Genomic DNA, 57,671 nt, shown 5'->3' with positions numbered 1-57,671 from the left:
ATATATTGAGAACGGACCTTGGTTTTAAAATTAATAAAAACTATTCGTTGCAAACATTTAAAATTGACTATGCTTATGTGTTGACTAAATATAATAATGCCAAATTCCTTGATTTCAATGCAAGTAATTATAAAGCTGCTTGGCTATGGTCAGTCACGCCAAGTTTAAAAGGTAATTTATCGGCAGACAGAAAAGTAGAGATTATCAATTACCAAGACTACAGGACTACCGATTCGAAAAATATAAGAACCACTCAAGCGAAGGGATTCGATTTTGATTGGTCGCCACATAACAACTGGCACTTACTTGGTGGATATACGATGATGGATTCTATAAATAGTCAGACTTTTTTACCGGAAACAAGTTTCAAGCTAAATATGATCGATAGCGGCATTATGTATTCTTTTTCATCTGCCAGCTATGTGGCATTAAAGTTACGGCATAGTAACGCAGAAAATCAAACTGTTAACTTTGCAAGTTTTATTGGAAAAGGGTATATTGAAAATGAAGGAGTGCTTAACGCCTTTTGGGCGCTGACTGGAAAATCGAGAGTATCATCATTTTTTGGATATGATATACATACCGATAAAACTTTCTCCCTAAGAGATTATTCCGGGTACATCGGCGACATAAATTATGCTTGGGATATGTCGTCAAAAACAAACTTAACGATAGACTTGTCAAGGAAACTATCCTCATTTCAAACTGACTATAGCAGTTATTCAGTTCTTGATACTTTATCAATCAAGCCTACTTGGTCAGTAACATCTAAAATAATTGTAGGACTTAATGGGCAAATCAGCAAACGAGATTATCTAGGTAACGGGCCTATTACTTCTTTAAAAAGAGTGGATAACTCCTTGTCTTATGGTATGACTATTGATTGGGCGCCGCGGAATGCCATGATGTTGGGTATTAATGCCCAATATACCGATAGGGGTTCTAATGCTGTTGATGCCACCTATTCTGATTTTATGGCAGGTATTAATGGGAAACTTATTTTCTAATTAATAAATGTACAGCAGAAAATGGACATGTTTTGTCGTAATGGTAGTGGTGTAAAGTAGTAGGTATTAATTTATTGCTATGCACTTAGATGCCAGGCTGGTGGGTTATACATAAAGAGATGATCCAAGGCCGTTAACTAAGCCGACTCAGTAGAAATGACAAACAAACAGAAAACAAGGCAGTTAAAATTTAACTATTTAAATCAGGAGAGGCCGGTTTTAAATGGTTGCCTATTTAATTGCATAATTATTTTTTTAAAGGAAATATTGTGAAGCAGAATTTTTTTAAATTTCCTGTATTGATAAGCACAGTTATATTTTTAATTTTATCTTCTCTTGTGGCGAGTGCCGACGATAACGTTGATTATTTGCTGGGAACAGGCGATTCAATACGTATAAATGTTTTTCAGAATCCCGAGCTCTCGACTGAAACCCGAGTTTCTGAGAGTGGCGCTATAACTTTTCCATTAATAGGTGAAGTCAATGTGGGTGGCAAAACAATCCAAGATGCAGAGCAGAAAATTGCTCAGGCATTAGGTAGTGGCGGCTTTGTACAGCAACCGCAGGTCAATATTGTTTTACAACAGGTACGCGGTAATCAAGTGGCGGTATTGGGTATGGTCAATAAGCCAGGACGTTACCCGCTTGAAACATTTAAGATGCATCTAGTGGATGCTTTGGCAATCGCGGGTGGTGCTTTGCCCAATGGTTCGGATGTGGTTGTAGTCACTGGTGTTCGAAATGGCAAGGCATTCAAAAAGGAAGTCAATATTGCCGAGTCCTTTCTGTTGAAAGACGGGGAAGAAGAAACATTTGTGATGGCCGGAGATCAAATATACGTTCATCGTGCGCCGGTTTTTTATATTTATGGCGAAGTGCAACATCCGGACAGTTACCGAGTTGAAAGAAATATGACAGTCGTTCAGGCGCTAGCGAAAGGTGGCGGACCTACTGTGCGAGGTACGCAAAGAAATATGAAGCTGTATCGTAAAGATGAGAGCGGTGTAATAGATAAAACATCACCGGAACTTGGGGATTTAATACAAGCAGACGATGTGCTTTATGTGGAAGAAAGCCTTTTTTAGGGATACTTATGAATTTATTGCAGTTTTTATTAATATTAAAAGCACGATATAAAATTATATTGGTAACTTGTTTTATAACAGTTTTTACTGCGACAGTTATTACTATATTTTTGCCTAAAAGTTATAGCGCAACCACCTCATTATTGTTGAACTATAAAGGCATGGACCCGGTAACAGGTATGGTATTTCCAGCACAGTTAATGCCTGGGTATATGGCAACTCAAATCGAAATCATAAAAAGCAGAAATATTGCTCTTAAAGTTGTTAACCAACTGGGACTTACAAGACCCGAGGAGGCGAAAGAGCATTTTCATATTTCGAATAATGGTAAAAAAGATATAAATAATCTACTGGCTAATTTATTGCTGAGTAAATTGACTATTAAACCATCAAAAGAAAGTAGTGTAATAGAAATTACGTTCAGTAATCCAGATCCGGATTTTGCAGCTATAATCGCGAATTCATTCGCAGATAACTACCAACAAGCAAGTATTGAGTTGAAAATAGAACCCGCGCAAAAAGCTGCCGGTTATTTTAGTAAACAAATAATAATTCTAAAAGATAATCTAGAGCAAGCTCAAGCAAGATTGACCAAGTACCAGCAAGAAAAAGGTATTACCAATCCAGAGCAAAATTCAGATGTTGAGATTATGCGCTTGAATGAATTATCTTCGCAATTAAGCGAAATTCAGGTAGCTGCTATTGATGCTCAATCCAGACAGAGTGCGGCCAGAAATCACGCGTCAGAATCGCCGGATGTCGCCATCAATCCAATAGTACAGAAACTCCGTTTGGATGCTGCGAGCGCTGAATCAAAGCTGGCAGAAATATCGCTACAGTTAGGCGAGAATCATCCGCAATACCAATCAGCTAAGGCCCAGGTCAATAAAATAAAAAGCCAACTTCAAGTTGAAATATCACGCGTTGCCAACAGTATAAGTAGAAGTTCAAATATTACCGAGCAACGTGAAGCAGAATTGCGTGTACAAGTTGAACTTCAGAAACAAAAGGTTTTAGAACTTAATCGAACCAGGGATGAGTCGACTTTGTTGAAGAAGGATGTTGAAATTGCGCAGCGTGCAATGGACACAGTTACTCAACGATTTGGCCAGACAAGAATAGAGGGAGAATCAAATCAAAGTGATATTGCAATTTTAAATCCTGCAATTCCACAAGAAACACCTAGCAGTCCTAAAGTTTTTCTAAATATAGTATTAGCATTCGTTATGGGTGGAATACTTGGAATTGGTTTTGGATTTTTAGCAGAGCTGTTTGATAGACGTATCCGTTGTCGAGAAGATATTGTTAATACTCTGGATATGCCAGTATTAGCAATCATAGTATCCAAATCAAAAAACAAGGATATTAATCTACTGACAAACCAAACATACCAGTGATTATCTTCAGGGTAGGAAAAAATGGACATCGTTAATATAAAGAAAAAGTCACTTTCTATACATAATACTGATAGGCGTGATTCAAATATAGGTAAGTTACTCCTAGACCTAGGCAAAATAAAACCTGAAGATGCTGAGCGCGTACTTCGTCTGCAAAAAGAAGAAGGTATACGTTTCGGCGATGCGGCACAGAGGCTTGGATTAATCTCCGATGCAGACATCATGCAAGTGTTGTCTTTGCAGTTTGATTATCCTTATCTGCAACTAGATCAATGTGCTTTCAGTAAAGATCTTATTGCAGCCTATCAGCCTTTTTCGTCGCAGGTAGAAGCGTTAAGGGCGCTGCGTAGTCAATTGATACTGCGCTGGTTTAATGAAAAAAATAAGGCTTTAGCGGTTATCTCGGTGACCCCGGGGGATGGTGGCAGTCATCTGGCTGCCAATCTGGCTGTCGTATTTTCTCAGTTGGGTGAGAAAACCTTATTAATAGATGCAAATCTTAGAGAGCCCGTTCAACACAAAATATTCAATTTGACTGAATCGCGTGGGCTGTCGGATATTTTAGCCGGACGTTCAGCACCGGATATCGCCACTAAAATAGAGTCTTTTGTGGATTTGACGGTTTTAGGTGCAGGGACAACGCCTCCTAATCCTCAAGAGCTATTAAACCGCTCAAATTTTACCGACTTTATGCGTCAAGCCGTCGCCGGTTATGACGCGGTTATTGTGGATACGGCGCCTGCGGCAGAGACCTCTGATGCATTAGCGGTGGCAAGTCGTTGTGGTGGCGCAATATTGGTAGCAAGACTTAATCAAACCCGTCTGGCAAAGTTAAAGAATATTCAGGATCAATTAACTATTTCCGGTGTTCAAATAGTAGGAGCAGTCGTTAACGACTTTTAACGCTTAGATATAAGGTGTTTACCCAGTAATAACTAGGTATATACATCCCGCATCTAATTAATGCTGAGAAATTAAACCAGCAATTCTTTTTAACTAAACTAAGTGAAAAACCAAGTGAATTTATATTTTTATAGAGGCAAAAAACTTAATTTTGGGGATGAGCTAAACACTTGGATGTGGCCAAAATTAATCGATGGAGTCTGGGATCAGGGTAATGATTCAATCTTTTTAGGGATTGGTTCTATTATTTTCGATTTTTTCCCTTCAGAGAAAAGAAAAGTTGTGTTTGGAGCCGGATATGGCGGGTATACCCAACTCCCGGTGATTGACAAAAACTGGAAGTTTTATTTTGTTCGTGGAAAGTTAACAGCCAAAGCATTAGGGATTGATGAAAAACTCGGTATAGGCGATGCCGCAATATTGTTGAGGTCCTGTGTTAAACATAAGGTAGAGAAAAAGTACAAAGTTTCTTTTATGCCTCACTGGGGCAGTACATCTGAGGGTAACTGGGAATTAGCATGTCAGTATGGATCAATAAATTATATCGATCCATGCGCTCCGGTTGAAGTGGTTCTGGAACAAATTCTAGCGTCTGAGCTTGTTATCACTGAAGCAATGCACGGGGCAATAGTATCTGATGCACTGAGGGTTCCTTGGATACCAATACAGCCTCTTAGCAGCATCCATTCAATGAAGTGGTTTGACTGGGCCTCTGCACTTGATATTGATCTGAAGCCAAGCCAGATTAACAGTTCTTCATTGCTTGAGGCAGTGGTCCTGTTTTTTCATGAGCGCAATCCAAAAATCGCGGATAAATTTCGGCGCCGTGGCCGTTTTCTATTAAATGTAGCGCCAGATGCTTTGGCGCAACGCGCTACCGAAAGGCTTCTTGCGATAAGCAAAAATGATCCGCCGTGCCTTAGCTCCGATACATCAATTGAAAGGTCGCACGATCAGATGTTATCCAAACTTGACGAACTAATTCAGGATATGGGAAGGGGAAGCCTCAACTATTAAAATTAATTTAAGACCAATAATAGGTTGAGGAGAAAATGAGTGCTGCCAAAAAACTACGCCAGTTATAAGCATTCAACATGATGAACAAAAAACAGCAAAAACATAAAAAGCAGTACCGTCCCAAGGCTTTAGGATCAGAAACGATTAAAGGTGGGAGCTCAGTCGACGCGGCGGAAGGTGACTCAAAATACGCACATATAAAGACGAAGCGCTCATCAGCCGCTTTACGCGGCGTAATCTGGTCCGCTATCAATTCTATAGTGCCTACGCTGCTTAACAGTCTGGTATTTATTGTAAGCTCACGGTACCTGATGCCGCATGATTTCGGTATTTTAGCGCTTGCTGTAAGTGTAATATCTCTGGCTAGTGCATTTGCTCCGGCAGCCTTGGGCGACGCGCTGATCCAGCAGTTGCACATCCGCAAAAGCCATCTCGACACAGTATTCTGGATCTGTGTCGGCTCCTCGTTGCTTATTTATGGTGTTTTGATTGTTTTTTCCCCAGTAATCGCTGTAACCGTTGGTCAGTTGGCCGTATCGGATTTTTTGCCGGTGCTGGGATTAAAGGTGCTCTTTGACATTTCTGCCGCAGTTCCTAATGCGTTGATTGCACGTTCAATGTCATTTCACTTGATTGCGGTTAGAACCATCGTCGCCACACTAATTTCCAGTGTAATTTGCATTGGTCTGCTGGTGTCCGGTTATGGTATCTGGGCTTTGGTGATATCGCTGTTGGCTGGCTCAATGACCAGCTGCGTGGCGGCCTTTATTGGTGCTAAGTGGCTTCCGGGTTTTGATGTCGGTATTAAAGACTTGCGCGATCTTTCCCGGTACGGCCTGTTTGCTTCCGCCAATCGGTTTTTGCAGCTCATGAATCTCGATCAGCTTGTTATAGGATCCTTCATCGGGCCAGCTCCACTGGGTATATTTAATTTCTCGCGGCGTCTGTTTCAGATGTTAAATGATGTTATTGCCGGCGCCCTTACTTCGGTATCCCATACCCTGTTGTCTTCTCTGCAAAGTGAAAAGGAGAAAGTGCGTGAAGCCTTCCTGTTGGCTACCTATGGCTCCTCTATTGTTTCATTTCCAGCCTTTGTAGGTTTGGCATCTGTGGTTGGTGATGCCATTCCTTTGGTTTTTGGCGCCCAGTGGAGCGAGGCAATATGGCCGACACGATGGTTTTGCATCATTGGCCTGATGAGCTGTATTGGCGTGATTCAGTCATCGTTGATCAATAGCCAAGGCAAGAGTGACTGGTGGTTTTATTATCAGTTTTTTCGGCAGATATTAACGATAGCGACAATTGTCGTCCTGCATGATAAAGGCATAAGTTACATAGTGATGGCCATTGCTTTACAAACACTTTTATTATGGCCTGTCACTCTTGTAATGGTAGCGAAAATCATAAATCTTAAAATTACTTCTTATTTTCGCCAGTTTTTGGAACCGCTATTTGCAAGTGCAATCATGTTAGCAACGGTTTTATTGATGGGTTATTACTTTCAGGGCGTTTCTCCAATCATTCGTCTAGCCATAGAGATTGGCTGCGGTGCGATTGTTTATGCATTATCAATATTTGTTCTGTCCAGGGAAAAAATACTAATAATTGTAAAAAGCTTTCGAAGCAGGAATGAATAATGTTTTCGTTGAAATCTGCTGAAGATTCATTTTTACATGAACTTTGCATTTCCAGAGGGAATTCGGGGTATGGACGCAATATTTGTATTTACACAATTAACGATGACGTAGCCATCATAAATGGTTCACAAACTGCACCAACTAAAACTCAAAAAGGATAAAAATGAATAAATCGCATCGTTTCGTTCTCCTTGATGGCTTGCGCGGTATTGCTGCTCTGGCAGTCGTTATTATGCACTTTACGCAACATGGCAATCGTACAGCGCTTTTCGCATCTTCCGGTCTTGCTGTAGATCTGTTTTTTTGTTTGAGCGGTTTTGTTATTGCCTGGTCTTATTACCAGAAACTTGTCGACGGCATGAGCTTCTCAAGTTATCTCAAAAAACGGCTTGTACGGCTTTACCCTATGTTTATTATCGGTATTTTGCTTGGTGTATTATCTTTTATGATTAAACTTCATTATGGAACTAATAGTTACACCCTCTCCGATTTCACTAAAGCGACCCTAATAAACGCCATTTATTTGCCTTATTTTGTTACGAGCACACCTGAAAGAATTGACGGTATATTTTTAGTCAATCCACCCTCATGGTCACTTTTCTTTGAGTTATTAGCTAATTTTGCTTTTATTTTTACAATCAGGTTTTCAAAAAACCTGTTGATTGCCCTAACTGCCTTAATTGGAATATGGCTCATTTATGCAGGAATTACCTTTGATACCTCGCCTGGCTGGTCCACAACAAACTGGACGGGCGGATTTCCAAGGGTTGGCTTTTCCTTTATGGTGGGCATTCTAATATTCAAGTTTTTTGATGCCTCAAAGGGAGCTATCAAAGTAAATCCACTCGTGATCATAGCGGTGTTGATGTCTCTACTACTGGTGCCACTTTCTGAATGGGTCTATTACTGGATCTTGGGTGCTCTATTTTTAATGCCGCTAATAGTTTGGTTGGGTTCTAGGGTTGAAGTAAAACAACCGTTATTTAGCAAGGCGTTGATCTATTTGGGCTGGATTTCATATCCGATTTATTGTCTCCATCACCCCATGATTAGTATCTGGGATTCCATCAGCCCCAATCCAACGCATTTTTACAGAGAGTTACTCATATTATTTCCATTGACTTTAGTAATCACTCATATCCTAGCCAAATATATCGATGATCCTGTTAGGGCTTGGTTAAGCCGGCCTAAGTTTCAGATTCTCGAAGCCACTGACTGATTTTAAAAATTTAACTTATTGATATTTTAGGATATATGAAAACTTTCGTCACATTTATCATACCTGTTCGGCATCAGGACAATTCAAAAAATTGGGGACTACTTAAAGCAAACCTGACTCAGACCATTGCCTCTATTGCCGCGCAAACCAACAAAAACTGGCGAGCTGTAATTGTTGCTAACGAGGGTGCCGATCTACCGGATGTGCCGGACGGTTTTGAGATTGTCCGTGTCAATTTTCCACCTAACACCATGCATGAGCAGCAGGGAAACGACAAAGAAGCATATTACGATGCCTTTCGAATAGACAAGGGACGTCGAGTCCTTAAAGGTATGCTGCATGCGCGTGAGACAGCCTTCTATATGATTGTCGATGACGATGATTTTGTAAGCAATGGACTGGTAGAGTTTGTTTCACAAAACATAACTGCCAACGGCTGGAAGATTAATGAGGGCTATATCTGGGGCGATGGCGGAAACCTGCTGTTTATTCATCATGATTTCGCGAATTTTTGCGGCACATCGCTGATTATCCGCTCTGATCTTTATCACTTGCCGGATAGTTTTGAGTCTGCAACGGACGAATATATAAAGACTATGCTGGGTAGTCACGTGCGGATAGGACAAATCTTAGCTGAAAAAGGAAGCCCTTTGGCGAGTTTGCCCTTTCGCGGGGCGGTTTACCGTATCGGACATGCAGGCGCGCACAGCAAGTCGCCTAAGTTCATCAATTTGTATTTCCTTAATAAATACTTGATTCTTAGGCCGCATAAATTGCTACGCAATCTGTTTAATCTGCGGTTTGTTGATGGGGCTTTTAAAAAGAAATATTTCGGTGCAATTTGAATCTGATTCATTTAAGTGTACGGACAAGTTCATGATATTTATGCAACTTGCATGGTGTTTTAATGAAAATTGAAAGTTAATAAGGCGGCTCATTGAACTTTACTGATGAATATGATGAACAATAATATTTCTGTTGTTATACCTGTTTACAACGGTGAAGCGTTTATTTCAGAAGCGATACAAAGCGTCTTAAATCAGACTGTTAGGCCGTATGAAGTGATTGTGGTTAATGACGGGTCAGTTGATGGTACGGCGGAAAAGCTGGCCCTATTCGGGACCGGTATTACCGTCATCAGCATCCCTAATGGGGGCGTTTCAAATGCCAGGAATGTCGGCATTCAGGCGAGTTCGGGTGAACTGATCGTATTTCTTGATGCTGATGACGTCTGGTACGAAGATAAGCTGAAGCGCCAGCTTGAGGTGTTTGAGCGTTACCCGGATTTAGGCTTTTGTTGCTGTGACTACGTGTTTTTAATTAAGCACTCTGATTTGAAGATAAATCATTTTGCTCGGTTTAGAAATGATGACGACATTATTTTTGACGCTCCTTTACCTTTACCCTTTGAGGCTTTGGTAAAAAGGAATTTTGTCGGGACTTGTTCTAATGTAATGATCAGGAAAGAAGTGTTGAATAGGGTAGGGTTGTTCGATGTGAATTATAGGCAAGCTGAGGATTATGATTTATGGCTAAGATGTTCGCTCGTTACAAAATTTATCCTGATATCGCCAGCGTTGCTTGAGAAGAAAAGTCACGATGATAATTTAACTAATGATTTTCTTGAGACATTGCTCTTTCATGAAAAGGTATTGGTCAATCTACAGTCAAATGCCCTGGCCAAAGAGAAAATCGCACAAATTAAACATACCTATCTCAGTGCTTTAGCATTGGTGCGTTATGAAATTGGTAATTTGTTTTATGAGGCTAATGACCGTATTAAGGCCTTTAAGTATTTTTTTATTGGGTTGAAGACAGACTTAACACCCAATAACCTGAAGTTGTTCAGTATTTTTTTGAGTAGAAAGTTACTTAGAACAATGAGCTTCGGGCTGATAAAAAGAAAACAAGCATAGCCACTTTACTATTTTTTGATTTGATTAATAAATGACAAAACTATCAATAATTATTCCTGTTTATGGTGTGGAAAAATACATCGAGCGTTGCTGCGTGTCTGTTTTTGAGCAAACATACAAGAATTTTGAATTGATATTTGTTAATGATTGCTCGAAAGATAAGAGTGAGGAAATTGTTCTCAAAGTAATTAAATTATATGAAGCTCTTGGCATTAGTACAAAAATCATCAAGCATGAAGTAAATAAGGGAATATCTGCCGCACGCGAGACAGGGCTAAATGCTGCTACAGGTGAATATATCCTTTATGTTGATTCTGATGATTACATTGCACCCGATATGCTGGAACTGTTGATTAGCAGGGCGAATGAAACAGAAGCAGATATTGTTTATTGCGACTTCTATGAAGTTAAAAATGGGCGCCAATTATATATTGACCAGTCTTTAAAAGTTACTGATCCTGCATTAATTACTGCGGCGATGTTGCGACAGGAAATAGTATGGGCTCCATGGAACAAGATTTTTAGAAGATCCATTGCTGTAGAGCATAATATTCATTGGCCAATAGGTATCAATATTGGCGAGGATCTTGTGGTTATTTCTCAGTTATGTTGTTACGCAAAAAGAATAGAACATGTTGGCAATGCGCTGTATTTTTACAATCGTGACAATGTAAATTCTTATTTAAATATATGGAATTCATCTACTTGCTATCAAAATACGCGAGCTGTTGCGGCGGTTAATGATTTTCTAATTCACCAGTCTTTTAATCCGATACTTTTCGATGCTCTAATCCAAACTAAATTAATGGCACGTTACCAAATGCTATATGCATTTGATAACGAATTGTTGAATCTGGTGAGTGATACATTCCCAGATACAAACGATAAAATATTTAGCTATAGAAACACCTCTTTCTACTGGAAGATTGCACTATTTTTTGTTGTAAAAAAGAAAGTCTTACTTTCCCGGTTAGCACTAAAAACAATAGGGTGGATCAGAAAATTTCGATCCTATACCAAGTCTTGATTTTTATGTCGGCTATTTTGCTAAGGATTAGAAATAAAATGCATGAATACATGACAATGAAAAATATTTTTCAGCCATCCATAGCAGTCGTTTTTGCAGCCATTCTTGCCGCGTTGTTCTTTGGGGTTTTTTCAGTTGTTTTTGTGGAAATGTTTGGCGAAAAGCTTTCCCTATTAATGGCTTTGCCAGTAGTCATGATTATCGGACTACTATTTGTTTTTAATCGTTACCTCCTTTTTACGTTGATATTGCTGCTTCGCCCGGCGCTGGACCCCATTTTGGAGAAAACAAAAATCGGCGGTTTGGGTGTGGGTGGGGTATTGAATGCACTGGTCATTATCATTGCGCTGCTTGCAATTATTCAAAAAGACTTTCAGTTGCGCTCGATCCTGATCAGGACTTGGGTACCGTTCCTGCTTGTTCTGCTAATTGCAGTTGGTTTTGCGCCTGATTTTACACACGCCGTTAAATCATACTTATCGTTGATTTCTAATGCCGCCATGTTTGCTCTGGCGTTAACTTTGGTGAAGACACAGACGGATTATGGTCGCTGGATGCGCATCGTGCTACTTTCATCGCTTATCCCCGTGTTTTATGGTTTTGTTGATTATGCTACTGGCGGCGTAGTCTATGCTGATGCAGGAAAACGAGTTGCCAGTACTTTTAGCCACCCTAATATTTTGGCGTTTTATTTAGTATTGATTATTACACTTAGTTTTTATTTTATTAAATCCAAGGTTACCTATATCCCGCCATCGGTAAAAAGACTGTTGCCGTTATATATTATTATGATGATTGCGCTTTTACTCTTTACCAAAACACGCAGTGCATGGGTAGTATGTTTTGTATTTTTTACCTTATATGGGTTGCTGTACGAGCGGAAGTATCTCCTATTCGTGATTGTTTCTCCCTTGGTTGCATTGCTCATTCCGGAAATGCAAGACCGCATAATCGATTTGACGCAAGGTAATGAAGTAGTGACTTACGGCACTTTGAATTCTTACGCATGGCGTAAGTATATATGGGAGTCATCTTTAAGCTGGATGCAACCGAGCCATTATTTTTTGGGCTATGGTCTGGAATCTTTCATGCATTATTCAATAGATTTTTTTCCTCTTGCCGGAAATATGGAAACGGGCGCTCATAATGTTTATGTGCAGCTAATTTTTGACACCGGGGTGGTCGGGTTGCTTAGTTTTGTCTGGTTGTATGGCAGTGTTGCATTTTATCTTGCTCAATTTTACAAGGCTAATAAGCTGATGATATTTTTGGCAATTATGCTGTTATGCCAGTACGGGTTACTTGCATACTCGGACAATATGTTGAGTTATTTGGCTTTTAACTGGTATTTCTGGTTTGTTTTAGGCGCTACCTATTCGATTGCATACCATGATAAAAAGCGTCTTCAAAATGAAGTTTCCAGCGCTTAATCCGGTAGCTATATTAGTTAACAATAAGTATTTATAAAGCTTTGTATATGAAAAATATCAAGGTATGAGAGTTGTTTCGATTGTTCGTAATAAAGTAATAAGAACCACTCCCTATATTAGGCTAATGCAATTTAGGAAAGATGAATGAGTAAAGATATTTTTTGGGAGGAAGATTTAGTCAGATACCCCACAAAAAGGCCGTTCTTTAAAGAACAGTCAATATGGGCTGTCTGGGTTTATAGGTTCGGCCGTCGGGTTGATGCAAAACAGCCCGGAATAAGACGACGTTTGTACACAATACTCTATTGGTTTTTATTCAGATTTGTAGAAACACTCACGGGCATTAGTTTGCCGAAGTCTTCGAATATTGGCCCAGGACTGCGCATATGGCATTTCGGCGGTATTTTTATTCACCCTGATGTTGAAATAGGCAAAAACTGCACATTGCGGCAAGGGGTTACCATCGGAAATCGCGTTGAAAATGGGCCGGTGCCCGTAGTTGGAACAGATGTAGACTTCGGTGCTTATGCGCAGGCGTTAGGCGGAATACGTATTGGCAATGGTTGTAAAATCGGTGCAATGTCGCTGGTTTTGTGTGATGTTCCAGACGGTGCAACGGCGGTTGGTGTGCCGGCCCGTATAATTCTACCAACACTCCCAATTAAGCAATAAGCTGGACTACTTAGTAGCATCCAAATTGAAAAATGTTTTGAAAGGCTAATGCAGTGAATCAGAATCAAATCGCGTATTTTATAAATCAATACCCCAAAGTAAGTCACAGCTTTATCCGTAGAGAGATTCTCGCTTTGGAAAGGCAGGGTTTCGATATTTTTCGAATCGCATTGCGCGGGTGGGATGCTGAGGTGGTTGATGCTGAAGATAAGCTTGAGCGCGAGCGCACCCAATATGTTTTGCAATCCGGAGTTTTAGGTTTAATAGCTCCGGTAATTCAAACCCTGATCCGGACTCCTGTTAAATTTTTATCTTCTTTAAAACTCGCCATCAGAATGGGCATCCGCGCGGATAGGGCCTGGCCATATCATCTGGTTTATTTAGCGGAAGCTTGCCGCATGCTGTCCTGGGTCCAGGCTAAAGATATAAAACATATTCATGCACATTTTGGTACCAACTCTGCGGAAGTAGTGATGCTGCTTAAACTTTTAGGTGGCCCAGGTTATAGCTTTACTGTTCATGGCCCCGAGGAGTTTGATAAGCCTGAATTTATCAAGCTTCGCGAGAAGGTCAGTCATGCTGCCTTCGTGGTCGCGATCAGTTCTTTTGGTAGAAGTCAGTTATTTCGTTGGATTAACTATCAGGACTGGAACAAGGTTCAAGTAGTGCATTGTGGACTTGAACCTTCTTTTCATGAGGACGCCGTACAACCTGTTACTTCGGCGCCCAGATTAGTATGCGTGGGACGCTTATCCGAGCAAAAAGGTCAGCTGCTGCTGGTGGATGCAGTCAGCAAACTTTTAGCAAAGGGGATTGATATTGAATTAGTGCTGGCCGGTGATGGTGAGATGCGGCCAGAGATTGAAGCTCTGATCAGACAGCATTCACTAGAGTCGAAAGTAATAATCACTGGCTGGATTAGCAGCAAACAAGTCCGTGAGGAAATTCTGGCTAGCCGCGCTATGGTGCAGCCTAGTTTTGCTGAGGGCTTGCCTGTCGTTATTATGGAGGCAATGGCCCTGCGTAGACCCGTACTCACTACTTATGTTGCAGGCATCCCGGAATTGGTTCGTCCCGGAGAGAATGGCTGGCTTTTTCCGGCAGGCGATGTGGATGAGTTGGTCAAAGTGCTTGAAGACTTTTTACGTACGCCCACTGAGATACTTGAAAAAATGGGGCAAGCTGCTCACCAACGAGTGCTTGAACGCCATTCGATAGATGTGGAAGCTGCAAAACTCGCCAGATTGTTTGCCCAAGCAATTTCGCTTAACTAACACTGGCAATGTCATCATGATCATTTTTGAGTCTTTATTTTTGGCGTTAGCAATACTGCTGGCTTTGCCTGTCGTAATCCTTGTCTTGCAAATATTAGCGTCACTACTTCCTTACAAAACCAGGAAAAACGTTATTACTAAACGTCCATCCATTGTGGTACTGATCCCGGCGCATAATGAGTCGACGGGGCTTGTGCCAACGCTATTATCCGTAAAATCGCAACTAGTGGATGGGGACAGCATTGTGGTAATTGCGGACAATTGCTCGGATGATACGGCCAATATTGCCAAAGCCTTAAATGTTGTTGTTCTTGAACGGTTTGATGAGGTAAGGCGAGGTAAAGGGTATGCCCTGGATTTTGGGGTTCGATATATTGAAAAGCAATCATCTCAGCCAGATGTGCTTATTATTGTGGATGCAGATTGCCTGCTGGAAGATAACGCACTTGGCAGGCTGGCTTACGAGTCAGTTGAACAGGGGCGACCTATACAAGCGCTATACCTTATGAATTCCCCTCATGGTGCAGGCCTTAAAACCAAAATTGCTGAGTTTGCCTGGGTAGTGAAAAACTGGGCACGGCCTCTGGGCTTTTTGCGTTTAGGCTTACCTTGCCAGTTAATGGGAAGCGGGATGGCTTTTCCATGGCAGCTGATTCAGCAGGCTGACTTAGCTAGCGGGCATATTGTAGAAGATCTTAAGCTCGGATTAGATTTTGCTGATAAAAAACTGGCCCCTCAATTCTGTCCTGAAGCAAGAGTGACGAGTGTATTCCCAATAAACAATGATGGCGTAAAAGCTCAGCGCACCCGTTGGGAGCATGGTCATTTAGGGATGATAGTAAAAGATGGCCCCAGGCTTATTTGGCAGGGTGTTAAGTCCATGAACCTGGGAATGCTATCGCTCGCGCTGGATATGTGCATACCACCGTTGGCGCTGTTGATGCTTTTAGTATTAGCGTTATCAACTATGGCTGTAGTGGGGATGGTTTTTACGCTGGAGTTGATGCCTTGGATGAGTGCGCTACTGATATTAGCTATTTTGGGTATTTCTATATTGCTGGCATGGGGGCGATTCGGCCGCCAAATTTTGTCGTTTTCCAGTTTGGCGTATGCGCCAATATATGCCGTTATTAAAATTCCTGTGTACTTGAAATTCATAGTGAAGCGTCAGGTGGAGTGGGTTCGCTCTCGTAGAGATTGATAAATGTCACTACTTAATGTGATGTGCATGGCATTTTAGTCTTGATAATTCCTTATAATTTTTTTCCCAAACACAAGGTTAATGAATGTCGAATAACACAACCGAAGCACTGCGGTCTAATGCCAGATTTAATGTTTTAGATGGCTGGCGGGCTATGAGTATCCTATTGGTGCTTGCATGCCATCTCTTGCCGATTGGTCCAAAATTCTTGCAACTAAACTACGCTATAGGCGTACTCGGTATGTCGTTATTTTTTACATTGTCAGGTTTTTTAGTCACCCACATCCTGATTAGCCGTCCGCAGGTGTTTGATTTCCTGGTACGTCGGTTCCTCAGAATTTTGCCGTTAGCTTGGTTGTATATTTTGATAGCGCTGTCGACACATCCTGTCAGTAGAGAGGCATGGTTTGCCCATGTATTTTTTTACGCTAATTATCCACCGAAGCCATTGATACATGTGACCGACCATCTCTGGAGCTTGTGTGTGGAAATGCATTTTTATATAGGCTTAGCTTTGCTCGTTTCCATGCTAAAAAAAAGGGGGCTATTGCTAATCCCTTTGATATGTATAGCGATCACAGCGATTAGGATTTTTAACTTAGAGCATGTTTCAGTAATCACCCACTTTAGGGTTGATGAAATTTTAGCGGGCAGCATACTTGCTTTGATTTACAACCGCCAATTGAGCATTACGCTCTTTAATATGATGAGTAAAATTAACTATGCTTATTTATGGGTGCTTCTCTTGATTTCATGCCATCCGGATGCAGGTTTTATGAATTACTTTCGACCCTATTTTGCCGCTACATTGGTTGGTGTAACCCTGCTTAATCAAAATACGCAATTCGCAAGGCTTCTAGAAAGCAGGTGGCTTTTTTATATAGCGTCAATCTCATTCGCCCTTTACGTCATTCATCCACTATTGGAATCAACATGGTTGGGTAGTGGAGATATCATCGAAAAATATAGTAAAAGGCCTCTGTTATTTCTTGTTTTATTTTTATGCGCGCATATTTCAACCTTTTACTATGAGCAAAAAGTAATGGCATGGGGCAAAAACATTTCGCGGAAATTTAAGTCGGTCAGGAGTAATGAATGTTAAAGCACAACAGTTTGAAAATTAGAGAATTGCTATGTATTTATGTAATGCCACACCAAAATGTACCTATGAAGATTAGAAAAAACCTACTGCACGTTGTTGGGTTCTTGTTGATGTTGGGTGTTGTTAGTCAGGCATATGCAGAGACCGGGCTGCCTAGTGTACAAGTCTTTTCTCCTGATAGTTTTTGGTATAAAACTATCCCCACGAATGTTCAGTTGCATGAGAACTCAGCGGCATTTGTCACTGAGTTTCAGAGGCAAAAATCCGCTTATTACGGTACTGTGAATATTAATACATGGTCTTATGCCAGTCCTGTTTATTACGTTGGTTCAGATGCGCCGACAACACCAGTAGAAGAATGGGATTGCCAGAAAAAACACTTTAAAGATAAAAGCTTAGCTGATCGGTGGTCAGCTGTTCCTGTACCGGCTTATGCCCTACCTGCAAAAGGAACAGACGCTGAGATGTCTATATATCAACCGTCAACAGATACTTTATGGGAATTTTGGCAGATGCGAAAAGAAAATGGCCGCTGGCAAGCCTGCTGGGGTGGCCGGATATCCAATGCATCAAAGAATGCAGGGGTTTTTGAGGGGCATTATGGAACAACCGCGACCGGCTTGCCTTTTATGGGCGGCCAAATTACTGCCGAGGAATTAAAACAAGGTGAAATCAGACATGTGATTGGCATCAGTTTGGTCGATATAGAAAACTGGAAAGTATTTTCCTGGCCTGCACATCGCTCGGATGGTTACAACCCGAATAATTCGCCTAATCGTATTCCTGAGGGATTGCGATTCAGGCTTGACCCCAATGTGAATGTAGATGCACTTAAAATGCATCCGGTGGGGAAAATTATTGCTAAAGCGGCGCAGAAATATGGCTTTATTATCTGGGATAAAGCAGGGTCTATTTCAGTACGTGTTCAAAATCCATATTCCTATACGGCTGTGGGTCAAGCCAATCCATATGCTACTTTGTTTTCTGGCACGGAATCTTACGCGATTTTAAACGGCTTCCCTTGGGAGCGCCTTCAATTCTTACCGATGAATTATGGTAAGCCTGATTAATGAATAATTAGCGGGTGTTCGGCGGACAATTACCCTGTCCGATCGGCGACAACTATTCTAACTCCTGGGGTAATGCAACAAACTACAGCATTACCCTATTATTGTTCAAATCCCCAAAGAACGCTCAAACTCCTCCTGCGGCATGGTCTTGCCGATCAGGTTACCCTGGTAAATGTGGCAGCCGTGCAGCTCCAGAAATGCGAGCTGCTCTTCCGTTTCCACGCCCTCGGCAATAATATCCATTCCCAGATTGGTTGCCATGCCGATGATGGTCTGCACGATCACCGTATCGGTAGACTTGACGCCAATGTTGCGCACGAAAGACTGGTCGATTTTCAGTTGATCGAACGGCAGTTGCGTCAGGTAAGTCAGCGATGAATAGCCGGTGCCGAAATCATCGATAGAGAAGCTCACACCGATTTTCTTGAGTACCTGCATTTTGGCAATGGTGTCGTCGATGTCGTCGAATACCAGGCTCTCGGTGAATTCGAGCTTGAGTCGATGCGCTTTGATGGCGGTTTTGTTCAGTATGGCGAACACGTGTTCGGTGAAGTCGGGTTGGTGGAATTGATGCGCGCTGACGTTGACGGCAAGTTGCAAATTACAGGTTTGTGGATGGCTTTCCCATCGTTTAAGTTGGGCGCAGGCGGTTTCCAGCACCCATTGTCCAATGGGTATGATTAAGCCGATTTCTTCAGCCAGTGGAATGAATTCAAGCGGCGAGACAAAGCCGCGTTTAGGGTGTTTCCAGCGCAACAACGCTTCGGCGCCGATAGTTTGTCCGTCGTGGCGCGCCTGCCGCTGGAAATAGAGCCTGAACTGGTTTTTGGTCAGCGCAAAGCGTAAGTCCGCTTCCAGGGCGGCACGCGCGGTAACCGCCTCTTGCATATTTTGGTCGAAAAAACGCAAGGTGTTGCGGCCTGCGGCCTTGGCTCCATACATGGCGATATCCGCCCGTTTCAGGAGCATGTTTATTTCATGCTGATGATTGATGAATAGCGTGATGCCGATGCTCGGGGTGTTTCGATACTCATGGCTGGTGAGTTGGTAGGCCTGGTTGAGTGAAGTAATAATTTTTTCGCCAATGGTTTTAGCCTTGGCAGCGGCTTCTTCAGTACTACCGCTCAGATCTTCCAGCATGACTATAAACTCATCACCGCCCTGGCGGGATACGGTGTCGCCCTCTCGCACACAGTCAATAAGGCGCTGGGCGACCTGCTGCAATAATACGTCTCCCATATCGTGTCCCAGATGGTCATTAAGGGACTTGAAATTATCCAGGTCAATGAACAGCAACGCGCCGTACTTTTTACTGCGCGCACTGGCGGCCAGTGCTTGTTGCAGCCGGTCCATCAGCAGTCTCCGGTTCGGCAATGCGGTCAATGGATCGTAGTAGGCCAGTTGTTTGATTACCTCCTCCGAGGCCTTGCGTGTCGATATATCGGTATGCAAGCCGACATAGTGGGTGACGGTTCCATCGCTGTCCTTCACTGCGGTGATGGTTACCCATTTGGGATAGATGTCGCCGCTTTTGCGTCGATCCCAAATTTCACCCTGCCAGGATCCGGTGCGATTAATGCATTCCCACATTTCAGCGTAAAAGGTCTCGCTGTGGCGTCCCGATTTGAACATGTGGGGCATTTGGCCGACGAGCTCTTCGGCGCTGTAGCCGGTAATGTCAGTAAAGGCCCGGTTGACCCGCAACATCACCTTATCGGCATTGGTGATCATGATGCCTTCCTGGGCCTCAAAGGCGACGGCGGCGATGCGTAATTCTTCCTCGGCACGCTTGCTTTCGCTGATGTCGGTGAGCGTGATGCGCAGCACGGGAGTTTGATCGTCAGTTATTACCGGCAGGCAGTCCAGCCGGGCATGGATGTAGCTATCGTCGCGTTTTAGCATCAGCTCGAAGTTTTTTTGCTCTCCTTCGTGCTCCAGTATGTTTTTGAGTAGACGATGCCAGCGGTCGCTGTCTTTGGGGACGACCAAGCCGGCGAAATGGCGGTTTACCAAGTTGTTGCGCTCCACTCCGAGCAGCGCGGCGGCGGTAAGGTTGATTTCGATAATCTTGCCTTCGGGCGTGAGGGTAAGGTAGCCGACGGGAGCGAATTCATAAAGATTGAGGTAACGGTTATGCGAGGCCTCCAACGATACGCGGGCGTGCTGTAGTTCCTCGTTTTGCATCTCCAGTTCGATCTGGTGTACCCGTAGTTCGTGGAGTAGTTTTTCCACGGAATGAGGCGATGGTTCCGTCGGGGTGCGGGTGCGTCGGTCCATGACCCCGCTACGCGGTTTGAGTTGTCGATCCAGTTTGGTTGGTTTGCTGTTCATGTAAACTCCATACTGTTATTTAAGGTGGTTTTGGCATCGCTACTGTCATTAAGTTTACATTGAACATTCAACCATAACTATTTTTGGCTTAACTTAATGGCAGGCCTTGCGTACCTTTTTTTGCTATGCCCTGTCGGTGACATTATCCATCGCCAGCAGGATCAATTGCGGTTCGCCGGTCTGGCCGATGATGCTGCGGGCGTTGAGCAGCATGATACGGTGACCGATGGTGGGAAAATCATGCTCCACCCTATAGCCTTCAAAAGTCTGGTTATGCGGAAGGATCGTCTCCAGCAGGTTACGTAAAGCGGGGATGTTCCATTGACCGCCCCCCAGTTCGTAAATCGTGCGACCCACCGTCTCTTCCGGAGTCACTTGAAAGCTTTGATAAAACGAACGGCTGGCGGTGACGACCTTCAACGTGTTACTGAGTACAATCAGCGGTTCGCGCACCGTATTGACGATGCTTTCGGCCAATAGTCTCGCTTCCTGCATCGCTATGGCTCGGGTGCGTTCGGTAATGTTGGTGAAAGTCAGCACCACGCCGTCTATCATGTTTTCCAGTGTCCGGTAGGGTTGGACGCGGGCCAGATACCAGTTGCCGTTCAAGGTTTTTACTTCGCGTTCGATGGGCACCAGGTTATCGAGAACGGCATGGGCGGCGTCCAGCAGGTCGTCTTCGCCTTCCAGTTCAGGTTTGATGTCGCTCAGTGCGCAGCCCACATCCGAGGCAACCAGTCGATAAATTTGTGCAGCATCGCGCGTAAAACGACGGATGATCAGGCTTTGATCGAGGAATATGGTGCCGATATGGATGTTGTCGAGCAGATTCTTCATGTCGTTTTGCATGTCGGCCAGTTGGATAATTTTGGCCTGTAGTTCGGAGTTTAGGGTGACCAACTCTTCATTGATGGATTGTAATTCCTCTTTGGAGGTTTCCAGCTCTTCGTTGGTGGATTGCAGTTCTTCATTGGTGGATTGCATCTCTTCGTTGGTGCATTTAAGCTCCTCGTTGGATGCAAATTGTTCCTCAATAGTGGCCAGGAGGTTTTCTTTGGTGTAGGCCAGCTCGCGTTCCAGTTCCTCAATATGGTGCAGTTCATTCGGCTTGGAGGTGCCCTTGGTGCGCGCCGGTTTGTCCGGTGTCGGCGGGGCTATATCTTGAAAACTGACCAGCAGCAGGTTTTGCCGGTCATTCGGATTCGACAAGGGACGTACGCAAAGATGCACCGGGTGAACGTCGCCGTTGGTCTTGACCGGCAGTTCCCTGTCCAGAGTCGGTGTGCCTTGGTTTGCGGCCGAAATGGCTGAACGTAGTTCCAGTTGCAAGCCTTCCCGAGCCATATCGATCATGTTGAGAGTGGCATGGCCGGGCGCAGGGCGCAGGTATTTGCCGGTCTCGCCGTAGACGTAGAGGATATTGCCTTTGAGATCCGTCATCACCGAGGTGGGGGCGTAGAATTGAAGCAGCATACGCCGTGTCAGTTCGGCCAGGTTATTCTCCCTGGCGGATTTCATGATGTCCTCCGGCGTTTTGTGAACCGGTTCTGTGGTCCAGTTCAAGTTGCTGGTCAAAATGGCGCGGGTTGAGGCGGCGGAGGGAGTGGCGCGGTAGAACTTCCATTTACGATTGAGTGGCGTAAACAGCTCGGTATGGTTGCCGATACCTTCCGACGGCGACAGAAACAGCACTCCGCCCGGCTTGAGTGCGTAGTGAAAGGCGGGGATGAGGCGGTTTTGCAGTTCCGGTTCCAGATAAATCATCAGATTGCGGCAACTGAGCAGATCGAGTTTGGTAAAAGGCGGATCTTTGACGACGTTCTGAACGGCGAATACCACCATCTCACGAATTTCTTTTTTCACCCGATAGCCGTCGTCTTCCTTGATGAAGAACCGGCGTAATCGCTCAGGCGTGACATCCAGAGCGATGTTGGGGGGGTAAAGACCAGCACGGGCGATGGTAATGGTGTCGTCGGCAAGGTCGGTGCTGTAAATTTGCGATTTAAACTCATACTGGTTTTTATCCATGAGTTCACGTAACACGATGGCAATGGAATAGGCCTCCTCTCCTGTGGCGCAACCTGCCACCCAGACGCGGAAAACGTAGTCTTCCGGTTTGTCCGCCAGCACTGCGGGCAGGATATCCTGCTTTAGCGCAACGAAAGCTTCCGGGTCGCGAAAGAAACTGGTGACATTGATCAGCAGTTCTTTGAACAGCGACGCTATCTCGGCCGGATGTTCCCTGAGATAGCGGGCATAGGTTTCGGTGTCCTCAATACCGTTCTGCGACATGCGTCGCTGAATGCGGCGGGTGATGGTGCTTTTCTTATAGAGTGAGAAATCGTGGCCGGTGCAGGTGCGTAACTGCATCAGGATGTGATTGATGCCGCTTGATGCAATCGGGGGTGAGGGGAGGGGCTGGCGGGCCAGGGCGAGTATGCCGGATAGCAGTACTTCCGGCATTTTCTCCGCAGGCAAAATATGGGTGACATAGCCAGCCTGAATGGCGCTGACCGGCATGCCGTCGAATTTTGCGGTAGTCGGTTCCTGTGCCAGTGTGACGCCGCCGGCGCCGAGGATGGCGCGTAATCCCAAAGTACCATCGGTGCCGGTGCCGGAGAGAATAATGCCGATGGATTTTTCGGCCCGATCTTCAGCCAGTGAGCGCAGGAATAAATCGATAGGCATACGCTGGCCGTGCGGCTCTGCCGGTATGCTGAGTTGCAAGGCGCCGTGGAAAATGGTCATGTCGCGGTTGGGGGGGATTACATAGACGCGGTTAGGCATAACTCGCATTTGGTCTTGCGCCTCCGCCACCGGCATGGACGTGGTGCGTTGCAGGATTTCGGTGAGGATGCTGGCATGGCTGGGGTCGAGATGCGAGACCAGAACGAAGGCCATGCCGCTATCAGGGGGGATATGGCGAAAGAATTGCTCGAAGGCCTCCAAGCCCCCGGCGGAAGCGCCTAAGCCGACAATGGGAAAGCCGCCGTTTTGTCGAGACTGGTTTCCAGGGGAAGTCGATGAGGTCGATTGGGTTTTAGTCTGGGTCATTGCGGGATGCTCTGTTCGCGCGGCGTTGCTGCGGATAGGTGAATTATCTGAATTTAATAGTGTTTTATCGGAGTAAAGTCAATGCATTTTCCCGTGATGCATTCAACTATGCGTTAGTCGCGTCTGTTTTTGGAGTGAATGCCAAAATACTGATTATTCGGTTTCACCGTGAGCAGGCATTAAAAAAATCAGTCAATTGATAGCCTATTATTACCGTCATCTTTATTAATGGCCGACCCCGGTTTGCGGAACCTGGGGATGGCTGGGTAAGCGGAAGTGACCGGAGTCTGCGTTTTGCAGTTGTTAAAAGGCTCTCGGTAAGCCTTGTCGCTGTTGAGAATGCCTCGCTTTTGTGGTTTAATGCCATCGTTTTACGTCTTAATGCGCCTCTTGTTTTATTTGTACTTGAAATAAAAGGATGGTTTCGCCGCAACTTGATTGGAGAGCAGGCTATTAACTATGCAATTTATTATTAAAAAAGGTTTGGATCTACCGATTACCGGAGAGCCCGAACAAGTTATTGAGGATGGCAATAAGGTTAAATCCGTTGCTGTTCTGGGAATGGATTATGTAGGCATGAAGCCTACCATGATGGTCAGTGAAGGTGATACGGTCAAATTGGGCCAAATTCTCTTTACCGACAAGAAGAATCCTGGTGTCAATTTTACTTCACCCGGCGCGGGTGTGGTTCAATCTATTAATCGTGGCGCAAAGCGGGTGTTGCAGTCTGTTGTGATCGAACTGAAAGGAACGGCGCAGGAGTCATTTGCAAAATACAAAGCTTCCGAATTAAATGATTTGTCGGCCGAACAGGTTAAAGAAAACCTGTTGGCGTCCGGCTTGTGGGCGACGCTACGCACACGTCCTTACGGCAAAATTCCTGCTGTCGACAGCAAACCCCGTTCTATTTTTGTGACTGCAATCGACACCAGCCCGTTAGCGGCAAATCCTGCGGTTATCATTAAAGAGCGTGGCGATGATTTTGCAAACGGTTTGGCGGTTATTGCCAAACTGACGGAAGGCAAAACTTACGTTTGTAAGGCGACCGGCGCTGATGTTGCAACCGGCAATGCGCCTGTAACTGTCGCCGAGTTTTCCGGTCCTCATCCTGCGGGACTGCCAAGCACCCATATTCATTTGATTGATCCGGTCAGCATCGATAAATTCGTCTGGCATCTGGATTATCAAGCGGTAATGGCCATCGGTGCATTATTTACCACCGGTAAAATCAATGTCGAACGCGTTGTTTCGTTGGCTGGGCCTACTGTTAAAAAACCAAGATTGATTCGTACCCGTGTCGGCGCCAACACCGATGATCTGGTTGTCGGTCAATTGGAAGAAGTCGAAAACCGGGTGATTTCAGGTTCTGTGTTGTACGGACATCTTGCGGCAGATTGGGCAGCCTTTTTGGGCTGTTACAGCAATCAAGTTTCAGTCTTGCAAGAAGGTCGCGCGCGCGAGTTATTCGGATGGATTGTTCCGGGTAAAAACAAATATTCAGCACTCAATGTTTATACCTCAAGCGTTGACCGTAAGCTGAATCGCAAGTTCCCATTAACAACCGATAAAAACGGCAGCAACCGGGCGATTGTGCCGGTCGGCGTTTATGAAGCCGTGATGCCGCTGGATATTTTGCCTACACCGCTGCTAAAAGCGTTGGTGGTCGGCGATTCGGATCAGGCCCAATTATTAGGCTGTTTGGAACTTGATGAGGAAGATGTGTCCTTATTTACGTTTGTGGATCCCGGTAAACATGACTTCGGTCCTGTTCTGAGAGCGAATTTAACTAAAATTGAGAAGGAAGGATAATGTCGCCTAGAGATATTTTAGATAGCGTAGAACCGCACTTTACCAAAGGTGGGCGGTTCGAAAAGTATTACGGTCTCTATGAGATGGTGGATACTTTCATCTATACACCGGCTGATGTAACACGCGGCACCACGCATGTTCGTGATGGTAACGACCTGAAACGAACCATGACTTTTGTGGTCATTGCTACATTTTTTTGCATCTTGATGGCTCTGTATAACACCGGTTATCAAGCCAATTTAGCCATGCAAGCGATGGGTCTGGAGCAAGCTCAGGATTGGCGTCGCATCCCGATGATGATCTTCGGCTACAGTACGATGAACCCGTTTTCCAATATGGTTCACGGCGCGTTGTACTTTCTGCCTATTTATATCGTTACGCTGGCTGTCGGCGGCGTGTGGGAAGTGTTGTTCGCAACGGTTCGCGGTCATGAAGTGAATGAAGGCTTTTTGGTGTCTTCAATGTTGTACACATTGATCATGCCGCCTGATATGCCTTTATGGCAGGTGGCTCTGGGTATTTCTTTCGGTATCGTTATCGGCAAGGAAGTATTCGGCGGTACCGGTAAAAACTTCCTGAATCCTGCGTTGACCGGACGGGCGTTTTTATATTTCGCTTATCCGGCTTCTATTTCAGGCGATTCCGTCTGGGTTGCGGTTGATGGCTATACGGCGGCTACGCCTTTAGGTTTGGCGGCAAATGGCGGTCTTGAAGCGATTTACTCGGCCAATTACAGTTGGACGCAAACCTTCTTTGGTTTTGAGCCGGGCTGTCTTGGCGAAACGTCAACGCTGGCTATTTTAATTGGCGCTGCCTTCCTGTTGTACACCAAAGTGGCATCGTACCGCATCATGGGCGGCGTATTTGCAGGCATGGTAGTGACCTCGTTGATATTCAACATCATAGGCAGCGACACCAACCACATGTTTGCGATGCCTTGGTACTGGCATTTGACGCTGGGTGGATTTGCTTTCGGCATGGTTTATATGGCGACCGATCCTGTGAGCGCGGCAATGACCAATACCGGTCGTTGGGTATTCGGGGCTTTAGTCGGAGGTATGACGGTATTGATCAGGGTTGTTAATCCGGCATTCCCGGAAGGTATTATGCTGGCAATTCTATTTTCCAACATGTTCGCGCCTACGATTGATTATTTTGTCATTCAGGCCAATATCAGAAGAAGGATGAAACGTCATGCTTAAATGCGAACAATTAAAAATCTATCAAGATAAGATTTGCGTCGCGTTGGATAAATGCGAGCATTACCAAAAATTCAAAGTCTACAAAGATAAAGTTCTTGCCTTGGGCAATGATAGTTTGGAAAAGACTATCGCTATTGCGGTTGCACTTTGTTTGGTTTGTGCGGTTCTGGTTTCATTTTCTGCGGTCGCCTTAAAGTCTCTTCAAGTCCACAACAAAGAACTGGACATGAAAAAGAATATTCTTGATGTGGCGGGTTTGCTTCAGGAAGGCAGCGATATTGACTCGGCGTTTGCAGAAAAAATTGAAGCTAAAATCGTCAATCTGGAAACAGGCGACTATGTCGAGGATATGAACGCCGCTGAATACGATCAACGTAAAGCGGCAAAAGATCCCGCTTTAAGTGTCGCTATTCCGAAGGATAAAGATATTGCTCACATCAGGGTAAAGGCTAAATTCGCTAAAGTCTTTTTAGTCAAAGAGTCCGGTGCGATCAAGTCGATTATTCTGCCGGTAAACGGTTATGGATTATGGTCTACGTTATATGGCTTTTTGTCATTAGACGCTGACGGGCAGACCGTACAAAGTATCAATTTTTATGATCAGCAGGAAACGCCGGGACTGGGCGGCGAAGTCGTCAATCCCAAATGGCGTGAGCTATGGAAAGGCAAAAAAGTCTATGCGGAAACTGATCAGCCTTCGGCAGAAAAAGGCCTGATCGAGAGCGCTGAAATGGGTGAGCCTGCATTGAGCCTGATTAAAGGTGTGGTTGATAACACCAAGCCGGGTTCTCAATATCAGGTCGATGGTCTGGCGGGCGCGTCATTAACCAGTACCGGTGTAACTAATCTGGTCAGATACTGGATGAGCAACGAAGGTTTTGCCCCGTATTTAGCTAAAGTAAGAACGGTTAAAGGAGTCAAATCATGAGTGCAGTGTTATTAAATGATGAAACAAAAAAGGTACTAATTACTCCATTGGTCAATGATAATCCCATTACTTTGCAGGTTTTGGGTATTTGTTCGGCCTTGGCGGTTACTTCCCAAATGTCGACATCGTTGATTATGGCGTTGGCGTTGACTTTGGTGACGGCGTTTTCCAGTGCGGCAATCAGTGCGATCAGAAACCATATTCCAAGCAGTATTCGGATTATTGTGCAAATGACCATTATTGCATCATTAGTTATCGTGGTTGATCAGTTATTAAAAGCCTTTGCTTATGATGTCAGTAAGCAATTGTCGGTATTCGTGGGGCTGATTATTACCAACTGTATCGTTATGGGGCGTGCTGAGGGTTATGCGATGAAAAATCCGCCTTTGGAAAGTTTCATGGACGGTATCGGTAATGGTTTGGGCTATAGCTTGATACTGATTATCGTGGCATTTTTTAGAGAGACTTTGGGTTCCGGTAAATTATTGGGCATCGAAGTCTTCAAGCTAACCAAGGATGGCGGCTGGTATGATCCTAATGGCTTGATGTTACTGCCACCCAGCGCCTTCTTTATTATCGGTTTGATTATCTGGTCTGTCCGTCAATGGAAGCCGGAGCAAGCTGAAAAGGTGGAATTCAAGATTATGTCGATTTCTCATGGTGAAGGAGGGCATCACTAATGGAAGCTTATATTAGTTTATTTGTTAAGGCTGTCTTTATTGAAAACCTCGCACTGTCCTTCTTTTTGGGCATGTGTACCTTTATTGCGGTTTCCAAGAAAATCTCTACAGCAATGGGTTTAGGCGTTGCGGTCATGGTGGTGCAAGCTATCACTGTACCGGCCAATAATATTGTTTACCATGCGTTATTAAAGGAAGACGCTTTATCCTGGATGGGGATAACGGGCGTTGATTTAAGCTTTTTAGCGTTATTAAGCTGTATCGGTATGATTGCAGCATTGGTACAAATTCTTGAAATGATTTTGGATAAATTCTTTCCTGCGTTGTATCACGCTTTAGGCGTATTTCTTCCTTTAATCACCGTAAACTGTGCGATTCTCGGTGGCAGTTTGTTTATGATTGAACGAGACTATAATTTCGGCGAAAGCGTCACTTACGGTGTGGGCAGTGGTCTGGGTTGGGCACTGGCTATAACCGTTATGGCGGGCGTACGCGAAAAGCTTAAATACAGTGATATTCCCGCCGGTTTGCAAGGTCTGGGCATTACTTTTATTACTGCGGGTCTGATGTCGCTTGGCTTCATGGCTTTCTCTGGAATCCAACTTTAAGAAGGTAGCGTAATGCTGGAAATTCTATTAGGGATTATTATTTTCACGGCTTTTGTGATTGCACTGGTATTCGTTATTATCGGCGCTAAAAGCAAACTGGTCGCTGAAGGGGATGTAGAAATTCTCATCAATAATGAAAAGAAAATTCATGTGCCGGTAGGTTCAAAATTATTAACCGCTTTGGCTGATAACGGTTTGTTTGTTTCATCGGCTTGTGGTGGTGGCGGTACTTGCGGACAATGCAAGGTAAAAGTACATTCAGGTGGTGGAGAAATTTTACCTACTGAATTAAGTCATATCAGTAAGCGGGAAGCGGCTCACGGCGAGCGTCTTTCTTGTCAGGTATCCATTAAACATGACATGAACATTGAAGTCGAAGACGACGTGTTTGGTGTTAAAAAATGGGAATGTACGGTTAAATCAAACCATAATGTTGCCACTTTCATTAAGGAGCTGGTGCTGGAGTTACCGACAGGCGAGGAAATTAATTATCGGGCGGGTGGATACATTCAGATTGAATGTCCTTCATATGTTGCCAAATACAGTGATTTCAATATCGAAGAAAGATTCCGCGATGATTGGGATAAGTTCAATTTGTGGCGCTATGTTTCTGACGTAAAAGAGCCTGCGTTGCGCGCTTATTCGATGGCAAGTTATCCTGAAGAAAAAGAAATCATGCTGAACGTTCGTATCGCGACACCGCCTCCCGGTGCGCCAGATAGCGTACCGCCCGGCATCATGTCTTCGTATATCTTTAACTTGAAGCCCGGCGATAAATGTATTATTTCCGGACCTTATGGCGAGTTCTACGCTAAAGAGACTAATGCGGAAATGGTCTTTGTCGGTGGTGGTGCAGGTATGGCGCCGATGCGTTCGCATATCTTCGATCAATTACGCAGGCTGAAATCCAAGCGTAAAATGACTTTCTGGTATGGTGCCCGTAGCAAACGCGAAATGTTCTATGTAGAAGATTTCGATATGCTGGCCAAGGAAAACGATAATTTTGAATGGCATGTTGCGCTGTCCGATCCGTTACCGGAAGATAACTGGACAGGCTATACCGGCTTTATTCATAATGTTCTTTTTGAGGAATACCTTAAGAACCATCCGGCTCCGGAAGATTGCGAGTTTTACATGTGCGGGCCGCCGATGATGAACTCAGCGGTGATCAAGATGCTGCTGGATAATGGCGTAGAACCGGAAAATATCTTGCTGGATGATTTTGGCGGATGATAATCGTAGCTTGGGTCGCCTAAAGCTAGTCTTTAGGTAACCTAATATTTATGGCTTCGATTGCTGGGTTGCGCTAAAGGCTCGGCAATAGCTCCTGCATTGCTCTACCTTCTGCATCCATGCAGTCGTAACCCAACCTACACGAGGAGTGCGGCTAGTCCCACTCCTCGTTTTTTATTATGGGCCTTTACAAACTTTACGAGGCGATATCATGACTTACTTTTTAGTGACTTTTGTTTTTATGGCTTTTGTTATTGCCATTATGGCGATAGGTGTTATTTTTGGCAGGCGCGCCATCAAAGGATCGTGTGGCGGCGCTGCGAACAACGCGGATTGTGTTTGCGTGGAAAAATGTGATAAAAGAAAGAAAATGGAAGCCGAAGCTCATTTGAATCAAGGATAGTAGATTAACTTTAATGTACTTAACATTTATGGCTTCGATCATTGGGTGACGCTAAAAGTTAATCGATTTATAACTTTTTACAATATAAACAACAATCAGGAGTTCATCATGTTGGCGAAAATTACTGTTGCAGATTATATGTCGAAAAGATTGGTTACGCTTGCCAAGGATACCGATGTGATTGATGCCGTAAAGAAATTGCTGGATCATAAAATCACCAGTGCCCCGGTTGTTGATCAAATAGGTCGATTGCTGGGTATGTTTTCTGAAAAGGATGTTATGAATATTGTTTTGGAAGCAGCCTATAACCAAAGTATGGGTGGAAAAGTTGGCGATTATATGACTAAAGAAACCATTAGCGTGGATGCCGAATCCAGTATTGTAGATTTGGCGGAGAAGTTCCAGCAAACTTCAGTCAGAAGTTTTCCGGTTTTTCTGGATAATGATTTGGTTGGAATTGTTAGTCGCACGGATGTCTTAAGGGCTCTGGCTTCAATTCATTAAGGTTTCTTTGTGAGCCGAACCCATTGTCGTAGCGACTCTTGCGGCATTTTCAGTAGCTATGTTCGTCAAAAATAATGAGTGGAACACAAACCTTTTATTGGCATGATTACGAAACATTCGGTACGGATCCTCAAAGAGATAAGCCCGTTCAATTTGCCGGGATTCGTACTGATTTTGATTTTAATGTCGTAGACGATCCTTTGGTTGTTTACTGCAAGCCTGCGGAAGATTGTCTTCCTCATCCCGAAGCCTGTTTAATTACCGGAATTACGCCGCAACTTGCCGAACAAAAAGGTGTTTGCGAAGCCGAGTTTATTCGTTTGATTCATGAGCAATTAGCTCAGCCCAACACCTGCACCCTCGGCTATAACAGTCTTCGTTTTGATGATGAGGTCACCCGTAATTGCCTTTACCGTAATTTTTATGACCCTTATGCAAGGGAATGGCAAAACGGCAATTCCCGTTGGGATTTGATTGATGTAGTCAGGGCGACCAGGGCATTGCGTCCTGATGGTATCGTCTGGCCTGTTAATGAGGAAGGCGGTCCCAGTTTCAGGCTGGATCAGCTCACCCGTGTCAATAACATAGCCCATGAAGCGGCGCATGATGCGCTTTCGGATGTCTATGCTACCTTGGCAATCACCAAGCTGGTCAAACAGGCTCAGCCCAAGCTTTATCAGTTTCTGTTGCGGCACCGGGTTAAGGGCGAAGCGCTTAATTTGCTTCAGTTAGGCAGTTTTAAGCCCGTGGTTCATGTTTCAGGTAAATATCCCGCCGTTAAAAATTGTCTAGCCGTCGTGCTACCGATTTGCAAGCATCCGACCAATGCCAACGGCATCATTGTCTACGATCTATCCGTTGATCCTGAGCCGATGCTTGGCCTGGCAGTGGAAGAAATTCAGCAAAGAATCTTTACGGCAACTGCGGACTTGCCGGAAGGTGTGGCAAGAATCCCGTTAAAAACCGTACATATTAATAAATGTCCTGTTTTAGCGCCCGTGTCAGTTATCAGGCCGGAAGATGCGCAACGGCTGGAAATCGACCTGGCGCTATGTCATGCCAATATCGACAAGATTAAAGCCGCCGTCGGCTTGTCTGAAAATTTGGCAGCGGTTTTTAGCGGTCAAGCTTATGTTGTACAGGACTCTGATCCTGATCTGGAAATATACAGCGGCGGTTTTTTTTCTGAAAACGATAAAAAGCAAATGATCAAAATCAGGTCGATGCAGCCCGAACAATTAACAAAGTCTGTATTTAAATTTACTGATAGCCGATTGTCGGAAATGTTGTTCAGATACCGTGCCAGAAATTATCCTGAAACGCTGAATACTGATGAGCTGCGAAGGTGGAATGAGTTTTGTGTTAACCGGTTAACAGGTCGCCAGGCGGGTGGCGGCATTGTGCTCGATGATTATTTCAGTCGATTGGCAGAGCTGAGTCGCGACGAAAATAAAAATACGAAAATTATTGATGCCTTGGAGGATTATGCGCTTGATAAAATGCAGTGCTTGGGGCTCAATAAGTCAGTTATTCAGACTAAAGATATAAATAGGTTGCTAAATGCTGAAAATGCCCTATAATACACAAATCAATCGCGGGGTGGAGCAGCTTGGTAGCTCGTCGGGCTCATAACCCGAAGGTCGTAGGTTCAAATCCTGCCCCCGCTACCATATAAAACTGCATGGATGCAGGAGTTAGAGCGCCGCAGGGAGCGGTAGCCGAGAACCCCATTTTGGGGTTTTTTGTTTTCTGGGCTTTGGTGATTTGGAAGCTCACAGTTGATTGTTAATGGAAGAGCCTTCGGCTCTTTTTTTTTGTGCGAAAGTAAGTGAGGAAAAGATGAAACAGGCTCCTGAGCACTTGGTTAATCTAATTGAGCCAATTGTTGAAGGTTTAGGTTATGAATGCGTAGGCATTGAATATAATCCTCATCCTAAACATGGTCTGTTAAGAATCTATATTGATAGTGATAACGGGATTTTGGTTGAAGACTGCACTAAAGTCAGTCATCAAATCAGTGGCGTTATGGATGTAGAAGATCCCATATTAGGCAACTATCATTTGGAAATTTCTTCGCCGGGCGAAGACAGGCCTTTTTTTAAAGTGAGCCAGTTCGAGCGGTATATTGGCAGTACGGTGTTGGTTCATTTATTTAAAGCCATAGATGGCCGTAGAAAAATTACAGGCCTGATTGAAAAAGTTGAAGACGATATTATTACGCTAAAGGATGGCGAACAGGTTTTTGAGGTTCCATTTATCGCGATGAGCAAAGCGCGTTTGGTTCCTGAGTATTTAATTGAAAAAGGGGGGCGCAGTGGCAAATAAAGAAATTTTGTTGGTGGTGGATGTTTTTTCTAATGAAAAAGATATTGAAAAAGAGATTGTTTTCCAGGCCATAGAATCAGCATTAGAAGCGGCTACAATCAAGCGTCACGCGAATCAAATCAAAGCCCGTGTCAGCATTAACAGAAAAACCGGCGACTATGTTACTTATAGAGTTTGGGAAGTGGTTGATGCCAATAGTCAAATTGACGGCGATGTAGAATTTCCGGAAACGCAAGTGCTGCTGGAAGTTGCAAGGTTTGATAATCCGGATGTCCAGATCGGTGATTTGGTGGAAGAGGAAATTGAATCTGTCGATTTCGGCCGTATCGCTGCACAGACTGCCAAGCAGGTTATTATTCATAAAGTCAGGGAAGCTGAGCGCAAGAAAATTGTTGACGCCTATCAGAGTCGTGTGGGCGAGCTGATTACCGGTATCGTAAAACGCATTGAAAAGGGCAGTGTTTACCTGGACTTGGGTGGGCATGTCGAAGCTTATATCGCCAAAGAAGACATGATTCCCCGTGAAGCTATTCGCATTGGCGATAGAATCAGGGGTTATTTGAAGGATGTACGTTCAGAGCCTCGCGGTCCTCAGTTGTTTGTCAGTCGAACCGCACCGGAATTGCTGATTGCATTGTTTCGTCTTGAAGTGCCTGAAGTGGGCGAAGGTTTGATTGAAGTGATGGGCGCGGCGCGTGATCCCGGTTCCAGGGCCAAGATTGCCGTCAAAGGCAATGATCCCAGATTGGACCCGGTCGGCGCTTGCGTTGGCATGAGAGGATCAAGAGTGCAGTCGGTTTCAAATGAACTGGCTGGAGAGCGCGTTGATATTATCCTTTGGAATCCAAGCGATGCCCAGTTCGTGATTAATGCGATGTCGCCGGCTGAAATCCAGTCCATCGTTGTCGATGAAGATAAGCACAGTATGGATTTGGCGGTAAGTTCAGACAATTTGTCTCAGGCTATAGGCCGTGGCGGGCAAAATGTGCGTCTTGCAACGCAATTAACGGGTTGGGAGTTGAATGTTATCGATGCTTCCAAAGCCGAACAAAACAGTGAAGCCGAGGCTGACAAGATAAAACAAATGTTTATCGATCAACTGGATATCGATGAAGACATCGCCTTGATTCTGGTTGAAGAGGGCTTTAATACGGTTGAAGAAATCGCCTATGTTCCGGTCAGTGAAATGCTGGAAATTGAAGGCTTTGATGAAGAGCTGGTTAATGCGCTTAGAAGTCGTGCTAAAGACGCCTTACTGATCAGCGCTATTGCCGCTGAAGAAAAAATAGAAACGGCCGAACCTGCACAGGATTTGCTGGAAATGGAAGGCATGGACAGGGATTTGGCTTATGATATGGCAAGCCAAGGCATTATTACGATGGATGATTTGGCAGAACAATCGGTAGATGATTTGTTGAATTTTCCGGGAATAAACGAAGATCGGGCGGCAAAATTGATTATGAAGGCGCGTGAGCCTTGGTTTGCTGAGGAACAGGCGAGTAGGTAAGGGGTATGAAATGAGTAATAAAACGGTACGGCAATTAGCAGAGGTGGTAAAAATTCCTCTGGAACGATTATTAGAGCAGTTGAAAGAAGCAGGCTTGTCTGCGAGTGCCCCTGATGATGTTATTAATGAAGACGAAAAAATGCAGCTGCTTGCGCATTTGCGCAAACGCCACGGCAAGGATGAAGGCGCGGCCGAAGGTTCATTGAAACGGGTGACTTTAAAGCGCAGAACTGTGAGCGAGCTTAAGCAGGCAAGCGTACCAGGCAGTACTACCAAAACCATCAGCGTTGAAGTTCGCAAACAGAAAACTTATATAAAACGCAGTGAAGTAGCAGATTCTGACGAACAAAAAAATTCGGAATTGGCCAAGCATGCTCTCGAAGAGCAGATTGCAAAGCAAGCCGAAAATCTTCCTCCCGTTGAAGAACCGGTAAAGGCAAAAGAAGTCGTCTTGGAACAAAAGGCAGAAGGTGTAATTGAACCGGAAGTTAAGGCTGCCGTCGAACCCGTTGCGGCTGAAGTGGCTATCGTGCCTGAAGTGCCATCTCCGGCAGTCGAAGAAGAGGTTGAAGCCGTGCCGGTTCAGGAAGAAAGTAAAATCGACCATGAACAGTCGGTTAAAGCCAAAGAAGCGACAGAAGCCAGAAAAAAACAGCAGGAAAAAGATCTTCGACTGGAAGAGTCCATCAAAAGAAATGCTGACAAAGTAAGGCAGCAAGCATCGGCCAAACAAGAAATTTTGCATAGAAAAAAACAGGAAGAAGGATCGCGTGCCGGAGCGGGCGGTAGGGACACCAAAAAAACCAAGAAAAAAGGCAAGAAGACTGAACGCGTCAGTGTAAAGGCTGAAGGCAAACATCAATTTGAAATGCCGGTTGAACCTATCGTAAAAGAGGTCACCATACCGGAAATGATTATTGTGTCCGATCTCGCGCAAAAGATGAGCGTTAAGGCTGCCATGGTGATCAAGCATCTGATGAAGCTCGGCATTATGGCGACTATTAATCAAAGTATAGATCAGGAAACAGCGGCAATTTTGGTTGAGGAAATGGGTCACAAAGCGATTATGCAGAGTGATGACGATCTTGAGCAGGAAATGCTGGCTGAGGCGCAAGAAGAAGATAATCGCGTCGAACTGCCGCGAGCGCCGATTGTTACCATCATGGGTCATGTCGATCACGGTAAAACCTCGCTGCTGGATTATATTCGTAAAACGCGCGTTGCCGCCGGTGAAGCGGGCGGTATTACTCAGCATATCGGCGCCTATCAGGTAAAAACGGATCACGGATCGGTAACCTTTTTAGATACACCGGGACACGCGGCATTTACCGCCATGCGTGCCAGAGGCGCGGACGTTACCGATGTGGTCATTGTCGTTGTTGCGGCGGATGACGGCGTTATGCCGCAAACCCGGGAAGCGGTTGAGCATGCCCGAGCGGCCAATGTGCCGATTATTGTGGCGATGAATAAGATTGACAAGCCCGACGCCAATCCCGACAAAGTGATGCAAGAGTTGTCTACCATCAACGTGCTTGCGGAAGAGTGGGGCGGCGATGTGCAGTTCCTCAAGATCTCTGCAAAAACCGGTGAAGGTATCGATGAATTAATCGAAGCGTTGATTGTACAGACTGAAATTCTTGAATTGAAAGCGCCTGTTGAAGGCGCTGCATCAGGCATCGTTATTGAGTCAAGACTCGATAAAGGTCGTGGTGTTGTGGCAACGGTGCTGATTCAAAAAGGTACTCTGGAAAGCGGCCAAATGGTGCTGTGCGGCCATGAATACGGTCGGGTTCGAGCCATGTTTAACGAGAACGGCGTAGCCATCAAAGAAGCCGGGCCTTGTGCACCGGTTGAGATTCTAGGGCTTTCGGGCACACCGAATGCCGGTGATGAATTTCTGGTAGTACAAAACGAACGTATTGCCAAAGACTTGGCCAAGCATCGTGAAGACCGCAAGAAACTGTCCCGACATGCCGTGCAACAAGCCTCCAAGCTGGACGAAGTATTCTCCAGAATGACGACCGGTGAAATCGCCTGCGTCAATCTGGTGCTTAAAACCGATGTTCAGGGCAGTTTGGAAGCATTGCGCAGCTCCTTGGTCGGATTGTCGAACGACGAAGTCGAAGTTAAAGTCGTTTTTGGCGGTGTCGGCGGCATTAATGAAGGCGATGCGAATTTGGCATTGGCTTCCGGTGCGATTCTGATGGGCTTTAATGTCCGGGCTGACGCAGCTGCGCGAAGACTGATTGAAGAAAAGGGCATCGACCTGCATTACTACAGCATCATTTATGAAGCGATTGATGAGGTTAAAAAAGCCATCAGCGGCATGTTGGCGCCTGAAATCAGAGAGCAGATTGTCGGTCTTGCCGAAGTGCGCGATGTATTTAAATCGCCGAAATTCGGTGCGGTCGCCGGTTGTATGGTCATTGACGGTTATGTGAAGAGAAATCTGCCTATACGGGTTCTGCGTAATAACGTGGTGATTTATGAAGGGCAGTTGGAATCTTTGCGTCGCTTTAAAGATGATGCGGCCGAAGTCAAAATGGGTATGGAATGCGGTATCGGCGTGAAAAATTACAACGATGTACAACCCGGCGATCAGATCGAAGTGTTTGAACGCATAGAAGTTAAGCGGGAACTATAAACCTTATGGCAAGAGAATTCGGTCGTAATGCCCGCGTTTCATCGCAGATGCAAAAAGAGCTTTCTTTGGTTTTGCAGCGTGATATTGATGACTCCAGGCTGGGATTTATTACTATCAATGAAGTTGTAGTCACTAAAGATCTCGCCGTTGCAAAAGTGTACGTCACGGTATTAAATGTTGATGAGCAAGGCAAAAAAGCCAATGTTAAATTGCTTAACGAAATGTCGCCGGTTATTCGGCATCAATTAGCCAAAAGGATGCGTTTGCGGCACATCTCGGATTTGCGTTTTTATTACGATGACTCGTTTGATACCGGCATGCGGGTATCGGAACTGTTGAGTGGTTTGGATAAGCGCGACGAAGGTTAGTTCAGATGAGTAAACGCAAGTCCGGGTGCAATATTCACGGCATATTGCTGCTAGATAAGCGCCTGGGCGTTTCTTCAAACAAAGCCTTGCAGGAAGTCAGGCGCTTGTTTAACGCCAATAAAGCGGGGCACACCGGCAGTCTTGATCCGCTGGCTACCGGTTTGTTGCCGCTTTGTTTTGGGGAAGCGACCAAAGTGTCGGCGTTGATGCTCGATGACAATAAACGGTATCAAGTTGTTATTCAACTCGGAGTCATGACCGATACCGGCGATCGAGAAGGTGCGGTTATAGAGACCAAGCCGGTGCCGGAGCTATCCATCGACGACATACAGGCCTGTCTGGAAAAATTTACCGGCGAAATCGATCAAGTTCCCCCCATGTATTCGGCTTTAAAGCATAACGGTAAAAAGCTGTATGAATTGGCGCGGGAAGGTAAAACGGTTGAGCGCAAGGCCAGGCGTATCACCCTATTTGAATTGAAGTTGCTGACCGATTCCCAAGCTCTGGCTGAGCAACCGGATCAGTTGACGCTGGACGTATTTTGCTCAAAAGGCACTTATATCCGCTCGCTGGCGGAAGACATCGGGCACACTTTGGGCTGCGGCGGGACGGTAAAGGAATTACGCCGACTGGAAGCGGGTCAATTCAACATTGAAAACGCCAGAACCATCGAGCAATTAACGGAAATGGATCAGCAAAGCTTGTTTCAATGCCTGATTAATGTCGATAAACCGCTGGAAGCTCTGCCCGCTGTGCAGTTGTCGGACGAACAGACAATTTGCATAAAGTACGGCCAGTCGCTCGATTTTTTGCCCTTCGACCCGCTTAGTGCGAACGGAGCGAGCGCAAGCCCGGAAAGGAGACAAGGCACGGTACGCATGTACAATGATGCGGTCTTTTTGGGCTTGGGAGAAATGCTAATGGATGGTAAACTAGCGCCTAAGAAGTTGTTTAATATGAGCAACGAATCAGTTTCGGCAACTGCTCCTGCGTCGCCTAAAGCGCCTACTGTTGGTGCTCTACCTCCTGCGTAATCCACATGGATGTGGTGAATGCAGATATTGCATAAGGCCATGGATGGCCTGTAGTAGAGCAATGCAGGAGCAATTGCCGAGGAGCAAATATCTGTCCATGCAGTCGTGAGCTAGATGCTCAAGCCGAAAGAATACACCTGTTTCTACACCCTATCGTGGAAACAGTGTACTTAAGGAGTCGCCATGTCGGCGGCTTTATTTTTAATTTTTAATCTACATAGGGATTACAAATGCCATTTACAGCAGAACAAAAAAAAGCGGTCGTTGAGGCCTATCGTCAATCAGAAACCGACACAGGTTCGCCTGAAGTACAAGTCGCTTTATTGACAGCGCATATCACGCATTTAACACCGCACTTTGCAGAACATAAAAAAGACAACCATTCGCGTCGTGGATTGTTGCGCATGGTTAACCAGCGTCGTAAGTTGCTGGATTATCTAAAAAACAAAGACGTAAACCGTTACCGCACTTTGATTGAACGTCTCGGATTGCGTAAGTAATAGAACAAAGAAACGGCACAACCCTTTTGTGCCGTTTCTGTTTTAACATTTCATGGATTGAACCAATTTTTAAACAACCTCTACACAAAGGAACCTTATAGTGAATCCTATCAGGAAAGAATTTCAGTACGGCGATCGACTCGTTAAATTAGAAACTGGTGAAATAGCACGTCAAGCAGACGGCGCTGTCATGATCGATGTAGATGGTACGACACTGTTGGTCACCGTCGTCGGTAAAAAACAGGCAAGCGGCGGCGACTTTTTTCCGTTGACTGTGAACTATCAAGAAAAAGCTTACGCAGCCGGTAAAATACCAGGCGGCTTTTTTAAGAGAGAAGGTCGTCCCAGTGAAAAAGAGACTTTAACGTCTCGTCTGATTGACCGTCCTATTCGTCCTCTTTTCCCTGAGGGCTATACCAACGAAGTTCAGATCATTGCCACAGTCGTATCGCTCAATCCTGAAGTTGATCCCGAAATTCCTGCTTTATTGGGTGCCTCCGCTGCCTTGGCGGTTTCAGGTTTACCTTTTAACGGCCCGGTAGGCGCTGCTACTGTTGGATATAAAGACGGCGAATATATATTAAACCCTACTCCTGCCGCATTAAAGGAATCACAGCTGGAATTGGTGGTTGCCGGAACGGCACATGCCGTATTAATGGTTGAGTCTGAAGCTGACAACCTGTCGGAAGAAGTGATGTTGGGCGCAGTGTTATTCGGTCACCAGCAAATGCAGGTTGCCATTAACGCCATTAACGAATTTGCAGCCGCTGCCGGTGCAGGCGTCGTTGAGTGGGTAGCCCCCGAAGTTAATGCCGAACTTAAAAAACTGGTCACTGCGGAAGTTGAAGCTGGCATTAAAGCCGCTTATCAAGTCGCGGAAAAACTGGTTAGACAAGAACAACTGAAAGAAATTAGAAATGCCGTGGTTGAAAAACTGGTGGCAAATGGCGAGTATGCAGAAAGCGACATACGCGGCATTATCGAACATCTGGAATACAGCATCGTTCGTAACGCTATCCTTAACGAAGGCAAGCGTATTGACGGACGCGAGTTAGACAAAATCAGACCGATTACCGTCAGAACCGGCGTATTGCCTAGAACTCACGGGTCAGCATTATTTACCCGTGGCGAAACTCAGGCCTTGGTTGTTGCAACACTGGGAACACAACGCGATGCCCAAATCATCGACGCATTGGCCGGTGAATACAAAGAACCGTTCATGCTGCATTACAACTTCCCTCCGTACAGCGTTGGCGAAACCGGTTTTGTCGGTTCACCAAAACGTCGTGAGATCGGTCATGGCCGCTTGGCGAAACGTGGCGTTGCCGCCGTGTTACCCAACATGGAAGAGTTCCCGTACACCATTCGCGTGGTCTCGGAAGTAACAGAGTCCAACGGATCAAGCTCAATGGCTTCGGTCTGCGGCAGCAGCTTGGCGTTAATGGATGCCGGTGTGCCTATTAAATCACCGGTTGCAGGTATCGCGATGGGCCTGATTAAAGAAGGCGACAGCTTCGCCGTATTGTCAGACATCATGGGTGATGAAGATCATCTGGGCGACATGGACTTTAAAGTTGCCGGTTCAGTGGACGGTATTACCGCGCTGCAAATGGACATCAAAATTGATGGCATTACCGCAGAAATCATGAAGTCAGCTCTGGATCAAGCAAAGCACGGTCGCTTGCACATCCTGGGCGAAATGAATAAAGCGTTGTCCACCACCCGTGAAGAAATGTCCGACTTCGCACCGCGTATCATCACCTTTAAAATCGATCCTAGCAAAATTCGCGAAGTTATCGGTAAAGGCGGCGCAACCATCCGCAGCATTACCGAGCAAACCGGCGCCAGCGTTGATTTGACCGATGACGGTGTTGTTAAAGTGGCATCAGTTGATAAAGCGGCCGGTGAAGAAGCGCGTCGTATGATCGAGGAAATTACCGCAGAAGTTGAAGTCGGTAAAGTTTACGAAGGCAAAGTAGTCAGATTAATGGACTTCGGCGCATTTGTTACGATACTTCCCGGCAAAGACGGCTTGGTTCATATTTCGCAAATTTCAGACGAGCGCGTTGATAAAGTCAGCGACAGATTGAATGAAGGCGATGTGGTCAAAGTCAAAGTACTTGAAATAGACCGTCAAGGCAGAGTCAGATTGAGTATGAAAGAAGTCGAAGTAGAATAACCCGTGCTTGTTTGACGCTCTTGACACAAGGGCGGCTTAAGGGTGTAAAAAAGGGATTGTGATTCGTCGCAATCCCTTTTTTCGTTTAGCTGTGTAGTCGTCTCGTAGCCCGGTATTTTCCGCTTCGAGGCAAGTAAATGATGCCAGTCAATCCACAATAACCAACCGTAGATAAACATGATCAGCGACAGTCAAAAAATACAAATAGCTAAAAATTTCGCGAAGCTGCACCAAACGCCATTCGCTGCATGGACGCCTGATAAAGAATATGCGTCAGAAGATGATCGTTATTTGGCGGTTTATGACAATCTTATTATGGGCGTTTACGGTGATTGTTATGGGATTAACGCCGAATATGATGAAGATGATAATTTAATACAGGAAGCTACCGAATTTGAAGTTGAGGTTGAAGGATTTGAATCGAAAGCGGGGAAGCCTGAAGTATTCTTTTTTGAAATAACCAGTGAGTCGACAGGGATAGGTAAACTCATTGAAGATCATGGCAGGCATGGTGATTGGTAGGTCGGATTCGCTACGTGCTTTAAACGAGTCGCGACAGCAACCCACAATCATTGCTTAAAAATAATCGCACAAAAAACGCTTGGAAAATCTGAGTGGAAGAAAATTTAAGGCGCTTTGTTTGCGGGGCGGATTGTCAGCTCGAAGCCGCTTTGCAGCATTTACTTGGTGACTAACAGTGTTATATTTGAATGGCGGCTTTCGACCCACAACTGTCATTCGCCGCTAATTTCCGAATGACAGCATACCCACGATAAGCTGCCAGTCGATTTTCGTGAATTAGTAGGCACAATCATCATTCAAGGTCATCACTATTGGTGCAATCCGTTATAAATAGTAAATGTAAACCTTTTACATTAGATATTTCGATACGGACTGGCTAATGTCTGTTGTCAAGCCGGAAACAAAAAAACCGCCATTTCTGGCGGTTTTTTATGGGAGTTTTGAACCACCTAGATAGTCCGTATCGTATTGTCTAATAACAACCAAGCATGAATTTTACATCATGGAATATGCTATTAACATTCATAATGTTACCGAAAACATGGTCGACAGCTTTGAAATCGATATTTCGTTTGTGAGCCCCTGACACCAAGTGCTATAGGGTCATGTCAGGACAAGCTGTTCTTTTAGCTTATTAACCCAATATGGCACTCGGCGGGGTAACATCCAAACAAAAACTGGCTATGGCCGCTTAAAATTGGGTGATTAGCGGGTGGCGGTAACCAAATTTTTATTTATGCAACAATGCCTAATTAATTGGCTTCATCAAAAGCACTCACGGATTTCCAGATTTCATCACTTGAGCGATCAAGTTCCTCAAGAATTTTCTCAATTCTAGTTTGTAACTTTCTTACAGGTTTATAAATTATTTCTCCTTCTCCACTATCTTTACTTGTTAATAAATGGTTATTTTTAACAAGGTAGTGAATTACTTCCTTAAGTATTTTCTTATCAACTTGAGTCAACCCTTTATTTAGAGTACGTTCGAGACGACCATTTCCATGTTGCTTATAAACTTTAATTAGTATAGATACTAAAATTTTTTGTGCGTTTGATAACCCTGTTTTTTTGATAGCTGCAAGCGTACTCCTAGGTTCGTATGAATTTATTTCATTGGAACCATCTATCCAATCAGGTCTCCCCGTTGTTGAAGATACGCCCTTTAATTTCACGATGTTACATCTTTTTATAGTTATATTTTCGGGGTCTATTTTTCCAAGAGTAATAGATTCAAAAATACCATCAACAAAATATATATTTTTAAAGTTATTTTTCTCAAAAGAGATTTCGCCAAAATGAGGTTCAAGAAGTGTGATACCCTCATAATCAACTTTCTCAATATTTGTTTTACTTATTGCTGAAATAATATCAGATATAGCAATTTTGTTTTCGCTGTTACGATGAATTGATTGTTTAACATAACTTATATAAATATTAAAGTTTTTTTGTTTATAAATGTCGTGAGCTAAAACAGATGTGCCTAAATGTTGAAGGGGATTGATCCATCTAAAATTAGAAATATTCTTATCATTGGACTGTATGCTTTGTGATAAATCAAGTGCTCTCAGACCATCTAGTATAAATCCGTCAATAAAATTGCGATCACTTGTTTCGGTACTAACTCTTCCTAACCCAGGAAGTCTTTGAAGCATTACAGTTGATTGCTCATTTGGGTATGTACCAGTTACTTCATGGAAAATATTTACTATCTCTGCTTCCGTTATTGGACCAACATTCTGAGGTTTATATCGAGTAATGTTTGAAAGTTTAATTAAAACTTGTTTGACAACTTCTGGATCCAGAATTGCGTGAATTTTAGAGTCTCTTTCGCACATTGCATCGATAAACTTAAACCAGAATTCGATTTCATTATTATTTGACGATATGAAAATATCCTCCAACTCTGTTTGATTTAATGATGCAATGGTTTTCAATACTAATGGCTTCTTTGGAAGCCATTCCGGTAGCTCTGCTTTGATGTTGTTAAGAGAAAGGTATTCTATAAACTCAGCATAGCTGAACTCATTCTTGCATCTTGCAATAGTAACGTTGTTTTCACGAAGCCCAAGAGATGAGAGCATTTCATTATTACTATTAAAGTAATGTTCTCTTCCTGATATTAAAAATCCAGCATTTGTTGTTGATAGCAGATCATTAACTCCTTGAAGAGCGTGTTTCCTAAGTAGTTCCAAAGTCTTCTTGTCTTCGCTCCATGGTCTTGACCCAATCTCATCAAAGCCATCTAAAAGAAAACATAATCGGTTTCCATTAAATGCTTTAACAACATTATCTATACCATCTTGTTTTATACCTAGATGCCTAAAATGTCTTGTAATAATTTCGATAGCATTTTCTAACCCCCACGTTTCTTTTAGATCGATTGCTATTGGATAAATTAAGGTTTCTTCCGCCTTACTGGATAGGATTCGAAAAACCTCCATAAAGCATCTACTTTTTCCTGTTCCGTAATCACCAAGTAAAACAACTTTTTCGTTTTTAATTATTCGATGAGCAATTTCTTCTGCGGAAATTTCACCATTCTTTATTAATTCATACCCTACAGGAGTGTATTTTGATTCGTCAGATTTACCAGTTATAGGATCTACAGCACTGCCAAACTGTTTATTAGATCTAATGTGTTTATAGGTAGCAAAGTCAAAAAACATTTTTTTGAAATCATCAAATGAGATAACTTCAATATAAGTTTCTTTTCCAGCATCTTTCATTCCTTGGGTTGGAGTGAAATCGCATATTATAAATGGTCTTATCAGAATGTTCTCCGATAACATTTTCATACGAACAGTTTGAATTTTTCCTATGTCAATTCGTATCTTATCAAGAGTTTTATTTTCTGTTATCTCAATAATTATTTTTTCAATAGGGCTTATTTCAAGAATGCAGTCAAAATTCACTCCTGCTATACGATCAGAGGTAGCTGGTCTATTCCAAATATATCCAGCGTACTGCTTAACTGCACTCTCTAATTTTTTTCCGTCGCTCATTTTTTTCTCGGTTAATATTTGAGTTATTGTGCTGACCAAAGTGGAAATGGCTAACGTAATGTATACAACAATATTTGTCGTATACGGGGGTCTAGTCTCTAACTGCCGATAATTACAAACCGAATCAATATATTAGTAATCTATTGATAGATTGGTGAAATTTATTGTGTACCAATAAAGGCCGTTAAAATATGAGCAATGTGTTAAACAAAAACACCATATAAAACACGAACAGTTTATATGTTTTTTAAACTAAAAATAGGTTAAAACTTAACACCCACGCCTGAACTTGTAAAAAAATTAGTCAATTTTTACACAAGAAAACCATTACTCAATTACTTCGGGGTTTTGGCTTTTCCAGGCAATGGGCAAAAATAGCTATCATTTGGCGCAATATTCGATATTCTAAATCCTTTTGTCTAGTGTTGAAAGTAGCACCACTTTATTTTCGCGGCTTTCATGGGCTTTAAAATACACAAATATTAGACAAGATGAACCTATTCACTAACCCTGAAAAATGTTTAAAATAAGACCCGTTATTTGAAACATCTTAGGTGGTTTATAAATGACTGCTTTTAGGTCTTCTGCTGTCGTTAATTGAGCTTAAACGGCGAGCAGTTTATGGCCGACTCCCGTCATTACCAGTTGCACGTGTAATCCAGCATATATCGGTATAAACTATTCTGACGTAACAAAAAATCCATGGAGTGTAAAAATGAAAGCGTCAAAGTTAATCCTAATCGCTACAATGCTGATGCCAATTTCGGCTAACGCTGGTTTCAATGCTTTTATAAATGGCCAGAAGCTTCACGACAAGTCAACCGCCTATAAAAGCGGTGATATAGACAATGCGGAGCTCTATGATGCCGGGGCTTATGTTTATTATGTAATGGGTGTTGTTGACGCAACTATTGGGTCGGGTTTATTTTGTCCACAAAATATCACTTCAGATCAAGCTGCAAATGTTGTGTCTAAATACCTGAATGAGCATCCAGAATTATGGAGTTCAAGTGCCGATTCACTTGTTAAAGCTGCACTCATGAAAGAATGGCCTTGCCCGAAGTAATCGTAGATGTAAAAAAGACAAGATTGACGTGAGCACTTAGCTCATCACTAATCATATTTAACCACAGATGCGCGCTAAACGTTCCCGATTAACGCGCATCTACGGCCTATAAGCTAATGGCTGTGAACTTTATGCGGATTACCGGACTTACCTTTTTTGCCCTGAATAGGCGGTAATATCTCCACCAGTTCCATCATGCCGTTGTCCTCGTGGCTGACATTATGGCAATGCTCTACCAGAGAGCCGGTGTAGTCCAAGGGTTGTTGCACAAACTGCACTACTTCGCCGTAATTTCCTGACGGATTGGTTCCTGTCAGTCCGCCGGGGAATGAACAACCACCATTTTTTTCAGCGACGCCGGCACAATTTACCAGCAGGGTATCGCGCCAGACCGGGAACGGATAATCCAGCTGGCCTCGCGATACCAATTGAAACGAGTTGATGTGAATATGGAACATGTGGGTATCGGCGGCGCTTTGTACGGCCCACTTGTCCACTTGATTCAAGACGAGGTCGCGCTGGCTTCGGAGAGGATTGAATACCCTGCCGTTGACCACTGAAGCACCGCCGTCTTTGTTCGCATAAGTGTTGGTGGTAAAACCGTATACCAGACCTTGAGTCGGTAACTGCGGACTTTGTTCGACGGTGATGGTCTTCGGGGCATTCAGCTTGTTAAGCTCCGCCTGAGTGGGAATTGCCATGTTATAGGCTATATCGCTCGCGGAATCGGTTACCGATACGGTAAGAATCGGTGTTGCATTGGCGTATGCCGACGCTTGGCATAATTGCCCGATTGGAAGGCCTGTGCCTGCAACGGCGGAGTCATACAAACCATAAGTACCGGCTTTGGAGGGCGCCTGGACCATCATGTCCAACCGCTGTCCAGCGGCGAGAAACAGTAATTCGTTGTTCAGTATATCATCGCCATTAATGGGGGTAGCCGCCGGCGTGAGACCCATGATGACCGGCAAGTCGGTGGTGCTTGCAGTGGGGCGTTGCAAAGGTACGCCATCGGTCGCCAGTACATAGGAAGTCGGGGAGGGTGCGGTTGTACCGTTCAGGGGCAGCAAACACATGGGCACTACATTGCCGATAGTGCCGTTGATGACCCGCCAAAGCTGGGCCTCATTGGTTCGCATGGACATGGAAGGCTGGAATTGCCCGTTGACCGATATGGCGTTGTTGGTGACTTTTGGAGTAGGCAAACTCGGGCCGCCGAAAGCGCAACCTGTATTGTTGAAATAAACGCTCAGGCAGGTGATTTGATAGGGATCGGTGGAATCGCCTTTGTGGTCTCCATTGTATTGGACTTCCTGAAGCATCAAGATTTGCTCTTGGGCTTTCTGTACTGCCGGTAAACTTTCCAATCCGTGTTTAGGGTCTTCCATGATCAACGCCCCGGCAAAGCCGTCGGCTAAATGCATGGATACCGCACCGTGTTTGTGGGCGTGGTACCAATAAGTACCGGATGGGTGATTGGAAGGAATGTTATATGAATAGCGGTACTGTCCGGTGACGCAATTTGCCTGGCCGCTTTCATTACCGCAATCCTGAAGAACATAGTCCGGGGTGCCTTGCGGGTAAATGCTGAGCAATACATTGTCGCTCGGACTGTTGGGGGATACATGCAAGCCGTGGGTGTGCAGGTTGATCACATCGAAGCCGTGCGGGTTGGTCATGCTATGGCTGCCATCGCCCTCCGATTCGCTGTAACTGAGACTGTTGATCAGTTTAGCGTCGAATTTGTCGCCGGGGCGGATACGCAACGTGGGGCCAACCAGTAATCCGTTGGCTTGAGACGCTTTGGGTTGGCTGTTGGTCAGCTTAATGCCTCGTGCGGTTACTACCGGGTTGCTTTTGGTTGAGTCATTCGGTGTCGGCGAGGGGCCGGACAGGGTATAGGCCTCGGATTTAACTTCCAGATCAACCTTCAAGGATTTCGTTTTCTGGTCGGAGCTAACCGACTGCGGCAGCTGTAATGGGGCTCCGTCGGCTAAAACAGCGGCCGGTACGGCCATTGCCCCCATAATCGCCAAGCTCGCCAGTTTTCCCGGGAGCAAATTTCTTGTTATTTTCTTTGGCATTCTTCTCTCCTCAAAGTTGTTTTGCAATTGAGCCAGCCACTCATTATTCAGATTGTTATAGCTGGATAGCGCATCAGCCAAGGCTCCTAATAGAGCGCAACCAACGGCGGAGGTAAGTTAACATATTTGATTGGGAATCCCAAGCGTATGAAATTGCTGCTATTCTGATGTTAGGCTTTGTTCGTACAGATGAGCGGGTAGTGGCTAGGGCTTGACTTGCGCACCATGGTTTTTAAGGCGCGCACGGCACGTCCTACGGCGGATATGCCTATGCGGGAACAAGATATTTTCGGACAATGATTTGGGGTAATCTGCGGTCTAGCTTTTAGTCGCTAGAAAGTGGGCGGTATTATTACCGCGGAGTTTTGCTTTACGAATAAAGCGCTTCCACCACCAATGTTAAATCAATCGATTCTAAGGTAACGCTTTGTTTTTCAGAGAAACTCTCGCGCTGCCAAGCGGTTCGTCGGCGGTAGACTTCCAGGTAAGGCGAGTCTTGAGATAGCAGAGCGTACTCTTGTAGATATTCAATCGTTTGATAAGCCATGAGCTTTTCGGTGCGGTCGGTACGTTGGGTGGAATCGGACAGCACTTCCACAATCAAGCAAGGACGCTCGTTGTAATAACGGTCGGTTTCTTCCTCGCAGGCGACTTGCACATCCGGATAGTAAAAACGCACGTCGCCGCCGCGTTGAATTTTCACCTTCATGTCCGATTGAAACGGCTCGCAACGAGTGCCTTGCAAATGCTGCGACAGGCGTACATACAACCTCCGCTAATACGATTATGATCACGACTAGCCCCGGTCATTGCGTAAACCAGCCCATTAACAAACTCATGACGAGTGCCGGTATTGTTATCGTTTTCCATCAACAGATAAGCTTCGGGCGTTAGTATGGAGTCGGGCAATACAAATGCTGAATTAGGCATATTAACTCCTTAATCGGGACGATAATTTAACGTAGCATCGTTGATCCTAGAGAAATCAGCGAGTATATGGAAACCGTTCGTGCTGAGTCCTTCGACAAGCTCAGGACGAACGGGATTTTGATGCTTAACTGACTTTCTTAGGTTGACGGCAACTACGGCGCGTAGTGCGTTTCAATATAGCGTTGCACGATTTCCTGAAACTCTTCGGCAATCCGGTCGCCTTTCAGCGTAACCGTTTTTTCGCCGTCTTCATAAACCGGCGCTACCGGGGATTCGCCGGTGCCGGGCAGGCTGATGCCGATATTGGCGTTTTTACTTTCGCCCGGCCCGTTGACTACGCAACCCATAACCGCCACTTCCATGGTTTCAACACCCGGATATTGGGTGCGCCATACCGGCATTTGATCGCGTAGATAGCTTTGGATGTCCATCGCCAGTTTCTGGAAATAATCGCTGGTAGTGCGACCGCAACCGGGGCAGGAGATAACCATCGGGGTGAATGACCGAAAGCCCATGGTTTGCAGGATTTCCTGGCCGACAATCACTTCCTGGGTTCTGGACGCGCCGGGTTCCGGCGTCAGGGAAATACGAATGGTGTCGCCGATGCCTTGTTGCATCAATACCGATAACGCGGCGGCTGAAGAGACGATGCCTTTGGAGCCCATGCCCGCTTCGGTAAGACCCAGATGCAGCGCGTAATCGCAACGGCTGGAAAGGTCTTGATAGATGTTGATCAGTTCCTGCACATTGCTGATCTTGCAGGACAGGATGATTTTGTTTTTGCCAAGTCCAAGTTCCTCGGCTTTGGCGGCGCTTTCAAGTGCAGACAGCACGATCGCTTTACGGGTGACCGCGGCCAAAGGCTCGGGTGTTTGCAGGCTTCTGTTTTCATCCAGTAAACGGGTCAATACCGCTGGATCCAAGCTGCCGCCGTTAACGCCGATGCGTACCGGTTTGTCGTACTGACAGGCAAATTCGATCATTTGCTGAAATTGCGGGTCACGGCTTTTACCGCGGCCTACGTTGCCCGGATTAATGCGATATTTATCCAAAGCCTGGGCGCAGTCCGGGTATTTTTCCAGCAGTTTGTGACCGTTAAAATGGAAGTCGCCGACGATGGGAGTCGAGTTGCCTTTTTTATCCAACTGGTTACGGATTTCTGAAACGGCTGCCGCGGCTTCCTCGGAATTGACCGTGATGCGGACCAGTTCGGAACCGGCGGCGGCCAGTTCGATGATCTGGTTAACGGTCGCCGTAATGTTGGCAGTATCGGTATTCGTCATCGACTGAACAACGATTGGAGCGCCGCCGCCGACTTTAACGTCGCCGACTAAAACTTGATGGGTGATTTTTCTAAGGCTAATAGACATATACAAAATCTTTTGGAAAAGGTTACAGTTATCTGGAAGAATGTTGTTAAATTATACGCCGATACAAGCCATTAAGTAGAGTTTAGTGTGAGGATAAATTATTTTTCCGATGTGCATTTGGAGTTCGGATTGCTGGAAGCGCCGGATAATGACGCCGACATCATTGTCGCAGCGGGCGATATAGGCATCGGCATGCAAGGTCTTGACTGGCTTAAAACGTTGAATAAACCGGTTATTTACGTCGCCGGCAATCACGAATTTTATACACATGAATATCACCAAACGTTGCAGTCGATCCGTAAGCAATGTACCGGCAGCAATGTGCATTTTCTTGAGAACGACTGTTTTGTATTTGAGGGTGTGCGTTTTTTAGGCTGTACGCTTTGGGCCGATCTGTTTGTCGAAGGTGACAAAAAAGCCGAGGCTTTAGGCAAGACATTAAATGATTTCAGGCGAATTCAATTTGCCGAAAAGCCTTTTGATGCGGTTCGGTTTAGCCATTTACATCAAAGCTCAAAGACGTGGCTGGAGCAGGAATTAGCCAAGCCGTTTTCAGGGAAAACTGTTGTGATAACTCATCATGCGCCTTGCTTGTGGAGCTGGAATGATTTAGCTCATGCGTTGAAAAAGCTGGCCTATTGTAACGATATGAAACCCTTGTTGCATGAATACGAGATTGCGGCCTGGTTCCACGGCCATGTCCACAGTCAGATGGATTATCGTATAGCGGGCGCCAGAATATTGTGTAACCCCAGAGGTTATGCAGGTGCAAAAATCGTCCCCCGATTTGACCCGGACAGGCTGGTGGAGATTTAGGCGGCGAGAGAAATGGAACACGGATGCCACGACTGGAGTGCAGGCTTCGCCTGCGAGCAAGCAAAGCTTGCACTCCCACTGCAATACTTAACGTTATGAAGAAAGCCACAATTTATCCGCACTTATCAGTCGAATCCGTGTCAGCTGTGAACTATTTTTCTAACGGCTGAGTAGTTTTCGAAAATCATTAAAAGCCGATTAAAATGAACAGGCTTTTTTATCTATATATACACTTTTTACAAATCCCTCCATGACAAAAATCAATATCCAACAAATGATGGCCGAAAGCGGCGTGGCATTCGGCACTAGCGGCGCGCGCGGACTGGTTAGCCAAATGACCGATCAGGTATGCACCGCCTATACGCTGGCGTTTCTGCACGGTCTCGGCCTTGCGAAACCGGGGCAAAAAATCGCCTTGGGCATGGACTTGCGCCCATCCAGCCCGGCCATCGTCCGCGCTTGTGCGGCCGGTATCCGCCAGGCCGGTTGCGAGGTGGATTTTTGCGGGATGTTGCCCACCCCGGCGCTGGCTTTGTATGCTCTGGCGCAAGGCATTCCGGCAATCATGGTTACCGGCAGCCATATTCCGTTCGATCGCAACGGCATCAAGTTTTATCGGGCCGAAGGCGAGATCAGTAAAGCCGACGAAGCGGCCATTACCCAAGCCGAAGTCGAGTTGCAAACGATTACCGGCGATGCGCTATTGCCGACCGTCAACACAGCCGCCTTGCAGCGGTACCGGCAGCGCTACACCAGCCTGTTTGCGGCCGATTTGCTGACCGGCCGGCGGATCGGGATTTATGAGCATTCCAGCGCGGCGCGCGATTGCCTGCGTGATGTGCTGAGCGCTCTGGGCGCGGATGTGGTTGGATTGGGACGCACGGATACCTTTGTGCCTCTCGATACCGAAGCGGTTAGCGAAGAGGACCGCCGACGGGGACTGACCTGGGCGGCGGAGCATCATCTGGATGCCATTATCTCCACCGACGGAGACGGCGATCGGCCGCTGATCGCCGATGAGACCGGCAACTGGTTGCGCGGCGACATCGTCGGCTTATTGTGCGCGCGCTTTCTGGATGCCGACACCGTGGTTACGCCGGTGAGCTGCAATACCGCAATCGAAGCATCAGGACTGTTTCGGCAGGTGATCCGCACTCGCATCGGTTCGCCGTACGTGATTGCCGGTATGGAACAGATGCTCGCTGCCGGTAGCCCCAGTGTGGTCGGTTTTGAAGCCAATGGCGGCTTTCTGGTGGGCAATGATTTGACGGTTGGCGGACAACCCCTGACCGCGCTGCCGACCCGCGACGCCGTATTGCCCGCCTTGGCTGTGCTGGCGATGGCTCGGCAACAGGGCGGCAAAGTATCGGCCCTGCTCGCCGGTTTGCCGCAACGTTATACCGCCAGCGACCGCTTGCAGGATTTCCCGGTTGCCAATAGCCGGGCGTTACTGGACAGCTTGCAAAGCGATGACGCGGCCTATCAAAGCTTGTGGGGTAATGAGCTGGGCGCGGTTGCCCGGCGGGATTTGACCGACGGCCTGCGCCTGACTTTCGACAACGGCGAGATCGTGCATCTGCGTCCGTCCGGCAATGCCCCGGAACTGCGCTGCTATGCGGAAGCCGACAGCATGGAGCGGGCGCAGGCGCTGGTTACATTGAGTCTGCAACGCATTGCCGAAGCATATTAGACATCTTTCCAAAATACAGCCATATAAGCATGTAGGCCGGAATAAACCGGTTCAAGCGATAGCGAGAATCGGTGTTTCCGGCTCCCCCATAAATTTGCCGGAAACGCTACCACGCGCTACGCTTGGGTAGCCTTATTCCGGCCTACGTAACTATTTAGGAAAGATGTCTATTAATGGCGAACGGTATGAATATCCGTATAACCGCATCGCTACTTGTCGCCATCATGGCATTATCAGAGGGTGCCGTTGCAACCCCGGCTTTCCTGCCGGAAGACCCTAAGCGGCCTGTCGACAAGATTAGTCATGATCTCAACATCAGGCCGGAACAGTTCACCGCCTGTTTTAGGAAGGTTTCTCCGGCCCCGCAGGGAACGCGACCCACGGCGGAGCGTGTCCATTCCAACAAGGCGATCCTGCTAAGCTGTTTGCAGAAGGCGAACGCCAATATCACCAATGACAGGCTCGACGAAGTGATGGATCGACACCGCCCAGGCGGGCGCGAAGCGCAATTGCCGATGAACGAATAGGTCAGGTGCTGCTCTGTTGGAAGAGCGCTTCAGCGCGCCTGCTGATTTCCTCCGGCGCAATATCTTCCTTATGGGTAGCAAGAAACCAGATATGCCCGAAAGGATCTTGCAGCGTACCGGTGCGATCGCCGTAAAACTGGTCGAATACTGGCTTGACTGCCTTTGCCCCCGCGCTAACGGCCTGAGCAAATTGAGCGTCTACATCTTTCACATAGACATGCAGGGCGACCGACGAACCGCCCAGCGACTGGGGAGTGCGGAATGCACCTTGTTCACAGGGATCGGCCAACATGACCGAGGAATCGCCGATTTTAATTTCGGCATGTCCAATCTGACCGTTTGGGTGCGATAAACGGAATATTTCCGTTGCGCCAAATGCCCGCTTGTAAAATTCAATGGCTTCGGATGCCCCCTTAATCATCAGGTACGGCGTTATAGAGTGGTAGCCATCCGGAATCGGTTTTACTGTCATGAGTTTCTCCTTAATAAAAAATGTTTAAAGTAGAAAGGGTAGGCGTTGCGCAGCCTTATCGCACAACGGCCGTGTTGATTGTAATGATAGGGAATTGTCGGACTTACCTCTCAGCGATAGCCTTTAGATTGACAAGACCTTCCTCAAAATCTTTGCCGACCATGCTGTCCCGGTTGCAAAAAATTCCCATGATCTTCCCAATATAGGGATCGGTGCCGTGCATATCCCAGATGACGTTAGTCTCGTCGCCGTTGGCTTCCAACGTGAACTCTATGATATTGTGGCCTTCGAAGGGTTTGGTTAAATCCAGTTGGATAGCGATCCTGGACGGTGGCGACGACTCGACGATCTCCATGCGACCGATACCGGCTTTACTGTTGTTGCTTTCCCACTCATATACGGCGCCCTTACCGCGGGATGTACCGCTGAGGTTTCGCTTCATCGCCGGGTCCATTTTTTCGTAGGGCGACCAAGCATCCCAATTGTGGAAATCATTGATTAGCGAAAAGATCCTGTCGGGCGGCGCTTTGATGTTCGCGGCGCGCCAGACACGGAATAGATCAGGCTTGGTCGCGGCATAGATGAGCAGAGCGGCGAACAGAACGACGACTATGATAACGATTGCCTCGGTCATTTGTTACTCCGGTACGGTGTTGGTATCAAAATATGGCGGCTAGGCGATAAGGCTAAAGTTCGAGACTGAATACGGCTTTAGACGTTTCCGGGTCGAAGGGAACCGAGCAATGTTCATGCACGATCTGCCATCTGCCCTGATGCCGATGGTAACCGGCAGTGCTCCGTACCCAGGTCTGCATCGCCGGATGATCTTCTTCCATGCCGGTAAAGCGCCAAAGCCAGTGGGCGAGCGCCAGGTCGCCGCTTACGAAAATACCCAGGTCACGCATCTCTGTCCCGAAGGCGTTTGGAAAGCAGGGCAGGCACGCCTCCCAAACGCGGCGGAGCTGATGGGTGTTTTTGATTTGGAACGGCGGTTTCACGTCGAAGATAATGGCCTCATTTGCGTAGTGGCTCATGATGCGATCCGTATCTTTTGCGCAGATGGCGCTCATCTGGTCGCTGATGAGCTGTCTAATCTGGGTTTTGTCGTGCGTTTTGGCGGTTTGGGTGGTCATCGGCATCTCTTATGATTTAGTTGTTAATCTGCGATTGTTTTTTAGCCTTGATTTATTGCGCCGGGTTCCATGAAGATGAGTTCCCAAATGTGGCCATCCAAATCCTGAAATCCATGACCATACATAAAGCCGTGGTCTTGCGGTTCATTGTAGGTTGTTCCACCGGCGGCGACCGCCTTGCTGACTATTTCATCGACTTTTTCCCTGCTTTCGGACGTTAAGCACACCAGCACTTCTGTGTATTTCGCGGCATCGCAAATTTGTTTTGGGGTAAAAGTCTTGAACTTGGCCTCGGTCAACAGCATGACGAAAATGTCTTCGGCCACAATCATGCAAGTGGCGGTTTCGTCGGTAAATTGGGGGTTAAAGGTGAAACCGAGCTGCGTAAAGAATTCCACCGACTCATTGAGATTTTTTACCGGTAGGTTTACGAAAATCTTAGTAGCCATGTTTTCTCTTTTTGAACGTAGATTGCACGATGAGGCATCGGCAACACAGCGCTAATGCGCGCCATAACCGGCGCGACGATAGCAGCGCTCCGTCAGGCTCAGCCTTTAGCTGCATAACTGGTCATGAGGCTTTGGTAGATCGGGGTATGGTCGCAAAGGAGCTTGCCAAAGCCTTGGATGTCGTTGCGCCAATCGCGGTGCAGCTCGGAACCCACGGCGAACCAATTTAGCAGTTGCACCCCTGCTGTCGCCATCCGAAGCCATGCCGCCTCATGGCTGGCCTGATCGAATGTGCCGGACGCATCGGTGACGACGAAAACCTCGTAGCCTGCCTCCAACGCAGAGAGCGCCGGGAACGCTACGCAGACTTCGGTCACGATACCGGCGATGATGAGCTGTTTGCGGCCAGTGTCCTTTACGGCCTTGACGAAGTCCTCGTTGTCCCAGGCGTTGATTTGGCCGGGGCGGGCGATGAACGGGGCGTTGGGAAACATCTCTTTCAGCTCGGGCATGATGGGACCGTTCGGCCCCGTCTCGAAACTGGTGGTGAGGATAGTCGGCAGATTGAAGAACTTTGCCATATCGGCCAAGGCCATAATGCTGTTCTTGAATTCGCTGGGCGGATAGTCCTGCACTAACGCAGTCAGGCCGCACTGGTGGTCCACGAAAAGAACCGCCGCGTCTTCCTTGGAAATGCGCCGGTATTGATAAGTGCTGCTCATGATGTATCCTCTTTCATGGATTCGATGTGGTCATAAAAATTGAGAGCTTTGCCTTATTGAGTGTGGCCGTACGATTGTTGGGTTTATGCGTTTCAATCTTCCGCGCTGCCGATGAACCGATAGATTACCGCGCCAACGATCGGCGCCAGCCAAAATAACCAGAGCTGTGCAAGCGCCCAGTCGCCAACGAAGACGGCGACGCCTGTACTGCGAGCAGGATTTACCGAGGTATTGGTGACGGGAATACTGATCAGGTGAATCAGGGTAAGACAAAAACCGATAGCGACAGGTGCCATTCCCTGCGGCGCGCGTTTGTCGGTTGCGCCGAGAATGACCAGCAAAAACATCATGGTCATCACAATTTCCGAGACCAGGGCCGCAAGCAAGGAATAACCGCCTGGCGAATGAGCGCCATAGCCATTGGCAGCGAAGCCTGCTGAAACATCGAAGCCCGCCTTGCCGCTGGCGATAACATAAAGAACGCCTCCCGCAACAACGGCACCCACGGCTTGAGCGACGATATAAGGCAGCAATTGGTTTGCCGGGAAACGCCCGCCTGCCCATAGTCCTACAGAAACCGCCGGATTTAAATGACAGCCTGAGATATGCCCGATTGCGTAAGCCATGGTGAGTACGGTTAAACCAAAAGCCAACGCAACCCCAAGCAATCCGATGCCCACATCAGGAAACGCCGCGGCCAATACAGCACTGCCACACCCGCCAAGAACCAGCCAAAATGTCCCCAAAAACTCTGCAAGATATATTTTCATAAGTTATCTTCCTTTACTCTTTTGGCAATGATGCTTAACAAGTGGTTATTTACCTGCACGATTTTTTATCAAAATATCAATATCTAAGCTGAACGCACAATTCGTATAAACACCTATGCGCGCTAACTTACATCAGCAGTGGCCGGGTATGCCAAGGCCTGTTTAATCGGGGATTTACACGGTATAGATACTCGGTCGATTGTTCGACCGGTAAGCGGATATTTTGTTAAGCGAGCTTGTTCATTTCATTATGCAGCCATCGTTCAAGGACTTTGAGCACATAGGCTTCTTCATCCGGAGTAAGGGCGCGACCCTTCGGTATCCTGTGCCATTTTTCCAGACAACCGCGACAGCAACAGGCCGTTGCATGTTGCGCTACAAAAACCGGGTGGCCTCTAAAAGGGGTTTGTTTGCCGTCATTTTTAAGCACCGCCGGTGCCAGGCGCTTTGCGATAAAGTCTCCGGCATGAACGATAACCGTCGGCAGTCCTTTAGTATGTAAATAAGCAAGATCTTTGTCTTGGAGGTGAAACTTGCTGCGGAAAGTTGACCTTGCGAGTGCCTCAAAAAGTGCGTCCAAATCTCTCATCAGGGTGTTTTATAAATTGTGGCTTTATGGCCGGGGCTGTTTCATTATGGACGGATGTTTTATGATGAATCAAGTTTGAATCCTGAATGAGTGTGTCGGCGATTATATGAATACCCACGAACAAAGGCATCGCGGTATGCATCTGAATGACCAAGCGTTATTCAGCGGCGAACCATTGCTTCGCTTGCGTGATGCGGTTTATGAATTCTGCTGGTTGCTTAATCGCGGTTATGCGCGGCATTCGGTTATGCAGTTGGTAGGTG

General features: G+C 45.7%; 52 protein-coding genes and 1 tRNA gene (2 of these 53 cut by a window edge). 39 read left to right on the top strand and 14 right to left on the bottom strand.

The window, feature by feature from the left end; all coding sequences use genetic code 11:
* The 16 genes from epsL to METTU_RS18855 all read left to right on the top strand — a co-directional run.
* Window positions 1-1,007, top strand: the 3' portion of a protein-coding gene (gene epsL / locus METTU_RS18930; RefSeq protein ID WP_006893571.1) for an XrtB/PEP-CTERM-associated polysaccharide biosynthesis outer membrane protein EpsL. Its footprint begins 160 nt before the window's first position; 1,007 of the gene's 1,167 nt are visible here — the last part of the coding sequence; its start codon lies beyond the left edge, outside the window; the stop codon is at window positions 1,005-1,007.
* A gap of 269 nt (window positions 1,008-1,276) precedes the next feature.
* On the top strand, window positions 1,277-2,092 hold the full coding sequence (gene epsE, locus METTU_RS18925; RefSeq protein ID WP_006893570.1) for a polysaccharide export protein EpsE: 816 nt from the start codon (window positions 1,277-1,279) through the stop codon (window positions 2,090-2,092).
* An 8-nt stretch (window positions 2,093-2,100) separates the two neighbouring features.
* Complete coding sequence (gene epsF / locus METTU_RS18920; RefSeq protein ID WP_006893569.1) at window positions 2,101-3,489, top strand: chain length determinant protein EpsF; 1,389 nt, start codon at window positions 2,101-2,103, stop codon at window positions 3,487-3,489.
* A gap of 21 nt (window positions 3,490-3,510) precedes the next feature.
* Window positions 3,511-4,392, top strand: a complete 882-nt coding sequence (epsG, locus tag METTU_RS18915) for a chain length determinant protein tyrosine kinase EpsG (protein ID WP_006893566.1) — start codon at window positions 3,511-3,513, stop codon at window positions 4,390-4,392.
* A 102-nt stretch (window positions 4,393-4,494) separates the two neighbouring features.
* Window positions 4,495-5,409 carry a polysaccharide pyruvyl transferase family protein gene (locus METTU_RS18910; RefSeq protein WP_217182930.1) on the top strand — a complete coding sequence of 305 codons (915 nt, stop codon included), beginning with the start codon at window positions 4,495-4,497 and terminating at the stop codon, window positions 5,407-5,409.
* A 77-nt stretch (window positions 5,410-5,486) separates the two neighbouring features.
* Window positions 5,487-7,046 carry a lipopolysaccharide biosynthesis protein gene (locus METTU_RS18905; protein WP_006893564.1) on the top strand — a complete coding sequence of 520 codons (1,560 nt, stop codon included), beginning with the start codon at window positions 5,487-5,489 and terminating at the stop codon, window positions 7,044-7,046.
* A 163-nt stretch (window positions 7,047-7,209) separates the two neighbouring features.
* Window positions 7,210-8,265: an acyltransferase family protein gene (locus tag METTU_RS18900; RefSeq protein WP_006893562.1), complete on the top strand. Its 1,056-nt coding sequence runs from the start codon at window positions 7,210-7,212 to the stop codon at window positions 8,263-8,265.
* A 35-nt stretch (window positions 8,266-8,300) separates the two neighbouring features.
* A complete protein-coding gene (locus METTU_RS18895; RefSeq protein ID WP_006893561.1) occupies window positions 8,301-9,110 on the top strand; it encodes a hypothetical protein in 810 nt (269 codons plus the stop codon).
* A gap of 105 nt (window positions 9,111-9,215) precedes the next feature.
* Window positions 9,216-10,181, top strand: coding sequence for a glycosyltransferase family 2 protein (locus METTU_RS18890; protein WP_006893560.1), 966 nt, complete (start codon window positions 9,216-9,218; stop codon window positions 10,179-10,181).
* Between the two features lie 31 nt (window positions 10,182-10,212).
* Window positions 10,213-11,208 (top strand): glycosyltransferase family 2 protein, encoded by a 996-nt coding sequence (locus METTU_RS18885; protein ID WP_006893559.1) that lies wholly within the window; start codon window positions 10,213-10,215, stop codon window positions 11,206-11,208.
* A 56-nt stretch (window positions 11,209-11,264) separates the two neighbouring features.
* Window positions 11,265-12,638, top strand: coding sequence for an O-antigen ligase family protein (locus METTU_RS18880; RefSeq protein WP_169624977.1), 1,374 nt, complete (start codon window positions 11,265-11,267; stop codon window positions 12,636-12,638).
* A gap of 144 nt (window positions 12,639-12,782) precedes the next feature.
* The gene (locus tag METTU_RS18875; RefSeq protein WP_006893557.1) at window positions 12,783-13,310 is read left to right on the top strand and encodes a serine O-acetyltransferase; all 528 of its coding nucleotides are present in this window, start codon (window positions 12,783-12,785) and stop codon (window positions 13,308-13,310) included.
* A gap of 53 nt (window positions 13,311-13,363) precedes the next feature.
* Window positions 13,364-14,584 (top strand): glycosyltransferase family 4 protein, encoded by a 1,221-nt coding sequence (locus tag METTU_RS18870; protein ID WP_006893556.1) that lies wholly within the window; start codon window positions 13,364-13,366, stop codon window positions 14,582-14,584.
* 16 nt (window positions 14,585-14,600) lie between these two features.
* Window positions 14,601-15,785, top strand: a complete 1,185-nt coding sequence (locus METTU_RS18865; RefSeq protein WP_006893555.1) for a glycosyltransferase family 2 protein — start codon at window positions 14,601-14,603, stop codon at window positions 15,783-15,785.
* A gap of 85 nt (window positions 15,786-15,870) precedes the next feature.
* Window positions 15,871-16,887, top strand: coding sequence for an acyltransferase family protein (locus METTU_RS18860; protein WP_006893554.1), 1,017 nt, complete (start codon window positions 15,871-15,873; stop codon window positions 16,885-16,887).
* Complete coding sequence (locus METTU_RS18855) at window positions 16,881-17,957, top strand: hypothetical protein (RefSeq protein ID WP_006893553.1); 1,077 nt, start codon at window positions 16,881-16,883, stop codon at window positions 17,955-17,957. The genes METTU_RS18860 and METTU_RS18855 overlap by 7 nt, the downstream gene beginning before the upstream one ends.
* 105 nt (window positions 17,958-18,062) lie before the next feature.
* Here METTU_RS18855 and METTU_RS18850 read toward each other — a convergent pair whose 3' ends face one another.
* Both METTU_RS18850 and METTU_RS18845 read right to left on the bottom strand, forming a co-directional pair.
* Entirely contained in the window at window positions 18,063-20,288 is a 2,226-nt protein-coding gene (locus tag METTU_RS18850) for a putative bifunctional diguanylate cyclase/phosphodiesterase (protein ID WP_006893552.1), read from the bottom strand.
* 123 nt (window positions 20,289-20,411) lie between these two features.
* Window positions 20,412-23,342: a chemotaxis protein CheB gene (locus METTU_RS18845; RefSeq protein WP_006893551.1), complete on the bottom strand. Its 2,931-nt coding sequence runs from the start codon at window positions 23,340-23,342 to the stop codon at window positions 20,412-20,414.
* A gap of 459 nt (window positions 23,343-23,801) precedes the next feature.
* On the opposite strand from METTU_RS18845, the gene METTU_RS18840 reads away from it, so the two are divergent.
* From METTU_RS18840 to METTU_RS18755, 18 genes are all read left to right on the top strand, one after another.
* Window positions 23,802-25,151 carry a Na(+)-translocating NADH-quinone reductase subunit A gene (locus METTU_RS18840; RefSeq protein WP_006893550.1) on the top strand — a complete coding sequence of 450 codons (1,350 nt, stop codon included), beginning with the start codon at window positions 23,802-23,804 and terminating at the stop codon, window positions 25,149-25,151.
* A complete protein-coding gene (locus METTU_RS18835) occupies window positions 25,151-26,353 on the top strand; it encodes an NADH:ubiquinone reductase (Na(+)-transporting) subunit B (protein WP_006893549.1) in 1,203 nt (400 codons plus the stop codon). The genes METTU_RS18840 and METTU_RS18835 overlap by 1 nt, the downstream gene beginning before the upstream one ends.
* Window positions 26,346-27,281 carry a Na(+)-translocating NADH-quinone reductase subunit C gene (locus METTU_RS18830; RefSeq protein ID WP_006893548.1) on the top strand — a complete coding sequence of 312 codons (936 nt, stop codon included), beginning with the start codon at window positions 26,346-26,348 and terminating at the stop codon, window positions 27,279-27,281. Before METTU_RS18835 ends, METTU_RS18830 begins: the two co-directional genes overlap by 8 nt.
* Window positions 27,278-27,961, top strand: coding sequence for an NADH:ubiquinone reductase (Na(+)-transporting) subunit D (locus METTU_RS18825; RefSeq protein WP_006893547.1), 684 nt, complete (start codon window positions 27,278-27,280; stop codon window positions 27,959-27,961). Before METTU_RS18830 ends, METTU_RS18825 begins: the two co-directional genes overlap by 4 nt.
* Complete coding sequence (nqrE, locus tag METTU_RS18820) at window positions 27,961-28,569, top strand: NADH:ubiquinone reductase (Na(+)-transporting) subunit E (protein ID WP_006893546.1); 609 nt, start codon at window positions 27,961-27,963, stop codon at window positions 28,567-28,569. Before METTU_RS18825 ends, nqrE begins: the two co-directional genes overlap by 1 nt.
* A gap of 12 nt (window positions 28,570-28,581) precedes the next feature.
* A complete protein-coding gene (gene nqrF / locus METTU_RS18815) occupies window positions 28,582-29,802 on the top strand; it encodes an NADH:ubiquinone reductase (Na(+)-transporting) subunit F (RefSeq protein ID WP_006893545.1) in 1,221 nt (406 codons plus the stop codon).
* A 211-nt stretch (window positions 29,803-30,013) separates the two neighbouring features.
* Window positions 30,014-30,205, top strand: a complete 192-nt coding sequence (nqrM, locus tag METTU_RS18810; RefSeq protein WP_006893544.1) for a (Na+)-NQR maturation NqrM — start codon at window positions 30,014-30,016, stop codon at window positions 30,203-30,205.
* A 108-nt stretch (window positions 30,206-30,313) separates the two neighbouring features.
* On the top strand, window positions 30,314-30,709 hold the full coding sequence (locus METTU_RS18805) for a CBS domain-containing protein (RefSeq protein ID WP_006893543.1): 396 nt from the start codon (window positions 30,314-30,316) through the stop codon (window positions 30,707-30,709).
* A 74-nt stretch (window positions 30,710-30,783) separates the two neighbouring features.
* Window positions 30,784-32,289: an exodeoxyribonuclease I gene (sbcB, locus tag METTU_RS18800; protein ID WP_006893542.1), complete on the top strand. Its 1,506-nt coding sequence runs from the start codon at window positions 30,784-30,786 to the stop codon at window positions 32,287-32,289.
* Window positions 32,290-32,302: 13 nt separating this feature from the next.
* A tRNA-Met gene (locus METTU_RS18795) sits at window positions 32,303-32,379 on the top strand.
* A 169-nt stretch (window positions 32,380-32,548) separates the two neighbouring features.
* Window positions 32,549-33,034, top strand: a complete 486-nt coding sequence (gene rimP, locus METTU_RS18790; protein WP_006893541.1) for a ribosome maturation factor RimP — start codon at window positions 32,549-32,551, stop codon at window positions 33,032-33,034.
* Window positions 33,024-34,541, top strand: a complete 1,518-nt coding sequence (nusA, locus tag METTU_RS18785; protein WP_006893540.1) for a transcription termination factor NusA — start codon at window positions 33,024-33,026, stop codon at window positions 34,539-34,541. The genes rimP and nusA overlap by 11 nt, the downstream gene beginning before the upstream one ends.
* Before the next feature lie 10 nt (window positions 34,542-34,551).
* Window positions 34,552-37,185, top strand: coding sequence for a translation initiation factor IF-2 (infB, locus tag METTU_RS18780; protein WP_006893539.1), 2,634 nt, complete (start codon window positions 34,552-34,554; stop codon window positions 37,183-37,185).
* Between the two features lie 5 nt (window positions 37,186-37,190).
* Window positions 37,191-37,553: a 30S ribosome-binding factor RbfA gene (rbfA, locus tag METTU_RS18775; RefSeq protein ID WP_006893538.1), complete on the top strand. Its 363-nt coding sequence runs from the start codon at window positions 37,191-37,193 to the stop codon at window positions 37,551-37,553.
* A gap of 5 nt (window positions 37,554-37,558) precedes the next feature.
* The gene (truB, locus tag METTU_RS18770; RefSeq protein ID WP_006893537.1) at window positions 37,559-38,587 is read left to right on the top strand and encodes a tRNA pseudouridine(55) synthase TruB; all 1,029 of its coding nucleotides are present in this window, start codon (window positions 37,559-37,561) and stop codon (window positions 38,585-38,587) included.
* Between the two features lie 230 nt (window positions 38,588-38,817).
* A complete protein-coding gene (rpsO, locus tag METTU_RS18765; RefSeq protein ID WP_006893536.1) occupies window positions 38,818-39,087 on the top strand; it encodes a 30S ribosomal protein S15 in 270 nt (89 codons plus the stop codon).
* A gap of 100 nt (window positions 39,088-39,187) precedes the next feature.
* Window positions 39,188-41,266, top strand: a complete 2,079-nt coding sequence (gene pnp / locus METTU_RS18760; protein WP_006893535.1) for a polyribonucleotide nucleotidyltransferase — start codon at window positions 39,188-39,190, stop codon at window positions 41,264-41,266.
* A gap of 177 nt (window positions 41,267-41,443) precedes the next feature.
* Window positions 41,444-41,788 carry a hypothetical protein gene (locus tag METTU_RS18755; RefSeq protein WP_006893534.1) on the top strand — a complete coding sequence of 115 codons (345 nt, stop codon included), beginning with the start codon at window positions 41,444-41,446 and terminating at the stop codon, window positions 41,786-41,788.
* Between the two features lie 752 nt (window positions 41,789-42,540).
* On the opposite strand, the gene METTU_RS18750 is transcribed toward METTU_RS18755, so the two are convergent.
* Entirely contained in the window at window positions 42,541-44,790 is a 2,250-nt protein-coding gene (locus METTU_RS18750; protein ID WP_006893533.1) for an NACHT domain-containing protein, read from the bottom strand.
* 715 nt (window positions 44,791-45,505) lie between these two features.
* On the opposite strand from METTU_RS18750, the gene METTU_RS18745 reads away from it, so the two are divergent.
* A complete protein-coding gene (locus METTU_RS18745; RefSeq protein WP_006893532.1) occupies window positions 45,506-45,856 on the top strand; it encodes a Rap1a/Tai family immunity protein in 351 nt (116 codons plus the stop codon).
* Window positions 45,857-45,969: 113 nt separating this feature from the next.
* Here the strand turns inward: METTU_RS18745 and METTU_RS18740 are convergent, their stop codons facing one another.
* From METTU_RS18740 to ispG, 4 genes are all read right to left on the bottom strand, one after another.
* Window positions 45,970-47,940 carry a multicopper oxidase family protein gene (locus METTU_RS18740; RefSeq protein ID WP_006893531.1) on the bottom strand — a complete coding sequence of 657 codons (1,971 nt, stop codon included), beginning with the start codon at window positions 47,938-47,940 and terminating at the stop codon, window positions 45,970-45,972.
* 370 nt (window positions 47,941-48,310) lie between these two features.
* Window positions 48,311-48,685, bottom strand: a complete 375-nt coding sequence (locus METTU_RS18735; RefSeq protein ID WP_302050606.1) for a Uma2 family endonuclease — start codon at window positions 48,683-48,685, stop codon at window positions 48,311-48,313.
* Window positions 48,646-48,870 carry a Uma2 family endonuclease gene (locus METTU_RS24130; RefSeq protein ID WP_217182948.1) on the bottom strand — a complete coding sequence of 75 codons (225 nt, stop codon included), beginning with the start codon at window positions 48,868-48,870 and terminating at the stop codon, window positions 48,646-48,648. The genes METTU_RS18735 and METTU_RS24130 overlap by 40 nt, the downstream gene beginning before the upstream one ends.
* Window positions 48,871-49,022: 152 nt before the next feature.
* On the bottom strand, window positions 49,023-50,240 hold the full coding sequence (gene ispG, locus METTU_RS18730; protein WP_006893529.1) for a flavodoxin-dependent (E)-4-hydroxy-3-methylbut-2-enyl-diphosphate synthase: 1,218 nt from the start codon (window positions 50,238-50,240) through the stop codon (window positions 49,023-49,025).
* 87 nt (window positions 50,241-50,327) lie between these two features.
* Between ispG and METTU_RS18725 the strand changes: the two genes are divergently transcribed.
* The 3 genes from METTU_RS18725 to METTU_RS18715 all read left to right on the top strand — a co-directional run bounded on the left by METTU_RS18725 (window position 50,328) and on the right by METTU_RS18715 (window position 53,273).
* Window positions 50,328-51,056 (top strand): metallophosphoesterase, encoded by a 729-nt coding sequence (locus METTU_RS18725; RefSeq protein WP_006893528.1) that lies wholly within the window; start codon window positions 50,328-50,330, stop codon window positions 51,054-51,056.
* A gap of 250 nt (window positions 51,057-51,306) precedes the next feature.
* Complete coding sequence (locus METTU_RS18720; protein ID WP_006893527.1) at window positions 51,307-52,746, top strand: phosphomannomutase; 1,440 nt, start codon at window positions 51,307-51,309, stop codon at window positions 52,744-52,746.
* Window positions 52,747-52,931: 185 nt separating this feature from the next.
* Window positions 52,932-53,273 carry a hypothetical protein gene (locus METTU_RS18715; RefSeq protein WP_040581026.1) on the top strand — a complete coding sequence of 114 codons (342 nt, stop codon included), beginning with the start codon at window positions 52,932-52,934 and terminating at the stop codon, window positions 53,271-53,273.
* Window position 53,274: 1 nt separating this feature from the next.
* On the opposite strand, the gene METTU_RS18710 is transcribed toward METTU_RS18715, so the two are convergent.
* The 7 genes from METTU_RS18710 to METTU_RS18680 form a co-directional block, all read right to left on the bottom strand.
* A complete protein-coding gene (locus tag METTU_RS18710) occupies window positions 53,275-53,745 on the bottom strand; it encodes a VOC family protein (RefSeq protein ID WP_006893525.1) in 471 nt (156 codons plus the stop codon).
* Window positions 53,746-53,848: 103 nt separating this feature from the next.
* Window positions 53,849-54,379, bottom strand: coding sequence for an SRPBCC family protein (locus METTU_RS18705; protein ID WP_006893524.1), 531 nt, complete (start codon window positions 54,377-54,379; stop codon window positions 53,849-53,851).
* Between the two features lie 52 nt (window positions 54,380-54,431).
* Window positions 54,432-54,878: a YybH family protein gene (locus METTU_RS18700; protein ID WP_006893523.1), complete on the bottom strand. Its 447-nt coding sequence runs from the start codon at window positions 54,876-54,878 to the stop codon at window positions 54,432-54,434.
* Window positions 54,879-54,919: 41 nt separating this feature from the next.
* Window positions 54,920-55,327 carry a VOC family protein gene (locus tag METTU_RS18695; RefSeq protein ID WP_006893522.1) on the bottom strand — a complete coding sequence of 136 codons (408 nt, stop codon included), beginning with the start codon at window positions 55,325-55,327 and terminating at the stop codon, window positions 54,920-54,922.
* Window positions 55,328-55,425: 98 nt separating this feature from the next.
* Window positions 55,426-56,049, bottom strand: coding sequence for an isochorismate family cysteine hydrolase YcaC (gene ycaC / locus METTU_RS18690; protein WP_006893521.1), 624 nt, complete (start codon window positions 56,047-56,049; stop codon window positions 55,426-55,428).
* Between the two features lie 92 nt (window positions 56,050-56,141).
* Window positions 56,142-56,819, bottom strand: a complete 678-nt coding sequence (gene aqpZ / locus METTU_RS18685; RefSeq protein ID WP_006893520.1) for an aquaporin Z — start codon at window positions 56,817-56,819, stop codon at window positions 56,142-56,144.
* 226 nt (window positions 56,820-57,045) lie between these two features.
* A complete protein-coding gene (locus METTU_RS18680; RefSeq protein ID WP_006893518.1) occupies window positions 57,046-57,408 on the bottom strand; it encodes a DUF4186 domain-containing protein in 363 nt (120 codons plus the stop codon).
* Between the two features lie 106 nt (window positions 57,409-57,514).
* Here METTU_RS18680 and METTU_RS18675 point away from each other — a divergent pair, with 106 nt between their 5' ends.
* A protein-coding gene (locus METTU_RS18675) for a DUF434 domain-containing protein (protein WP_040581023.1) crosses the window boundary here: on the top strand, window positions 57,515-57,671 show its 5' end (the start). 584 nt of this gene lie beyond the right edge of the window; only the first 157 of its 741 coding nucleotides appear in the window; its start codon is at window positions 57,515-57,517; its stop codon lies off the right edge, out of view.

This window comes from Methylobacter tundripaludum SV96, assembly GCF_000190755.2.
Taxonomy (GTDB): Bacteria; Pseudomonadota; Gammaproteobacteria; order Methylococcales; family Methylomonadaceae; genus Methylobacter_A; species Methylobacter_A tundripaludum.
This window is presented reverse-complemented; position numbering and strand designations above follow the sequence as displayed.

Excerpts from the sequence above, each read along its gene's own strand:
- epsF (WP_006893569.1), top strand. The coding sequence starts at position 2,101 with ATGAATTTATTGCAGTTTTTATTAATATTAAAAGCACGATATAAAATT.
- epsG (WP_006893566.1), top strand. The coding sequence starts at position 3,511 with ATGGACATCGTTAATATAAAGAAAAAGTCACTTTCTATACATAATACT.
- METTU_RS18905 (WP_006893564.1), top strand. The coding sequence starts at position 5,487 with ATGATGAACAAAAAACAGCAAAAACATAAAAAGCAGTACCGTCCCAAG.
- METTU_RS18900 (WP_006893562.1), top strand. The coding sequence starts at position 7,210 with ATGAATAAATCGCATCGTTTCGTTCTCCTTGATGGCTTGCGCGGTATT.
- METTU_RS18895 (WP_006893561.1), top strand. The coding sequence starts at position 8,301 with ATGAAAACTTTCGTCACATTTATCATACCTGTTCGGCATCAGGACAAT.
- METTU_RS18890 (WP_006893560.1), top strand. The coding sequence starts at position 9,216 with ATGAATATGATGAACAATAATATTTCTGTTGTTATACCTGTTTACAAC.
- METTU_RS18885 (WP_006893559.1), top strand. The coding sequence starts at position 10,213 with ATGACAAAACTATCAATAATTATTCCTGTTTATGGTGTGGAAAAATAC.
- METTU_RS18880 (WP_169624977.1), top strand. The coding sequence starts at position 11,265 with ATGAAAAATATTTTTCAGCCATCCATAGCAGTCGTTTTTGCAGCCATT.
- METTU_RS18875 (WP_006893557.1), top strand. The coding sequence starts at position 12,783 with ATGAGTAAAGATATTTTTTGGGAGGAAGATTTAGTCAGATACCCCACA.
- METTU_RS18865 (WP_006893555.1), top strand. The coding sequence starts at position 14,601 with ATGATCATTTTTGAGTCTTTATTTTTGGCGTTAGCAATACTGCTGGCT.
- METTU_RS18860 (WP_006893554.1), top strand. The coding sequence starts at position 15,871 with ATGTCGAATAACACAACCGAAGCACTGCGGTCTAATGCCAGATTTAAT.
- METTU_RS18855 (WP_006893553.1), top strand. The coding sequence starts at position 16,881 with ATGTTAAAGCACAACAGTTTGAAAATTAGAGAATTGCTATGTATTTAT.
- METTU_RS18850 (WP_006893552.1), bottom strand. The coding sequence starts at position 20,288 with ATGAACAGCAAACCAACCAAACTGGATCGACAACTCAAACCGCGTAGC.
- METTU_RS18845 (WP_006893551.1), bottom strand. The coding sequence starts at position 23,342 with ATGACCCAGACTAAAACCCAATCGACCTCATCGACTTCCCCTGGAAAC.
- METTU_RS18840 (WP_006893550.1), top strand. The coding sequence starts at position 23,802 with ATGCAATTTATTATTAAAAAAGGTTTGGATCTACCGATTACCGGAGAG.
- METTU_RS18835 (WP_006893549.1), top strand. The coding sequence starts at position 25,151 with ATGTCGCCTAGAGATATTTTAGATAGCGTAGAACCGCACTTTACCAAA.
- METTU_RS18830 (WP_006893548.1), top strand. The coding sequence starts at position 26,346 with ATGCTTAAATGCGAACAATTAAAAATCTATCAAGATAAGATTTGCGTC.
- METTU_RS18825 (WP_006893547.1), top strand. The coding sequence starts at position 27,278 with ATGAGTGCAGTGTTATTAAATGATGAAACAAAAAAGGTACTAATTACT.
- nqrE (WP_006893546.1), top strand. The coding sequence starts at position 27,961 with ATGGAAGCTTATATTAGTTTATTTGTTAAGGCTGTCTTTATTGAAAAC.
- nqrF (WP_006893545.1), top strand. The coding sequence starts at position 28,582 with ATGCTGGAAATTCTATTAGGGATTATTATTTTCACGGCTTTTGTGATT.
- nqrM (WP_006893544.1), top strand. The coding sequence starts at position 30,014 with ATGACTTACTTTTTAGTGACTTTTGTTTTTATGGCTTTTGTTATTGCC.
- METTU_RS18805 (WP_006893543.1), top strand. The coding sequence starts at position 30,314 with ATGTTGGCGAAAATTACTGTTGCAGATTATATGTCGAAAAGATTGGTT.
- sbcB (WP_006893542.1), top strand. The coding sequence starts at position 30,784 with ATGAGTGGAACACAAACCTTTTATTGGCATGATTACGAAACATTCGGT.
- rimP (WP_006893541.1), top strand. The coding sequence starts at position 32,549 with ATGAAACAGGCTCCTGAGCACTTGGTTAATCTAATTGAGCCAATTGTT.
- infB (WP_006893539.1), top strand. The coding sequence starts at position 34,552 with ATGAGTAATAAAACGGTACGGCAATTAGCAGAGGTGGTAAAAATTCCT.
- rbfA (WP_006893538.1), top strand. The coding sequence starts at position 37,191 with ATGGCAAGAGAATTCGGTCGTAATGCCCGCGTTTCATCGCAGATGCAA.
- truB (WP_006893537.1), top strand. The coding sequence starts at position 37,559 with ATGAGTAAACGCAAGTCCGGGTGCAATATTCACGGCATATTGCTGCTA.
- rpsO (WP_006893536.1), top strand. The coding sequence starts at position 38,818 with ATGCCATTTACAGCAGAACAAAAAAAAGCGGTCGTTGAGGCCTATCGT.
- METTU_RS18755 (WP_006893534.1), top strand. The coding sequence starts at position 41,444 with ATGATCAGCGACAGTCAAAAAATACAAATAGCTAAAAATTTCGCGAAG.
- METTU_RS18750 (WP_006893533.1), bottom strand. The coding sequence starts at position 44,790 with ATGAGCGACGGAAAAAAATTAGAGAGTGCAGTTAAGCAGTACGCTGGA.
- METTU_RS18745 (WP_006893532.1), top strand. The coding sequence starts at position 45,506 with ATGAAAGCGTCAAAGTTAATCCTAATCGCTACAATGCTGATGCCAATT.
- METTU_RS18740 (WP_006893531.1), bottom strand. The coding sequence starts at position 47,940 with ATGCCAAAGAAAATAACAAGAAATTTGCTCCCGGGAAAACTGGCGAGC.
- METTU_RS24130 (WP_217182948.1), bottom strand. The coding sequence starts at position 48,870 with ATGCCTAATTCAGCATTTGTATTGCCCGACTCCATACTAACGCCCGAA.
- ispG (WP_006893529.1), bottom strand. The coding sequence starts at position 50,240 with ATGTCTATTAGCCTTAGAAAAATCACCCATCAAGTTTTAGTCGGCGAC.
- METTU_RS18720 (WP_006893527.1), top strand. The coding sequence starts at position 51,307 with ATGACAAAAATCAATATCCAACAAATGATGGCCGAAAGCGGCGTGGCA.
- METTU_RS18715 (WP_040581026.1), top strand. The coding sequence starts at position 52,932 with ATGAATATCCGTATAACCGCATCGCTACTTGTCGCCATCATGGCATTA.
- METTU_RS18710 (WP_006893525.1), bottom strand. The coding sequence starts at position 53,745 with ATGACAGTAAAACCGATTCCGGATGGCTACCACTCTATAACGCCGTAC.
- METTU_RS18705 (WP_006893524.1), bottom strand. The coding sequence starts at position 54,379 with ATGACCGAGGCAATCGTTATCATAGTCGTCGTTCTGTTCGCCGCTCTG.
- METTU_RS18700 (WP_006893523.1), bottom strand. The coding sequence starts at position 54,878 with ATGACCACCCAAACCGCCAAAACGCACGACAAAACCCAGATTAGACAG.
- METTU_RS18695 (WP_006893522.1), bottom strand. The coding sequence starts at position 55,327 with ATGGCTACTAAGATTTTCGTAAACCTACCGGTAAAAAATCTCAATGAG.
- ycaC (WP_006893521.1), bottom strand. The coding sequence starts at position 56,049 with ATGAGCAGCACTTATCAATACCGGCGCATTTCCAAGGAAGACGCGGCG.
- aqpZ (WP_006893520.1), bottom strand. The coding sequence starts at position 56,819 with ATGAAAATATATCTTGCAGAGTTTTTGGGGACATTTTGGCTGGTTCTT.
- METTU_RS18680 (WP_006893518.1), bottom strand. The coding sequence starts at position 57,408 with ATGAGAGATTTGGACGCACTTTTTGAGGCACTCGCAAGGTCAACTTTC.